At 68.3% G+C, this 55,663-nt stretch carries 59 protein-coding genes (2 of these 59 only partly in view); 43 read left to right on the plus strand and 16 right to left on the minus strand.

Going from position 1 to position 55,663, the window contains the following annotated elements:
• A protein-coding gene (locus ACLARN_RS05875; RefSeq protein WP_409490378.1) for a TetR/AcrR family transcriptional regulator crosses the window boundary here: on the minus strand, window positions 1–44 show its beginning. The gene continues 502 nt to the left of window position 1, outside the view; 44 of the gene's 546 nt are visible here — the first part of the coding sequence; it begins with the start codon at window positions 42–44; its stop codon lies beyond the left edge, outside the window.
• 146 nt (window positions 45–190) lie between these two features.
• Between ACLARN_RS05875 and ACLARN_RS05880 the strand changes: the two genes are divergently transcribed.
• Both ACLARN_RS05880 and ACLARN_RS05885 read left to right on the plus strand, forming a co-directional pair.
• A complete protein-coding gene (locus ACLARN_RS05880; protein WP_409490255.1) occupies window positions 191–1,189 on the plus strand; it encodes an SGNH/GDSL hydrolase family protein in 999 nt (332 codons plus the stop codon).
• 115 nt (window positions 1,190–1,304) lie between these two features.
• Window positions 1,305–2,825: an alpha/beta hydrolase gene (locus ACLARN_RS05885; protein WP_409490256.1), complete on the plus strand. Its 1,521-nt coding sequence runs from the start codon at window positions 1,305–1,307 to the stop codon at window positions 2,823–2,825.
• 137 nt (window positions 2,826–2,962) lie between these two features.
• Here the strand turns inward: ACLARN_RS05885 and pucL are convergent, their stop codons facing one another.
• From pucL to ACLARN_RS05905, 4 genes are read right to left on the minus strand one after another with little or no spacing between them, the layout of a single operon-like run.
• The gene (gene pucL, locus ACLARN_RS05890; RefSeq protein ID WP_409490257.1) at window positions 2,963–3,841 is read right to left on the minus strand and encodes a factor-independent urate hydroxylase; all 879 of its coding nucleotides are present in this window, start codon (window positions 3,839–3,841) and stop codon (window positions 2,963–2,965) included.
• Window positions 3,842–3,847: 6 nt separating this feature from the next.
• Window positions 3,848–4,165 (minus strand): hydroxyisourate hydrolase, encoded by a 318-nt coding sequence (gene uraH, locus ACLARN_RS05895; protein WP_409490258.1) that lies wholly within the window; start codon window positions 4,163–4,165, stop codon window positions 3,848–3,850.
• On the minus strand, window positions 4,162–4,653 hold the full coding sequence (gene uraD, locus ACLARN_RS05900) for a 2-oxo-4-hydroxy-4-carboxy-5-ureidoimidazoline decarboxylase (RefSeq protein WP_409490259.1): 492 nt from the start codon (window positions 4,651–4,653) through the stop codon (window positions 4,162–4,164). The genes uraH and uraD overlap by 4 nt, the downstream gene beginning before the upstream one ends.
• 58 nt (window positions 4,654–4,711) lie before the next feature.
• On the minus strand, window positions 4,712–5,188 hold the full coding sequence (locus tag ACLARN_RS05905) for a helix-turn-helix domain-containing protein (protein ID WP_409490260.1): 477 nt from the start codon (window positions 5,186–5,188) through the stop codon (window positions 4,712–4,714).
• 103 nt (window positions 5,189–5,291) lie between these two features.
• Here ACLARN_RS05905 and allB point away from each other — a divergent pair, with 103 nt between their 5' ends.
• Together allB and alc are read left to right on the plus strand one after the other, a co-directional pair.
• Window positions 5,292–6,638 (plus strand): allantoinase AllB, encoded by a 1,347-nt coding sequence (gene allB / locus ACLARN_RS05910; RefSeq protein ID WP_409490261.1) that lies wholly within the window; start codon window positions 5,292–5,294, stop codon window positions 6,636–6,638.
• A complete protein-coding gene (gene alc / locus ACLARN_RS05915) occupies window positions 6,623–7,639 on the plus strand; it encodes an allantoicase (protein WP_409490262.1) in 1,017 nt (338 codons plus the stop codon). The genes allB and alc overlap by 16 nt, the downstream gene beginning before the upstream one ends.
• Before the next feature lie 70 nt (window positions 7,640–7,709).
• On the opposite strand, the gene ACLARN_RS05920 is transcribed toward alc, so the two are convergent.
• Window positions 7,710–7,886, minus strand: a complete 177-nt coding sequence (locus ACLARN_RS05920) for a hypothetical protein (RefSeq protein ID WP_409490263.1) — start codon at window positions 7,884–7,886, stop codon at window positions 7,710–7,712.
• A 110-nt stretch (window positions 7,887–7,996) separates the two neighbouring features.
• On the opposite strand from ACLARN_RS05920, the gene ACLARN_RS05925 reads away from it, so the two are divergent.
• A complete protein-coding gene (locus tag ACLARN_RS05925) occupies window positions 7,997–10,117 on the plus strand; it encodes an RICIN domain-containing protein (RefSeq protein ID WP_409490264.1) in 2,121 nt (706 codons plus the stop codon).
• A gap of 712 nt (window positions 10,118–10,829) precedes the next feature.
• On the opposite strand, the gene ACLARN_RS05930 is transcribed toward ACLARN_RS05925, so the two are convergent.
• Both ACLARN_RS05930 and ACLARN_RS05935 read right to left on the minus strand, forming a co-directional pair.
• Window positions 10,830–11,444 carry a (2Fe-2S)-binding protein gene (locus ACLARN_RS05930; protein ID WP_409490265.1) on the minus strand — a complete coding sequence of 205 codons (615 nt, stop codon included), beginning with the start codon at window positions 11,442–11,444 and terminating at the stop codon, window positions 10,830–10,832.
• Complete coding sequence (locus ACLARN_RS05935) at window positions 11,444–12,304, minus strand: putative RNA methyltransferase (protein ID WP_409490266.1); 861 nt, start codon at window positions 12,302–12,304, stop codon at window positions 11,444–11,446. The genes ACLARN_RS05930 and ACLARN_RS05935 overlap by 1 nt, the downstream gene beginning before the upstream one ends.
• A gap of 175 nt (window positions 12,305–12,479) precedes the next feature.
• Between ACLARN_RS05935 and ACLARN_RS05940 the strand changes: the two genes are divergently transcribed.
• The 23 genes from ACLARN_RS05940 to ACLARN_RS06050 all read left to right on the plus strand — a co-directional run bounded on the left by ACLARN_RS05940 (window position 12,480) and on the right by ACLARN_RS06050 (window position 34,433).
• On the plus strand, window positions 12,480–13,874 hold the full coding sequence (locus tag ACLARN_RS05940) for an ammonium transporter (RefSeq protein WP_409490267.1): 1,395 nt from the start codon (window positions 12,480–12,482) through the stop codon (window positions 13,872–13,874).
• Entirely contained in the window at window positions 13,871–14,209 is a 339-nt protein-coding gene (locus ACLARN_RS05945) for a P-II family nitrogen regulator (RefSeq protein WP_020630602.1), read from the plus strand. Before ACLARN_RS05940 ends, ACLARN_RS05945 begins: the two co-directional genes overlap by 4 nt.
• Window positions 14,210–14,218: 9 nt before the next feature.
• Entirely contained in the window at window positions 14,219–16,528 is a 2,310-nt protein-coding gene (locus ACLARN_RS05950; protein ID WP_409490268.1) for a [protein-PII] uridylyltransferase, read from the plus strand.
• A 102-nt stretch (window positions 16,529–16,630) separates the two neighbouring features.
• The gene (locus tag ACLARN_RS05955) at window positions 16,631–17,023 is read left to right on the plus strand and encodes a hypothetical protein (RefSeq protein WP_409490269.1); all 393 of its coding nucleotides are present in this window, start codon (window positions 16,631–16,633) and stop codon (window positions 17,021–17,023) included.
• A gap of 50 nt (window positions 17,024–17,073) precedes the next feature.
• Window positions 17,074–17,946 carry a Ku protein gene (locus ACLARN_RS05960; RefSeq protein WP_409490270.1) on the plus strand — a complete coding sequence of 291 codons (873 nt, stop codon included), beginning with the start codon at window positions 17,074–17,076 and terminating at the stop codon, window positions 17,944–17,946.
• A gap of 259 nt (window positions 17,947–18,205) precedes the next feature.
• On the plus strand, window positions 18,206–19,795 hold the full coding sequence (locus tag ACLARN_RS05965; protein ID WP_409490271.1) for a pentapeptide repeat-containing protein: 1,590 nt from the start codon (window positions 18,206–18,208) through the stop codon (window positions 19,793–19,795).
• A gap of 78 nt (window positions 19,796–19,873) precedes the next feature.
• Complete coding sequence (ffh, locus tag ACLARN_RS05970; protein WP_409490272.1) at window positions 19,874–21,418, plus strand: signal recognition particle protein; 1,545 nt, start codon at window positions 19,874–19,876, stop codon at window positions 21,416–21,418.
• Between the two features lie 2 nt (window positions 21,419–21,420).
• Entirely contained in the window at window positions 21,421–22,494 is a 1,074-nt protein-coding gene (locus ACLARN_RS05975) for an amidohydrolase family protein (protein ID WP_409490273.1), read from the plus strand.
• Window positions 22,495–22,703: 209 nt separating this feature from the next.
• Window positions 22,704–23,474, plus strand: a complete 771-nt coding sequence (locus tag ACLARN_RS05980) for a CPBP family intramembrane glutamic endopeptidase (RefSeq protein ID WP_409490379.1) — start codon at window positions 22,704–22,706, stop codon at window positions 23,472–23,474.
• Between the two features lie 37 nt (window positions 23,475–23,511).
• Window positions 23,512–24,318: a CPBP family intramembrane glutamic endopeptidase gene (locus ACLARN_RS05985; RefSeq protein WP_409490274.1), complete on the plus strand. Its 807-nt coding sequence runs from the start codon at window positions 23,512–23,514 to the stop codon at window positions 24,316–24,318.
• Window positions 24,319–24,477: 159 nt separating this feature from the next.
• Entirely contained in the window at window positions 24,478–24,924 is a 447-nt protein-coding gene (gene rpsP, locus ACLARN_RS05990; protein WP_061984478.1) for a 30S ribosomal protein S16, read from the plus strand.
• Window positions 24,921–25,160 (plus strand): RNA-binding protein, encoded by a 240-nt coding sequence (locus ACLARN_RS05995; protein WP_003103110.1) that lies wholly within the window; start codon window positions 24,921–24,923, stop codon window positions 25,158–25,160. The genes rpsP and ACLARN_RS05995 overlap by 4 nt, the downstream gene beginning before the upstream one ends.
• A gap of 16 nt (window positions 25,161–25,176) precedes the next feature.
• The gene (gene rimM, locus ACLARN_RS06000) at window positions 25,177–25,689 is read left to right on the plus strand and encodes a ribosome maturation factor RimM (RefSeq protein ID WP_409490275.1); all 513 of its coding nucleotides are present in this window, start codon (window positions 25,177–25,179) and stop codon (window positions 25,687–25,689) included.
• A complete protein-coding gene (trmD, locus tag ACLARN_RS06005; protein WP_409490276.1) occupies window positions 25,689–26,453 on the plus strand; it encodes a tRNA (guanosine(37)-N1)-methyltransferase TrmD in 765 nt (254 codons plus the stop codon). The genes rimM and trmD overlap by 1 nt, the downstream gene beginning before the upstream one ends.
• Before the next feature lie 159 nt (window positions 26,454–26,612).
• Window positions 26,613–26,981: a 50S ribosomal protein L19 gene (rplS, locus tag ACLARN_RS06010; protein ID WP_409490277.1), complete on the plus strand. Its 369-nt coding sequence runs from the start codon at window positions 26,613–26,615 to the stop codon at window positions 26,979–26,981.
• Between the two features lie 31 nt (window positions 26,982–27,012).
• A complete protein-coding gene (lepB, locus tag ACLARN_RS06015) occupies window positions 27,013–27,942 on the plus strand; it encodes a signal peptidase I (protein WP_409490278.1) in 930 nt (309 codons plus the stop codon).
• Between the two features lie 58 nt (window positions 27,943–28,000).
• Window positions 28,001–28,780, plus strand: a complete 780-nt coding sequence (locus ACLARN_RS06020) for a ribonuclease HII (protein ID WP_409490380.1) — start codon at window positions 28,001–28,003, stop codon at window positions 28,778–28,780.
• Window positions 28,777–29,100 (plus strand): DUF2469 domain-containing protein, encoded by a 324-nt coding sequence (locus tag ACLARN_RS06025; protein WP_003096226.1) that lies wholly within the window; start codon window positions 28,777–28,779, stop codon window positions 29,098–29,100. Before ACLARN_RS06020 ends, ACLARN_RS06025 begins: the two co-directional genes overlap by 4 nt.
• 241 nt (window positions 29,101–29,341) lie before the next feature.
• Window positions 29,342–29,728: a YraN family protein gene (locus ACLARN_RS06030; protein ID WP_409490279.1), complete on the plus strand. Its 387-nt coding sequence runs from the start codon at window positions 29,342–29,344 to the stop codon at window positions 29,726–29,728.
• The gene (locus ACLARN_RS06035; protein WP_409490280.1) at window positions 29,729–31,240 is read left to right on the plus strand and encodes a YifB family Mg chelatase-like AAA ATPase; all 1,512 of its coding nucleotides are present in this window, start codon (window positions 29,729–29,731) and stop codon (window positions 31,238–31,240) included.
• Window positions 31,237–32,376 (plus strand): DNA-processing protein DprA, encoded by a 1,140-nt coding sequence (dprA, locus tag ACLARN_RS06040; protein WP_409490281.1) that lies wholly within the window; start codon window positions 31,237–31,239, stop codon window positions 32,374–32,376. Before ACLARN_RS06035 ends, dprA begins: the two co-directional genes overlap by 4 nt.
• A gap of 105 nt (window positions 32,377–32,481) precedes the next feature.
• The gene (locus ACLARN_RS06045; RefSeq protein ID WP_409490282.1) at window positions 32,482–33,477 is read left to right on the plus strand and encodes a tyrosine recombinase XerC; all 996 of its coding nucleotides are present in this window, start codon (window positions 32,482–32,484) and stop codon (window positions 33,475–33,477) included.
• A gap of 107 nt (window positions 33,478–33,584) precedes the next feature.
• A complete protein-coding gene (locus ACLARN_RS06050) occupies window positions 33,585–34,433 on the plus strand; it encodes a FliA/WhiG family RNA polymerase sigma factor (protein WP_409490283.1) in 849 nt (282 codons plus the stop codon).
• A 174-nt stretch (window positions 34,434–34,607) separates the two neighbouring features.
• Here the strand turns inward: ACLARN_RS06050 and ACLARN_RS06055 are convergent, their stop codons facing one another.
• The gene (locus tag ACLARN_RS06055) at window positions 34,608–35,219 is read right to left on the minus strand and encodes a murein hydrolase activator EnvC family protein (protein ID WP_409490284.1); all 612 of its coding nucleotides are present in this window, start codon (window positions 35,217–35,219) and stop codon (window positions 34,608–34,610) included.
• Between the two features lie 383 nt (window positions 35,220–35,602).
• Between ACLARN_RS06055 and rpsB the strand changes: the two genes are divergently transcribed.
• From rpsB to ACLARN_RS06085, 6 genes are all read left to right on the plus strand, one after another.
• Window positions 35,603–36,490 carry a 30S ribosomal protein S2 gene (rpsB, locus tag ACLARN_RS06060; RefSeq protein WP_409490285.1) on the plus strand — a complete coding sequence of 296 codons (888 nt, stop codon included), beginning with the start codon at window positions 35,603–35,605 and terminating at the stop codon, window positions 36,488–36,490.
• Window positions 36,491–36,580: 90 nt separating this feature from the next.
• Window positions 36,581–37,405 carry a translation elongation factor Ts gene (gene tsf, locus ACLARN_RS06065; RefSeq protein ID WP_409490286.1) on the plus strand — a complete coding sequence of 275 codons (825 nt, stop codon included), beginning with the start codon at window positions 36,581–36,583 and terminating at the stop codon, window positions 37,403–37,405.
• 92 nt (window positions 37,406–37,497) lie between these two features.
• On the plus strand, window positions 37,498–38,241 hold the full coding sequence (pyrH, locus tag ACLARN_RS06070) for a UMP kinase (RefSeq protein ID WP_409490287.1): 744 nt from the start codon (window positions 37,498–37,500) through the stop codon (window positions 38,239–38,241).
• Between the two features lie 51 nt (window positions 38,242–38,292).
• Window positions 38,293–38,850 carry a ribosome recycling factor gene (gene frr / locus ACLARN_RS06075; protein WP_076155300.1) on the plus strand — a complete coding sequence of 186 codons (558 nt, stop codon included), beginning with the start codon at window positions 38,293–38,295 and terminating at the stop codon, window positions 38,848–38,850.
• Window positions 38,850–39,764 (plus strand): phosphatidate cytidylyltransferase, encoded by a 915-nt coding sequence (locus tag ACLARN_RS06080; protein WP_409490288.1) that lies wholly within the window; start codon window positions 38,850–38,852, stop codon window positions 39,762–39,764. Before frr ends, ACLARN_RS06080 begins: the two co-directional genes overlap by 1 nt.
• Window positions 39,765–39,814: 50 nt before the next feature.
• Window positions 39,815–41,347 carry a carboxylesterase/lipase family protein gene (locus tag ACLARN_RS06085; RefSeq protein WP_409490289.1) on the plus strand — a complete coding sequence of 511 codons (1,533 nt, stop codon included), beginning with the start codon at window positions 39,815–39,817 and terminating at the stop codon, window positions 41,345–41,347.
• 40 nt (window positions 41,348–41,387) lie between these two features.
• Here the strand turns inward: ACLARN_RS06085 and ACLARN_RS06090 are convergent, their stop codons facing one another.
• The gene (locus ACLARN_RS06090; RefSeq protein WP_409490290.1) at window positions 41,388–42,233 is read right to left on the minus strand and encodes a VOC family protein; all 846 of its coding nucleotides are present in this window, start codon (window positions 42,231–42,233) and stop codon (window positions 41,388–41,390) included.
• Window positions 42,234–42,348: 115 nt separating this feature from the next.
• On the opposite strand from ACLARN_RS06090, the gene ACLARN_RS06095 reads away from it, so the two are divergent.
• Window positions 42,349–43,203, plus strand: coding sequence for a class I SAM-dependent methyltransferase (locus ACLARN_RS06095; protein WP_409490291.1), 855 nt, complete (start codon window positions 42,349–42,351; stop codon window positions 43,201–43,203).
• Here ACLARN_RS06095 and ACLARN_RS06100 read toward each other — a convergent pair.
• The gene (locus tag ACLARN_RS06100) at window positions 43,134–43,760 is read right to left on the minus strand and encodes a PadR family transcriptional regulator (RefSeq protein WP_409490292.1); all 627 of its coding nucleotides are present in this window, start codon (window positions 43,758–43,760) and stop codon (window positions 43,134–43,136) included. The two genes, ACLARN_RS06095 and ACLARN_RS06100, sit on opposite strands and share 70 nt — an antisense overlap.
• A gap of 98 nt (window positions 43,761–43,858) precedes the next feature.
• A complete protein-coding gene (locus tag ACLARN_RS06105) occupies window positions 43,859–45,712 on the minus strand; it encodes a YcaO-like family protein (RefSeq protein ID WP_409490293.1) in 1,854 nt (617 codons plus the stop codon).
• A 188-nt stretch (window positions 45,713–45,900) separates the two neighbouring features.
• Here ACLARN_RS06105 and rlmN point away from each other — a divergent pair, with 188 nt between their 5' ends.
• Complete coding sequence (gene rlmN, locus ACLARN_RS06110; RefSeq protein WP_409490294.1) at window positions 45,901–47,007, plus strand: 23S rRNA (adenine(2503)-C(2))-methyltransferase RlmN; 1,107 nt, start codon at window positions 45,901–45,903, stop codon at window positions 47,005–47,007.
• Window positions 47,008–47,039: 32 nt separating this feature from the next.
• Entirely contained in the window at window positions 47,040–47,312 is a 273-nt protein-coding gene (locus ACLARN_RS06115) for a hypothetical protein (RefSeq protein ID WP_409490295.1), read from the plus strand.
• An 11-nt stretch (window positions 47,313–47,323) separates the two neighbouring features.
• Here the strand turns inward: ACLARN_RS06115 and ACLARN_RS06120 are convergent, their stop codons facing one another.
• The gene (locus ACLARN_RS06120) at window positions 47,324–47,899 is read right to left on the minus strand and encodes a dihydrofolate reductase family protein (RefSeq protein WP_409490296.1); all 576 of its coding nucleotides are present in this window, start codon (window positions 47,897–47,899) and stop codon (window positions 47,324–47,326) included.
• Window positions 47,896–48,396: a polyketide cyclase gene (locus tag ACLARN_RS06125; RefSeq protein ID WP_409490297.1), complete on the minus strand. Its 501-nt coding sequence runs from the start codon at window positions 48,394–48,396 to the stop codon at window positions 47,896–47,898. The genes ACLARN_RS06120 and ACLARN_RS06125 overlap by 4 nt, the downstream gene beginning before the upstream one ends.
• Window positions 48,397–48,727: 331 nt before the next feature.
• On the opposite strand from ACLARN_RS06125, the gene ACLARN_RS06130 reads away from it, so the two are divergent.
• The gene (locus tag ACLARN_RS06130; protein ID WP_409490381.1) at window positions 48,728–49,543 is read left to right on the plus strand and encodes a DUF1206 domain-containing protein; all 816 of its coding nucleotides are present in this window, start codon (window positions 48,728–48,730) and stop codon (window positions 49,541–49,543) included.
• Window positions 49,544–49,551: 8 nt separating this feature from the next.
• Here the strand turns inward: ACLARN_RS06130 and ACLARN_RS06135 are convergent, their stop codons facing one another.
• Window positions 49,552–49,875 (minus strand): putative quinol monooxygenase, encoded by a 324-nt coding sequence (locus ACLARN_RS06135; RefSeq protein ID WP_409490298.1) that lies wholly within the window; start codon window positions 49,873–49,875, stop codon window positions 49,552–49,554.
• 53 nt (window positions 49,876–49,928) lie between these two features.
• Window positions 49,929–50,702, minus strand: a complete 774-nt coding sequence (locus tag ACLARN_RS06140; protein ID WP_409490299.1) for an AraC family transcriptional regulator — start codon at window positions 50,700–50,702, stop codon at window positions 49,929–49,931.
• Window positions 50,703–50,795: 93 nt separating this feature from the next.
• Between ACLARN_RS06140 and ACLARN_RS06145 the strand changes: the two genes are divergently transcribed.
• The 5 genes from ACLARN_RS06145 to ACLARN_RS06165 form a co-directional block, all read left to right on the plus strand.
• Window positions 50,796–51,599 (plus strand): sulfite exporter TauE/SafE family protein, encoded by an 804-nt coding sequence (locus ACLARN_RS06145; protein WP_409490382.1) that lies wholly within the window; start codon window positions 50,796–50,798, stop codon window positions 51,597–51,599.
• A 138-nt stretch (window positions 51,600–51,737) separates the two neighbouring features.
• Window positions 51,738–53,717 (plus strand): WD40/YVTN/BNR-like repeat-containing protein, encoded by a 1,980-nt coding sequence (locus tag ACLARN_RS06150; RefSeq protein ID WP_409490300.1) that lies wholly within the window; start codon window positions 51,738–51,740, stop codon window positions 53,715–53,717.
• 81 nt (window positions 53,718–53,798) lie between these two features.
• Complete coding sequence (locus tag ACLARN_RS06155) at window positions 53,799–54,980, plus strand: cysteine desulfurase-like protein (protein ID WP_409490301.1); 1,182 nt, start codon at window positions 53,799–53,801, stop codon at window positions 54,978–54,980.
• A gap of 55 nt (window positions 54,981–55,035) precedes the next feature.
• The gene (locus tag ACLARN_RS06160; RefSeq protein ID WP_409490302.1) at window positions 55,036–55,515 is read left to right on the plus strand and encodes a hypothetical protein; all 480 of its coding nucleotides are present in this window, start codon (window positions 55,036–55,038) and stop codon (window positions 55,513–55,515) included.
• Window positions 55,516–55,652: 137 nt separating this feature from the next.
• On the plus strand, window positions 55,653–55,663 hold the 5' portion of the coding sequence (locus tag ACLARN_RS06165) for a chlorophyllase/cutinase-like alpha/beta fold protein (protein ID WP_409490303.1). 814 nt of this gene lie beyond the right edge of the window; the window shows 11 of its 825 coding nt (coding positions 1–11); the start codon lies at window positions 55,653–55,655; the stop codon falls past the right edge of the window.

A 55,663-nucleotide genomic window follows, 5' to 3' on the forward strand; every position in this document is an offset into this window, starting at 1 on the left:
CCGGTGTACCCGTTCCGCCGGAGCAGTTCGGCGCCGGCGTTCACGATGCGTTCCCGCGTTCCAGTCACGTCTCCATGATAGAGCGTTCTATCTAACCCCTGAAACGTGAAAGATACTCACTTCTATTGTGGACGGAGGTGGGACTTTGTCAGGATCGGCCGGTAGTCCAACGACGGATCACGAGGTCGCCATGCGCCGTACCGCCCGACTTGTCCTTGCCACCCTGCTGGCAGTCGTCTCCCTAGCGAGTTTCGGGACGCCGGCGAGTGCCGCCGAACCGCCGTCTTTCCGCAAGTACGTCGCCCTCGGCGACTCGTACACCGCGGGTCCGTTGATCCCGTGGCAGCAGGCGAGCTGGTGCTTCCGGTCGAACAACAACTATCCGGCCTGGCTGGCCACCAAACTCGGGCTCTACTACAAGTCCGGCGCCTTCACCGACGTCAGTTGCTCATCGGCGGACACCACGAACATGACCAGCCCCCAGACCGTGCCCTCGCCGAGTCTGGCTTTGGGCGGTGTGCCGCCGCAGTTCGACGCCCTGACCCTGGACACCGACCTGGTGACGATCGGGATCGGCGGCAACGACTACGGCGTCTTCGGCAGCCTGATCGGCGCCTGCCCTGGGCTGCGTGACGAAGACCCGACCGGGTCACCGTGCAAGGACCACTTCACGATCAACGGCAAGGACACGCTGCTCGCCGCGCTCGCGAACACCCAGCGGAACCTCGAACGTGTGATCAAGGGTGTCCGGGAGCGTTCGCCCGCCGCCACCATCGTGCTGGTCGGGTATCCGAGGATCGTGCCGTCGAAGGGCTATTGCCCCAGCGTGCTCCCGTTCGCCGACGGTGACTACGCCTGGGCCGACCAGGTTGAGCGCGCGCTCAACAAGGCCGTGTCCACCGCCGCCCGCAAACAAGGCGCCCGCTACGTCGACACCTACGGACCCAGCAGCGGTCACGACGCCTGCTCCGGTGACGCGGCCTGGGTGAGCGGCAAGGACACCAACCTCTTCCGCGCGGTGGCCTATCACCCGTACGCGGCCGGGATGAAGGCCGAAGCCGACCTGATCTTCAAGGCGCTGGGCGGCACCACCGCGGCGACCACGAAGGCGCCGGACGCGCGGAACGCGACGACCCCGGACGAACTCCAGCGCAAGGCCGCCGTGGCAGGACTTGTGCCGCGGACCTAGCCGCCCCTTGAACCTTGGTCGACCCCCTGGCGCTACCTGCGGTCGATGTTCGCGCGGGGTGACCCGCCCTAGCGTCGGGAGCCGTTGGGAATCCAAGGAAAGAAGGGGGTATCGGATGAAGCGGCTACTGATCGCCGGGGTGATCCCGGTGGTCGTGGGCGGTCTGCTCGCCGGAGCCGTGCCGGCGACGGCGAGCAGCCCGGGCCACTACACCGAGCAGAAGCTGACCTGGCACGCCTGTGCCGAGGAGGAGCTGATCTCGTTGCCGCCGGGCGCCGACATCAGCGGCCTCGAATGCGCGACCTACCGCACGCCCCGGGACTGGGATCGTCCGTGGGAGCGGCAGGATCTGACGATCGCGGTGAGCAGGCTGAAGTCCACCGGCCCGTCGACGGCTTCACTGCTCACCAATCCGGGTGGGCCGGGCGGACCAGGTCGCTGGCAGCCGACGATGTTCCGCGGGCAGGACAAGCTGCGCGAACACCAGGACATCATCGGCATCGACGTCCGCGGGACCGGCAAGAGCACCAACGTCACCTGCCGGGGTGCCGTCGACGCCATCCGGCAGCTGGACCCGCGCGATCGCGACCCGCGCAACCTGGACCAGATCCTGGCCGGCGCCGAGCACGCCGCGAAGAGCTGCCAGAACGCCAATGGCGAACTCGGACCGCTGATCACCACTTACCAGACGATCAGGGACTTCGACCTGCTCCGCGCCCTGCTCGGCCGGGAGAAGATCAACTGGGTCGGCTACTCGGGCGGCACCTGGCTGGGCGCGCATTACGCGCAGCAGTTCCCCCAGCGGACAGGCAGGTTCGTGCTGGACTCTTCGACGGAGTTCACCACGGACTGGCAGAAGACGTTCGACAGCCAGCCGGTCGGGTTCGAACGGCGTTGGCGGCAGGACTTCCTGCCGTGGATGGCGCGCTACGACGCCAAGTACCAGTTCGGCACCAGCGGCGAGGAGGCGAGGCAGACCTACGAGCGGGTCCGGTATGCCCTGTCCCGCAACCCGATCGACGGAAAGGGGCCGATGCAGCTCGAGTTCGCGATGATCTACATGCTGTACAAGAAGGCCACCTTCCCGGCACTGGCCGATCTGCTGGTCAAGGTCCGGGCGGCGATGGAGGACGGGGCACCGGAGCAGGTCAAGGCCGACGCCCGGGCGGCCGTCAAGGACGCTGGTGACGCCCCCGACGCGGCGGACGGCACTTTCTGGAACACCGTCTGTGGTGAAGGGCGTTTCATCGGCACCCGCGAGTCTCGGATCCGCGAGTCACAGCGGAACCTCGACCGCGGTCTGCTCCTGGCCGGTGGCGGCGTGCTGAACGGCTCGGTCTGCATGTTCTGGGACAGGAAACCACGTCCGCTTCCGAAAATGGACGGCAAGGGCGTCCCGCCGGTGCTGATCGTCCACTCCGAACACGACCCGGCCACGACGATCGAAGGCGCGAGGCGGGCACACGCCGGTTTCGCGAACTCCCGGATGCTGACCGTGACCGGTGAGGGTGACCACGGCCTTTACGCCGACGGGAACCCCGCGGTGGACAAGATCGTGAACGCCTACCTGGTCGACGGCGTCGTCCCCGCCGACCAGAGCGTCCCCGGGATGCCGCTGCCGGTCCCCGCTCCGTGACGGGTGTCGTGAGTGGTAAGTCGTTCTAACGCGACTTGCCACTCACGCCCCGGCGTTGACCCAAGTGTCTCGAAAGCCACTTTCGGGACATCTGATGTCCCGAAAGTGGCTTTCGAGACATGCCCCAAGGTGCCGGTTCAGAAGGCGGCGAGGGTGTGCCAAGCCAGGCCGGGTTCCTCTGCGTCGTCGCGGAGGACCACACCCTCGATCAGGCCGTACGGACGATCGGCGGCGTAGAAGACCTCGTTGTCGTTCTTCAGTCCGAACGGCGACAGATCCACCAGGAAGTGGTGCTTGTTCGGCAGTGAGAGCCGGACTTCGGCGACCTCTTCGCGTTCCTCGAGCACAGCCTCTCCCATCGCGTACAGCGTTTGCTGAAGGGAGAGGCTGTGCTTGTCCGCGAAGGTCTCCAGCAGGATCCGCCGGACCTCGGCGTGGCTCGCGGCCCAGTCGATCCCGTCGCCCTGGTAGCGCCAGCGGGCGGTCACGGCGGTCGCGAGGATCCGGTCGTTCGTCTCGGCCAGCGTCGTGTACTCGTCGCGCGGGAAACCGTGGAACTCGGATCCGGTGGACTTGAGCACGACGAGATCGTCCAAACCGGACACAACCCAGGCCTGACCGTCCTGAATGGTCACCGCCGTCGTGCGCTTTTCGCTGCCCGCCTGGGAGAACGCGTGATCGTGGCCGGAGATGCGGTTCCAGCCGTGTTCGTCGATCAGGACCCGGGCGCCGGAGATGTGCTCGAACGACTCGACGAAATGCCGCCCGAGTCGCAGGGCGAAGTCTTCGATCTCGCCGACCGGGGCCTCCTTGGCGAAGGCGTACACGGTGTTCTTCTGGGTGTCGGTCGCGACGACGTCGGCGTTGTCGCCGGTGAGGTGCGTGGCCGCGAGGTCACCGCGCAGCGACGTCGAAACGGTGAGGTCCTTGAGGTGGTGGACGGCGCCTTCGCGCTGCACGGTGACGAGCCGGACTTCGGCCTTGCCGTACTGATTGGGGCCCAGGGTGATGGCCACGGGCGATCAGCTCCCTCGATAGGTGGAATACGCGAACGGGCTCAGCAGCAACGGCACATGGTGGTGCTCGGTCCCGTCGGCGATGCGGAAGGTCAGGGTGACTTCGGGGAAGAAGGAGTCCGGCCCGAGGTGGGCGCCGGTGTCGAAGACCAGCCGGTACACCCCGGGTTCCAGGGTTTCCGGGCCGAGGTCGCGGATCCGGCCGTCGGCGTCGGTCCGCCCTTCGGCGATGGGTGCGCCCGCACCGGTTTCGAGCCGGACCGCGACACCGGCGGCGGGGCGTCCCGCGGCGGTGTCGAGGATGTGCGTGGTCACGAGGCTCATGACGTCACCGCCTTCTCCAGCCGCAGCGCGGCGATCTTGGCCAGCTCTTGGCCGGCCACTTCGAGTTCCGTGCCGGGGTCGTTCGACAGCCGCGACCGGAGGTTCTCCAGCAGTTCGGCACCGCTCCGGCCGCTCGCGCACACCAGGAAGACGTGTCCGAACGTCGCTTCGTACTCGGCGTTGGCCGCCGCGAATTCGCGCGCCGCGTCACCGTCCACACCGGACTGTTCGGAGCGCGACCAGCCCGCCTCGGTGCTCTTGCCGCCCGCTTTCTCCCCGATCCGGGGATGGGCGGCCATCGCCTGCTCGACCTCGTCGGGGCGCAGTGGAGTCAGCGCCTCGGACGCGGCGAGCAGGGCGGCCAAATCGCCGAACGGGCGCCTGGCCAGCAGGGTTTCCACCCAGCGCGGGACGTCGAGACAGGCCGTCAGCACCGGCCGGACGTCCTGAGCGGGTGCCTGGTCGAACTCTCGAATGGTGAGCGGCACGGGATCTGACGGTACGGCGACGGTTCCGCCTCCGTCAACATTTTGTTGAAATCGCTCTTCACTCCTGGTCGCGGTTGAGGTAGTTGTAGACCGTGAACCTCGTGACCCCCAGCGCCTCGGCGACGGTCGACACCGATTTGCGGAGGCCGAACGCGCCGCGTTCCTTCAGTAGCCGCACCGCGCGCTGCTTGGCGGCGCGATCGAGGGTGTCGAGCTTGCCGCCGAGTTCGCGCTCGACGTCGCCGATGAGCCGGGCGAGCGCGCTGTGCAGTTCGACAGCGGGCTCGCCGGAGTCGTCGCCGACCTGCCGGAGCTGGAGGGTCACGCGGGTCGCGCCGCCGTCGAGCGCCGCCCTGGCGATGGCGGGGAGCGCGTCGAGCAGGGTGTCGGCGTCGCCGCGGACGAGGGTGCCGAGCGGGCCGAAGTCGGTCGACAGGCCCGCGTCTTCCGCCGTGTCGCGTGCTTTGACGGCATGCTCGGGCGGCGGGCCCTCGCCGTGGAACGGTTCGCTGGTGAACTCGGCTTCTAACTGCACCCAGCGAAGGTAGCGCCGCTGGGGTTCATTGACGAGCAGGGTGGCCGGAGTTAATGTCGGAGTGCGAAACCTCGATTCCACTCAGTGGAAATTGGGAGTATCTATGGACTTGGTGATCAAGGCCGCTCGAGCTGTCACGGCCGCCGGTGAGGTACCCGCGACGGTCGGCATCGAGGACGGTCGCATCGTCGCGGTGGAACCCGCCGGAGCCGCGCTGGACGGCGATCGGGTGCTCGAACTCGGCGCGGACGTCGTCCTGCTGCCGGGTCTCGTGGACACCCACGTGCACGTCAACGATCCAGGCCGCACCGAATGGGAGGGCTTCGCTTCGGCGACCCGCGCGGCCGCGGCGGGCGGGGTCACCACGATCGTGGACATGCCGCTGAACAGCCTGCCGCCGACGGTCGACGTCGCGGCGCTGGAGGTGAAGCGCAAGACCGCCGAGGGGCGCGTGCACGTCGACGTCGGGTTTTGGGGCGGGGCGATCCCGGGCAATCTGGCGGATCTGCGCGGGCTGCACGAGGCAGGGGTGTTCGGGTTCAAGTCGTTCCTGCTGCATTCCGGTGTCGACGAGTTCCCGCCGCTGGACGCGCGCGGGCTCGAAGAGGCGATGACCGAACTGCGGACCTTCGACGGCATGATCATCGTGCACGCGGAGGACTCCGAAGCAATTGATCACGCACCGGACCCGCACGGCGAGAAGTACGACGACTTCCTGCGTTCGCGCCCGCGTGGCGCGGAGAACGTGGCGATCGCCCAGGTCATCGAACTCGCCAGGAAGACCGGTGTCCGCGCGCACATCCTGCATCTGTCCTCTTCGGACGCACTGCCGATGGTCGAGAGCGCGCGGCGCGACGGCGTCCGGCTGACCGCCGAGACCTGCCCGCACTACCTGAGTTTCACCGCGGAGGAGATCGGCGACGGGGCCACGGAGTTCAAGTGCTGCCCGCCGATCCGCGAGGCAGGGAACCGGGAACTACTGTGGCAGGGTCTCGCGGACGGCGTTATCGACTGCGTCGTCACCGACCATTCGCCGTGCACTCCGGAGCTGAAACGCTTCGACAGTGGTGATTTCGGGCTCGCGTGGGGCGGGATCGCCGGACTGCAACTGGGCCTGCCCGCCGTCTGGACGCAGGCGCGGCAGCGCGGCTTCGGACTCACCGACGTCGTCCGCTGGATGGCCGAGCATCCGGCCGCGCAGGCGGGAATGCGCCGCAAAGGCCACCTCGCGCCGGGCTACGATGCCGACTTCAGTGTGTTCGCTCCCGATGAAGCTTTCGTCGTCGACGTCGCGAAGTTGAAGCACCGCAACCCGGTCAGCGCCTACCACGGGCGTCCGCTCGCCGGCGTCGTCCGGAGCACGTGGTTGCGGGGCAAGGAGATCACCGGTCACGACCCGGCAGGCGTCCTGCTGACCCGGGGTGAGGAGCTGAGATGGAGGAGACTGTGAACGACCGTCCTGAGTGGACAGCCCTGCCGGATCTGGCCTCGCGCAAGTTCGGCGGGACCGTGATGTGGGCGACGGACGAGTTGTTCGCCGAGAAGGAGAACCTGGTCAACCCGTGGGTGCCCGCGCACCGTGCGGAGACCTTCGGGCCCAAGGGGCAGGTCTACGACGGCTGGGAGACCCGGCGGCATCGTGAGCCCGGTGACGACCAGGCCATCGTCCGGCTCGGCCTGGCGGGCGCGATCACGGGCGTCATCGTGGACACCGCGTTCTTCAAGGGGAACTACCCGCCTTTCGTCTCGGTCGAGGCTTGCGCTGTCGACGGGTACCCCAGTGCGGCCGAACTATCCACAGTGGACTGGGACGTCCTGGTGAAGCGCGGCGCGGCGGCGGGACATACGGAGAACTTCTTCGAGATCGGCGGGAGCAAGCGCTACACGCACGTCCGGCTGACCATGCATCCCGACGGCGGTGTCGCGCGGCTGCGGGTGCACGGCGTGCCGATCCCGGATCCGGGCCTGCTGGACCTCGGCGCGCTCGACCTCGCGGCGCTGGAGAACGGCGCGGTGGTCACCGGATGCAGCGACATGTTCTATTCCTCGCCCAACAACCTGTTCTCACCAGGGCTCGCCGCGCATCAGGCCGAGGGCTGGGAGACGGCGCGGCGCCGGGACGAGGGGAACGACTGGGTGACCGTCCGGCTGGCAGGCGCGGGTGTCGTCCGGTTCGCCGAACTGGACAACAGCAACCTCAAAGGCAACGCGCCGGGCTGGGCCGCGCTGAGCGGCCGGGACGGCGACGGCGAGTGGGTCGAGTTGCTGCCGAAGACACGCCTGCAACCGGACACGCGGCACCGGTTCGCCCTTGCTTCGGGGCCCGAAGTGACCGAGGTGCGTCTCGACATCTACCCCGACGGCGGCATGGCACGCCTACGCCTCTTCGGCGCTCTGTCCGATCGAGGCCGCGCCGACGTCACTTCGCGCTTCAAGGCCGCCCGCCCCTGACGCAATTCGTCCTCTAGTTGCGGTCGTTCGTACGTCGTACTACCGCAACTAGAGGACGAATTGCGGGAGATCAGGGGCGAGCGCCGGGACGGTTCAGGTACGCGGAGAAGAGCGAGAGGACGATACCGACCGAGAAGATCGCGGTGAGCCACCAAGCGCCGCCGATGGACAGGTTCCACACCAGGGCACCCGCCATGAGCAGCGCCATGACGATGTTCCTGAACTGCAGCGGTGTCGGTTTGACCATGCCGCCACCTTCTCACGCGCCGAGAATTTCCCGGGCGGCGGGCAACCCCGTGGGTGTGACATGCGTGACCGATATGTCAACTCGTCACCCACGTTCAGGGGGAGATCGAAGTGCAAACCGAAACCCGAAGAATCCCGCGGCGGGGCCTCGTGCTTTTCGCCGCGTGCCTGGCCGGGAGTGCCGTCTTCACGGCAGCGCCCGCGCAAGCGACGTCGCCCGAAACCGTGGCGCGTGCGCAGAACAAACCGGTCGAGATGCGCTCGGAGCGCACCGAGAACTCGGTCACGTTCGCCAATCCCGACGGCTCCCGCACCACCCAGGTGCACGGTGGCCCGGTCCACGTCCGCCGAGGGGGTGACTGGGTACCGGTCGATCTGACCCTCGTGAAGAGCGCCGACGGTCTCGTCCGGTCGAAGGCGCATCCACGCGACCTCGTGCTGGCAGGCGCGACAGGCGGGAGCGGGGACCTCGCCACCGTGCAGAGCCCGGACGGGAAGGTGGCCCTTCAGTACCCGGGTGCGCTGCCCGAGCCCGTGCTGACCGGTGAGGTCGCCACCTATCCGGAGGTCCAGCCCGGCGTCGACCTCCAGGTCAAGGCCACGCGGACCGGGTTCGAGCAGTTCTTCGTCGTCAAACGGCGGCCCGATCGCGCGCTGACGTTCGAGCTTCCCCTGCGGGCCACCGGGCTCACGCCGCGCACCGACGCGGACGGGAACACGCAGCTCGTGACGGCGTCCGGCGCGGTGGTGGGCAGCGTGCCCGCCGCCGAGATGTGGGACTCGCGGATCGACCAGCGCAGCGGCGACCCCGCCGCCAAGGTGAAGGTCGGGAAGGTGGTGTCCGCCAAGGAACGCGGGACACTCGGCCTGAACGTGACGCCGGACGCGGGGTACTTCGCCGACCCGGCACGGGCCTACCCGGTCATCGTCGATCCCGGTGTCTCGGTGTGGACGAACTTCGACACCTTCACGCAGTCGAACATCGCGACCATCGATCAGTCGGGCGCCACCGAACTCCGCATCGGCACCTACGACGGCGGAGCCACGAAAGCCCGGTCGTATCTCCACTTCGACGTGTCGCGGTTCCGTGGCACGCAGATCGATTCGGCCACGCTGTCCTTGTGGGGTAACCATTCCTACTCGTGTTCGCCGCGCAACTGGGAGATCTGGGACACCGCGCTCGTCGGCACCGGCACCCGCTGGGCGAACCAGCCCGCGCCCCTCACCCGGTGGGCGACGACGGGCGCGACCCGCGGCTACAGCGCGGCCTGCCCGGCCGACTGGGTCCGGACCCCGATCGGGAACCTGATCGGCGCCTGGGCCGGCGCGGGCGTCACGACCGGTTCGATGCTGCTGAAGGCGGAGAACGAGGCGGATTCCTTCGGCTGGAAGAAGTTCTCGTCCAGTGAGGGCGGCAAGTCGCCGTACATCGAGGTCACCTACCGGAATCAGCGGCCGAATCCCGCCGCCGGGCACGACATCTCGGACCGCGTCGACGCGGGCGGTGTCATCCAGACGAAGTCCCTCACCCCGACGCTGCGCTTCACACCGACGGACCCCGACGGCGGCAACGTCACCGCGGTCTTCTACGTCTATGAAGGCGAAACGATGATCGGGGACTACTGGCGATGGGACGTCCCCTCCGGAACCACGGCGACCTGGACGGTGCCGCCGGGGTTGTTGCAGGACAACCACAGCTATCGGTTCCGGGCCACCACGTTCGACCCAGGCGGAGAGTTCGGCGACGACGCCTGGGTCTCGCTGCAAGCGGTGTCGAGCGGCCTCTACGCCGACGTCGCCGCGTGCGGCTGGAACAACGGCACCAAGGTCCAGCAGTGGCCGTCCAACGGCGCGGACTGCCAGAAGTTCTTCCCGTGGGGCACCGGCGACGGCTACTACCAGTTCCGCGCCAAGCATTCCGGGCAGGTGCTGGACAACACCGGCTGCAACACGGCGAGCGGGAATCCGGTGACCACCTACGACCGCGTCGCGGGCGCGTGCCAGAAGTGGACGATCGAACCACAGACCGTCGGGACGGGGGTGTACCGGTACGCCATCCAGAACGCGGGCAAGCTGCTGGACCAGGGTTGTACCGCGGGCCAGGGCGCGCCGCTGTTCATCTGGGACCGGATTCCCGGTCGCGGCTGCCAGAACTGGCGGATGCCGGTGTCGCCGTCGAACGGGGCCACCGTCCAGTGGCTGCCGTTCACGGTGAACACGGCGGCCGAGTAGCGCCTCAGGGGCGGACTGGCGTCGTGAGCCCTTCGCCGCGTTTAGTCCTCTAGTCGCGCTCCTTGCACGTGCAACTACCGCGATCAGAGGACTAAACGCGGAGTTCTAGTGTCGTGAGTTAGAAATTCGCGCCGTAGATTGTTGCTGGTATCCGGTCACCCATCGCTGAATGAACCCCACCTGCTCGTCGAAGGAATTGGGACACTCAACGATGCTGTTGGCGAATTCGTGGCCAGGCGAAAGGGTCCCCGGGGTCGTCGCGTGTTCTTAAGGAGGTCACGCGTGACCGCCACCCAGTCACGCGAGATCTCCGTCCAAACACACGTGATCGCCGTCCAGACACGCGTGTGGTCCCCAGCAACACGCCAGGAGAGCTTCGTGTGGCCACGAATTCACCAACAGCATCAGTCAACGTCCCCATTCCTTCATGGACGGCCGCTGAATCGTTGCTCCTGAGGTTGGTGGGATTATTTACCGCTCACGAACCACTTGCCCGAACGGCCGCCGCCGCTCGCGGTCCTGTCAGGACCCGGATTCGCCAACAATGCCGGACCTGGTGCGTCGCGAAAGCCACTTTCGGGACGTCAGATGTCCCGAAAGTGGCTTTCGCGACACGTGCTGGGGGTGGCTGGGGCGCACGGTACGCCGAACAGCGTGACACGACACCGGAACCTGAGCACGAACTCAAGTCGCGAACCAACGAATCGCCACACTAGCCGAGGGCGGCACGAAGCCGTCGGTCTCGCTCTTCCGGAGTCTGTCTCGGGCAACTGGTGCACTTCGGATTTCCCGCCTCGTAGATGAGGCAACAGGAAGCCCGCCGCACCACGGTGTTCCGCCCGACCCGCGAGAACCGCGGCTCCGGCATGCCGAGCCCGATCGCGGACACGAGCGGCGCGGCCAAGGCGGTCGCCCGGTCGATGTCGCCGGTCCACAGCAGCCGGTTGCCGATCGAATCCGTGGCGATGGCGCCGAGCGCACGCGGATTCGCGCCGGTGACCTGCGCGATCGTGCCGATCGCGGTGCCGAGCGTGCCGGCGAACGCCTCGCCGAGTTCGGGCAAGCCGCCGGGGAGGACCCGTGACGAACTGGCGCCCCTGAACCGGCCGTCCGGGACGAGGTCGATGGTGACGGCGTCGAGCGACGGATCCAACGGCTCACCCCGCACGAGCGACTCGACCGAAGGCGCGACGAGGACCGAGGACAGTGAGTACCACCAGATCGTGCCGAGCACCTCGGGCCGGGAGCAGCCGTAGAGCTTCGCGGCGCCGCCGATGCGGGCGCTGACCCAGGCGGCGTCGGCGAGCAGGGTCGCGGGCACCTCCATCAGGGCACCGGCCGGTACAGCGTGACGCTGAACGACGTCGTGACGTCCGCCGGTCCGGTGATCGCGTCGAGCCGTTCGCGGCGTCCGTCGCGGTGGAGGTGGTGCGCGCTCGGTCCCATCTCGACGACCTGGCGGATCTGGGCGGGCGACAATGTCACCCGTTCGGTGACCTCGCGCCGGTCCACCCGGCCGAAGCGCTCGCCGAGGGTTTCCTCCAGCCGCGCGTCCTTGCTGCCGTCGACGGAGATCACCAGGTCGCCCAGCTCGCGGAGGTGCCCAGGGTTCGGCGTCGCGACGACCAGCAGTCCGTCCGCGGTCAGGACGCGGTGGAACTGCGAGGCGTTCCGGGGCGCGAAGACGTTGAGGATCAGGGACGCGCTCGAGTCCGCCACCGGCCAGGGTTCCCACAGGTTCCACACGGCCGCGCCCGCGCGCGTGTGCGCGCGAGCGGCCCGGCGCAGGGCGACGGCGGAGACGTCGAGCGCCAGTCCGTACGCGCCGGGGACGGCGTCGAGCACGTGCGCGAGGTAGTACCCCGTGCCCGCGCCGGCGTCGACGATCAGCCCGTCCTGCACATGCTCCGAAGCCACCTTCGCAAGTTCTTCCGCGAGAGGGAGATAGGCGCCCGAAGAGAGGAGGTCGACGCGAGCCGCGACCATCGGCGCGGTGTCCGCCGTACCGGCCGGGATGCGTGCGTGCAGAAGGTTGACGTAACCCTGCTTGGCTACGTCGAACGAGTGACCCCGTCCACAACGCACCGTGCGATCGGCTGCCCCGACCGGGTCACCGCAGACAGAACACCGCAGCGACCGGACGATCTCCGGTGGCAGTGGGTCATTGCCGTGGACACGCGTGTTCATGGGGATATTCGACCACGACGTTTCGCAACCGGACAGAACGCACCAGGTCAGCGGAAACCTGGACGTAACAACGCCGCACCGACAGTTCACGCGGGTGAAACCTGAATCGCCGCCCGAGGAAACACCCCGGCCCAAAAATTCCTGCGCAGTACACCCCAGGCACGGGAGGAAGATTGTGCTGAACGCAGGAGATACGGCATGGGTACTGATCAGCGCCGCGCTGGTCATGCTCATGACACCGGGATTGGCGTTCTTCTACGGCGGCATGGTCCGCGCGAAGAGCGTTCTGAACATGTTGATGATGAACTTCATCGCGCTCGCCGTCGTCGGCGTCCTCTGGACGTTGTACGGCTTCACGATGGCTTTCGGCGACGACGTGGGCGGCGGGCTGCTCGGTAACTTCGATTTCGCCGGACTCTCGAACATCTCCGGCAAACTCGCCGGGTTCGCGACCGCCGCGACCGACACCGCGCCCGAGGTCGCCTGGCCCGGCGCGGACGCGCTGCCGCTGTTCGCCTTCGTGATGTTCCAGCTGATGTTCGCCATCATCACGCCCGCGCTGATCTCCGGTGCCATCGCCGACCGCGCCAAGTTCTGGGGCTGGACGCTGTTCGTCGCGGTGTGGGTGACCATCGTGTACTTCCCGGTGGCGCACTGGGTGTTCTCGTTCAACGGCTTCATCGGCGCCGACTCGGTCGGCGGCTGGATCGCCAACCAGCTCAAGGCGCTCGACTTCGCCGGCGGTACCGCGGTCCACATCAACGCCGGTGCGGCGGGCCTGGCGCTCGCGATCGTGCTCGGCAAGCGCAAGGGCTGGCCGAAGGGCACCGGACGCCCGCACAACGTGCCGTTCGTGCTCCTGGGTGCCGCGCTGCTGTGGTTCGGCTGGTACGGCTTCAACGCCGGTTCGTCGCTGGCCGCCAACGACCTCGCCGCGGTGGCCTTCACCAACACCACCGTCGCGACCGCGGCCGCGATCCTCGGCTGGCTGATCATCGAGCAGATCAAGATCGGCAAGCCGACCACGCTCGGCGCCGCTTCCGGCGCGGTCGCCGGTCTCGTCGCGATCACCCCGGCCGCGGGCTTCGTCAGCCCGCTGGGCGCCATCGCCATCGGTGTCATCGCCGGTGCCCTGTGCGCACTGGCGATCAGCCTCAAGTTCCGCTTCGGTTTCGACGACTCCCTCGACGTCGTCGGCGTCCACCTCGTCGGTGGTCTCGTCGGTACGCTGCTCATCGGCTTCTTCGGCACCACCAGCGTCAACTCGCTCGGCGTCGACGGCCTCTTCTACGGCGGTGGTCTCGGCCAGCTCGGCAAGCAGGCCGCGGCGGCGGGCGCCGTCCTCGTGTACTCGTTCGTGCTCACCTTCATCATCGGCTGGGTGATCAAGAAGCTCGGCGGATTCCGCGTCAGCGCGGAGGACGAGGTCAGTGGTATCGATGAGGCCCAGCACGCGGAGAGCGCCTACGACTTCAGCGGTTCGGGCGGCGGCCTCGGCCAGCCGACGAGCATCCCGGTCAAGGCGCCCACCGGCAACGCGGCCACGAAACTCGAGGAGAGCAAGGCATGAAGCTGATCACCGCGATCGTCAAGCCGTTCACGCTCGACGACGTCCGCTCCGCGCTGGAACAGCTGGGCGTGCTCGGCATGACGGTCAGCGAGGTGCAGGGCTACGGCAGGCAGAAGGGCCATACCGAGGTCTACCGGGGCGCGGAGTACTCCGTGGACTTCGTGGCGAAGCTGAGGGTGGAGGTCGTCACCGACGACTCCAACGTCGAGAAGGTCCTCGACGCGATCACCACGGCCGCCCACACCGGCAAGATCGGCGACGGCAAGATCTGGGTGACGCCGGTCGAGACGGTGATCCGGGTACGGACCGGCGAACGCGGCTCGGACGCGCTATAGGCGTCAGGGATGGCCGACGGGGGTGAGCTGGTCAAGGCCACCGAGCGATTGCTCGAGGGCAGGCACGGGAGGCTAGGGGCGGCCGCGTTGCGGGCGGCCCTGGTCGACCTCTACGAATTCTGGTTGGGCAAGGGCGCCGCGGCGGCCGGTGTCGACACCGCTGAACCCGGTGTCGCGCTGGCCGCCGTCGGCGGCCTCGGGCGCCGCGAACTGGTGCCCTTCTCCGACCTCGACCTGCTGTTGCTGCACAACGGCAACAAGGGTGTCGGCGAGATCGCCGACGCGATCTGGTACCCGTTGTGGGACGCCAAGATCGGCCTCGACCACTCGGTCCGCACACCGGGTGAGGCGCTGAAGGTGGCGTCCGAGGACCTGCGGACCGTGGTGGGGCTGCTCGACATCCGCCACATCGCCGGGGACGCCGAGATCACCGCCAGGCTGGCGGACGCGGCACGGGACCAGTGGCGGCGGACGGCCCGGAAGCGGGTCGGTGAACTGTCGGACGCCGTGCGGCAGCGCTGGGCTCGCAGCGGCGAGATCGCGCAGTCCGCCGAGCCCGATCTCAAGCATGGCCGAGGCGGGCTTCGCGACTTCGCCGTCTTGGAGGCGCTGGCGGCGGCGCAGCTGACCGCGAGGCCTGGCGAGGAACTGCTGGCGGCCAAGGCGTTGCTGCTCGACGTCCGGACGGAATTGCGCCGGGAACTGCGCCGGGAGCGCGACATCCTCAGCGCGCCGGAGGCCGAGACGGTCGCGGGCGAACTAGGGTTCGGCGACCGGTTCACCTTGGCGCGTAAGCTTTCCGGTGTCGGCCGGACGATCGCGTACGCGGTCGACGTGGCGCTTCGGTCCACTGTGGAACCACCCAAGGCGCGGTTCGGGCGACGGCCGGTGCGGACGCCGCTCGACGAAGGTGTCGTCCTGCACGGGAACGAGGTCGCGCTGGCGCGGGACGCGGTGCCAGCCAAGGATCCGGCGCTGCTGCTGCGGGTCGCCGCGGCGTCGGCCCGGATCCGGAAGCCCATTTCGCACGGGACGCTGCGGGCGCTCGCCGAGACGGCGCCGGAACTGCGCGCGCCGTGGCCTGCCGACGCCCTCAAAGCGCTGGTGGAGCTGCTCGGCGCGGGCGACGGCCTGGTCGACGCCGTCGAGGCGCTCGACAGGACGGGGCTGTGGGCGCGGCTGTTCCCCGAATGGGGTGCGGTGCGGGATCTCCCGCCGAGGTCGCCGGTGCATTCATGGACCGTCGACAGGCATCTCGTGCGCGCCGCTGTCGAGGCGTCGAAACTGACGACCACCGTTTCGCGGCCGGACCTGCTGCTGATCGGCGCGCTGCTGCACGACATCGGCAAGGGCCGCGACACGGACCATTCCGAACTCGGCGCGAAGATCAGCGCCCAGGTGGCGGCCAGGCTCGGGCTGCCGGAGGCCGACGTGGCACTGGTGGCGGCGATGGTGCGGCATCATCTGCTGCTGCCGCACACCGCGACGCGGCGGGACATCAGCGATCCGGCCACGATCCAGCGGGTGACGAAGACGCTCGACGACAATCTGGTCCTGCTGGAGTTACTGCACGCCCTGACGACGGCCGATTCGCTGGCCACCGGGCCGGGTGTGTGGACCGACTGGAAGGCCCGGCTGCTCGCCGAACTCGTGTCCGGTTGTGAAGAGGCGTTGCACGGCAAGGGTTTCGTGCCGCCGGAACCGATGGGCGCCGAACAACGGGAACTCGTCGCCGAGGCCGTCGCTTCCGGCCGCGGCGAGGTGCGGATCTCGGCCGTCGGCAAGGTCGTGACCGTGGTGCTCGCGGTCCCAGCCCGCGCCGAACTGCTGGCGCCCGCCGCGGGAGTGCTCGCGTTGAACTCACTGGAGGTCCACGCGGCGGTGCTGCGCGGGCACGACGGGGGACGAGCGGGCGTGTTCACGGCGTCGCCGAAGTTCGGCTCGCTGCCCGACGTCACGTTGCTGCGTGAGCAGTTCGCGCGGGCGGTGGCCGGGACGATGCCGCTCACGCAGCGTCTCGCGGCGAAGGAACGGGACTACGGCGAGACTCCCACCGCGAACGTGAAGGTGATCTGGTTCGACGACGAGACCAGCGGGCACGACACGGTCGTGGTCGAACTGCGGGCCGCGAACCGGATCGGGCTGCTGTACCGGGTCGCTGGCGCGTTGCGGCGATGTGAGGCCGAGGTGCGCTGGGCGAAGGTGGCCACCCTCGGTGGCGCGGTCGTCGACTCGTTCGCCGTCGCGCCGAGGACCGGAAGGGTCGACCAGGCGTGGCGGTCGAAGATCGAAGCCGCGCTGCTGACCGCGGCTTCTTGACGCGGGTGCACGTATGGATCGGGGTGTCGCGCGAGTGGCGGAGGGTAGTGGTGGCAGGATGTCCGCCGTCGAGACCCGAAGGATCCGGAGGGCGGTGAGCGCGTGCTGGGCCACGAGCAGAACCCGCCAGGACCGCAGCGGCTCACGTTGCCGCCGACCGTGGTCGCCTCCCACCTCCGCGCGTGCGCCGACGACCTCGCCGTCAGCCTGACCGCGTCCGGTACCGCCGCGACCGTGCCCGAACTGCTCAAGGTGGTCCGGCATCTCGTCGCGGGCCAGCAGGCGCTGGCCATCGCGCTCGAAGGCATGGCGGGCCGGGTCGAAGGGGGCGGCGAGGGCGCACTGGCCACCGCCAGGGGCATCGACGTCGAAGTCGTAGCGGAAGTACTCCGAGCGGCCGCCACCGCTGTCGACTGTTCGGCGGAGGCACTCGCCGAATCACGTCCGTCATTCGAATGTGTGAGCGAATCGGTCGCCCCTGACACCCGTTTGTAGCTGTCCCGCCGCTTGGGCGCGTGGATACGCTGACCAGGCGGAGGTGGGCCATGCGGACGGTGTGGAAAGGCACGATCGGATTCGGGACCTACGCCATCCCGGTGAAGGCGTACAGCGCGACCGAAGAGCACAACATCCCCCTCCATCAGGTGCACGAGCCGGACGGCGGCCGGGTGCGGGTGAAGTGGGTCTGCGAGGTCGACGGGGCCGAGGTACCCGCCCCCGAGATCGCCAAGGGATATCCCGTTCCCGGTGGTGACGTCGTCCTGCTGACCGGCGGGGACTTCGCGTCGCTGCTCGCGCCGACCACCCAGTCGATGGACGTCGTCGGCTTCACCCCGGCCGAGCAGGTCGACCCGACGTACTTCGCGCGCAGTTACTACCTCGAACCGGAGCCGGCGGGCACGAAGCCGTACGTGCTGTTGAGCGAGGCGCTCCAGCAGTCCGGGCGGATCGCGCTCGTGAAGGTGACGCTGCGGCAGCGGGAGACGCTGGGCGCGCTGCGCGTGCGGGACCAGGTGATCGTGCTCGAGACGATGCTGTGGCCCGACGAAGTCCGGCGGCCCGACTTCCCGTTCCTGCACGAGGACGTCGACCTGCGACGCGGGGAACTGCGGAACGCGGTCTCGCTGATCGAAGACCTCACGGAGGACTTCGATCCCGGTCGGTACACCGATCGCTACCGGGAAGCGCTCGAAGCGCTCATCCAGGCCAAACTGGACGGCGACGACGTCCTCCAACCGACCGCCGCGGAGCAGGCCGAGGGTGTGACGCGGCTGCTGGCGGCTTTGCAGCAGAGCGCCGTCGAGGCAGACCACGCTCCCGTCGAGAAGGCGAAGGCGGCCGCGAGCAAGGCGCGAGAGGCGCGTACACGGGCGAAGAAGGCTTCGTCGTCGGCCAAGTCGCGCGCCAAGACCAGTTGAGTAGTTCTACCCAGGGGTAGTTGGGGGTCTTCACGCTGCCGTGACCCCGCGGTGACCGGGCATTGTTATGCCATCGCGCGGAGAGAGCGCGGGCAGCGAATCGCCTGGTACTGGGGGTCCGGCGATACGAAGTCCCGCGAAGCTCGCCAAGTGTGCTTACGGTCGGCTCGCGGGGAGGCGAGCCTTCCGTAGGGGCTCCGGTACCGGTCTGCGAGGGGCGACCGGTCCCGGAGCCCTGTTTTGCGTTAGAACTGTGGACATGGACAAGCCGTGGCCTACGTGCGTCGTCAAGTCGTGTATCGGCATCCGGATCGGCGAACACGGTCGCTGCTTGACTCACAGTGAACCCGCGTCCCAAGATGAGTACTTCGCCGACGTCACGCCGGGCTCGAAAGTGGATCTCCGTGGGACGGAAATTTCCTCGCCGCTGATCGATCGGCTGCTGGCCGCCACACGAATCGAAGGTGGACGCGCGGCGTTCGGCGACGTAGACCTCACTGAAGCATCCTTGTCGGCTGCCATGTTCCGCCGGGTCGATTTCATCGGTCGTGCCACGTTCGATTCGGCAAATCTCGGTGAGGTCTACTTCATTGACGCGAGCTTCGCCGGTGAGGCGGGGTTCAGGCATGTGACTTTTGCTCAGGAATGCGTGTTCGATGCTGTCAAGTTCGGTGGTATGGCAAATTTTCAAGAGGCTTGTTTCAAGGATGGTGCGATCCTTGACGAGGATACTGCCTTTCTGGGGAGTGCTTGGTTCGAGAAAGCGATATTTCTCGGCCGCACGTATTTCGGGGGAGTCGGCTTCAACGGGTTCGCTCAGTTCGGTGGAGCAAGCTTTTCCTGCTCAGTTTCGTTTCGGGGAGCGGTTTTCGAGGAATCCGCCCAGTTTCAAGACGTTCATTTCGGCGGTGGCCTCGATTTCGCAGGCGTCGTGGTGGCCCAAGAGGCCGTCTTTCGAGGTGCAGAATTCGAAAAGGCGGATCTTCTCGGTCCGATGTTGGTCGAGAAGTTAACCTTGAAATCTGCTGTCTTCCGGAGGAATATTCGCATCGAAAGCGATGTGTTGGAGAGCGATACGCTGGAGATCGACTGCACGAGAGCGGTGTTCGAGGAGGGGGTTTCGCTGAGGCTTTCGCGCGCGGAAGTCAAGTTCGACCAGGTGATCCTGCGGAAACCGTCGACGATCGTCGCGGACACTGCCGTGGCCCTGCTCTCTTTGCGGGAAACCGACGTCGCGGACCTCATGCTCACCGATGTCTCTCTGTCAGAGTGTCGTTTCGCGGGCGCGCACCACCTGGACAAACTGCGACTGGAAGGCACCTGCACGTTCGGCTCGCTGCGAAAGCGCCAGGTGCTCGCTGAGGAACTAGCCTGGAGGGCCGACCGAAGCGCTCCGGTCGGCCCCCGCCGCATCGCCGATCTCTACCGCCAGCTCCGCAAGGCGCAAGAAGACAGCAAGAACGAACCCGGCGCCGCCGACTTCTACTACGGCGAGATGGAGATGCGCCGCCACAGCCCGGCCACCCCGTGGTCCGAGCGCTTCATCCTGTACCTCTACTGGCTCGTCTCCGGCTACGGCCTTCGCGCGCTAAGAGCCCTCGCGACCCTCGCCGTCCTCATCGCCCTGGTCACCGTCGCCTTCACTGCGGCGGGCTTCAAGACCACGCCCGCCTTCGGCGACACCCTCATCTACGTCGCCCAGAGCACCGTTTCGCTGGAAACGAAACTCACGTCGCTGCCGAAGGGCCTGACCCCGTTCGGCGAGGTCATGCGGCTGGTCATGCGCGTTCTCGGGCCGCTGCTGCTCGGCCTGACGCTGCTGGCCGTCCGCAACCGCGTCAAACGCTGACCCTGGACACCGACTACCCTGGGAAGCCGCCGGTCCGTACCGGCACGCCACAACGACCCAGCTGGAGCGTGCACACCCGTGTTCGACACCCTCTCCGATCGGCTCACGTCCGCCTTGCAGACCCTGTCTCGCAAGGGCAGGCTCTCCGACGCCGACATCGACGCCACCGCGCGCGAGATCCGTATCGCGCTGCTTGAGGCGGATGTCGCGCTGTCGGTGGTCAAGGACTTCATCGCCCGGATCAAGGAACGCGCCAAGGGCGCCGAGGTGCACGGCGCGCTGAACCCGGCGCAGCAGGTCATCAAGATCGTCAACGAGGAACTCGTCACCATCCTCGGCGGCGAGACCAGGCGGCTCACGTTCGCGAAGAACCCGCCGACGGTCATCATGCTCGCGGGTCTGCAGGGTGCCGGTAAGACCACCCTCGCCGGAAAGCTCGCGCTGTGGCTGAAGAAGCAGGGCCACGCGCCGCTGCTGGTCGCCTGTGACCTCCAGCGCCCCAACGCGGTCACGCAGCTGCAGGTCGTCGGCGAGCGGGCGGGTGTCACGACGTTCGCGCCCGAGCCCGGCAACGGTGTCGGCGACCCGATCGACGTCGCCCGCCGCGCCATCGACGAGGCCAAACGCGCCCAGCACGACATCGTCCTGGTCGACACCGCCGGTCGTCTCGGCGTCGACGAAGAGCTGATGAAGCAGGCCGCGGACATCCGCGACGCCGTTTCGCCGGACGAGACGCTGTTCGTCGTCGACGCGATGATCGGTCAGGACGCGGTCACCACGGCCGAGGCGTTCCGCGACGGCGTCGGCTTCACCGGCGTCGTGCTCACCAAGCTCGACGGTGACGCCCGCGGTGGTGCCGCGTTGTCGGTCCGCCAGGTCACCGGCCAGCCGATCCTGTTCGCGTCGAACGGCGAGAAGCTCGAGGACTTCGACCTCTTCCACCCGGACCGGATGGCCAGCCGGATCCTCGGCATGGGCGACATGCTCAGCCTCATCGAGCAGGCCGAGCAGCACTTCGACCAGGAGAAGGCCGAGCAGACCGCGGCCAAGCTCGGCAGCGGCCAGCTCACCCTGGAGGACTTCCTCGAGCAGATGCTCGCGGTCCGCAAGATGGGCCCGATCGGCAACCTGCTCGGCATGCTGCCCGGCGCCGGGCAGATGAAGGACCAGCTCGCGCAGGTCGACGACAAGCACCTCGACAAGTTGCAGGCGATCATCCGCGGCATGACCCCCGCCGAACGCGACGACCCGAAGATGATCAACGCTTCGCGCCGTCTGCGGATCGCGAAGGGCTCCGGTGTCGCCGTCCGCGACGTCAACGAACTGGTCAACCGGTTCTTCGAGGCGCGCAAGATGATGGCGCAGATGGCTGGCCGTTTCGGCTTCGGTGGCGGAGGCGGCGGGAGCAAGAACCGCAAGGGCAAGAAGGGGAAGAAGGGCAAGGGACGCGGCCCGACGCAGCCCAAGGTCCGCGGCGGCTTCCCCGGCGGCATGCCGATGCTGCCCCCGGGCGGCATGCCCGGCGGTCCTGGTGGTGGCATGCCGGACCTCTCCCAGCTCGGCGGCATGAACGACGTACCCGGGTTCGACCCGAAGAAGTTCAAGTTCCCGAAGGAAAAGTAGTCGTGGAGGCTCTGCACCTGGCGGGGGTCGTCCTGCCGGACGGCGAGCACCGCGAGCTGTGGATCACCGGCGGCCGGATCGCAGGCGAGCCGGTCGCCGGGGCGGAAACCGTTGTCCGGGAAGGCTTTCTCGTACCAGGCCTGGTCGACGCGCACTGCCACCCCGGGATCGGGGTCGGCGGCGTGACCACTCTCGAAGAGGCCACCGAGCAGGCGATCACCGACCGCGACGCCGGGACGCTGCTGATCCGCGACTGCGGGCTGCCGATCGACGTCCGGCCGTTGCAGGAACGCGCCGACCTGCCGCGGATCATCCGCGCGGGACGGCATCTCGCCTTGCGCAAGCGCTACATCCCCGGTCTCGGCATCGAACTCGAAGATCCTTCCGAGCTGCCGAAGGCGGTCGCCGAGCAGGCCCGTGACGGTGACGGTTGGGTCAAGCTCGTCGGCGACTGGATCGACCGTGGCGTCGGCGATCTCGCGCCGCTCTGGCCCGACGACGTCCTCGCCGAGGCCATCGCGGTCGCGCACGCCGAGGGCGCCAAGGTGACGGCGCACGTGTTCGGCCAGGCCGCGTTGCCCGGGCTGATCGACGCCGGGATCGACTGCCTCGAACACGGCACGGAACTCCTGCCGGATCAGCTGGACATCCTCGCCGAACGCGGGATCGCGCTCGTACCGACCCTGATCAACATCGAGAACTTCCCCGGCATCGCCGACAAGGCGGGCAAGTACCCGGCCTACGCGGACCACATGCGGGCGTTGCACGCCGGCGTCGGTCAGATGGTCTCGACGGCGATCGAGGCCGGCGTCGCGGTGTACGCGGGGAGCGACGCGGGCGGAATGGTCGAGCACGGCAGGCTCGTCGACGAGATCGAGGCGCTGCACAAGGCGGGCATGTCCGCCGAGCAGGCGCTGGCTTCGGCTTCGTGGGCGGCTCGCGAGTGGCTCGGCGTACCCGGAATCGTCGATGGCGCTTCCGCCGATCTGCTGGTCTACCCGTCCGATCCCCGCGAGGATCTCGCGGTGCTCCGCCATCCGAGCCACATCGTCCTGCGTGGCAAGATCTACGCCTGACCCGACTCCACCGGTGACCGGAGCGGCACTTAGCCGTGTCCTGTGAGTCTTGTTCGCGGTCTCCGCGCCCAGGCGGCCCCTGGCGGCACGGGCGATCCGACCGAGTACAACCCCGGTACGAGGCCGAATCGCCCGCACCGCCAGGAACCACCTGGATCACGGAGCCCATCGAACAAGACTCACAGGACACGGCTTAGCGTGGAGGCGTGGTGGACGACGGGCAGGCCCGCGAGCGTCTGGTGCTCGGAGCGCACTGGGGCTTCGTAGCGTTCTTCGCGGGTATCGCCGGGTATCACCTCGTCACGCTCGTCATGAGCTTCGTGATGTCGGGCCGCTTCGGCGGCTACGACCCGCTCGAACTCCGTGACGTCGGCCCGCTGCTGATCCTCGCGTTCCTGCCGACCCTCGTACTCGGCCTCAGCCCCACGATCGGCTCCCGCGTCTGGGGGCAGGGAATCCGTGCCGACTTCGGGCTGAAACCCACCTGGCGTGACGTCCGGATCGGGCTCGCCTGCGGAGCGGCCGCGCTCGCCGCCGGTTACCTCCTCAACCTGCTCCTGCTCGCCGTCTACGGGACCGACACTGCCGAGAGGTCCGTCGACGACTTCTCGCCCAGTCCGATCACCGAACTGTCGGGGACCGTCGAAGGCGACACGGTCTGGCTGGTGCTGGCCGCGGTCATCGTCGTCTTCGCCGTTCCGGTCACCGAAGAACTGCTCTTCCGTGGCACGCTCTGGAACGCGATGGGCTTCCATCGCCTGCCCTCATGGGTGATCCTGCTGGTCACGGCGCTGATGTTCGCCCAGTTGCACGGCGAGGCGGCGCGTACGATCGCGCTGTTCGGTCAGGGGATCGCCATCGGTTTGGCCCGCCATCTTTCCGGCCGGGTGAGCGCGGCCGTCATCGCGCACGCCGCCAACAACCTCCCACCGGCTGTATTGCTCTTCGCGGGCGAGGTGATCGCCGGTCCTGGCGGTTAGAGTCTTTGAGTAACCGAACGATCACCGGAGGATCGGCGTGACCGTATCTCAGCCAAGGGAGCCGATCCCCGAGGCCGCGCCGCCGGACGAACTCGCTGCCGGAGGTGAGGTGGCCGCGCCCGCTACGCCACCGCCGCATCGCTGGGGATTCGGGGCCTTCCTGCTGGTGGAGGCCGTCCTGCTGGCGTCGGCGGCGTTCATCAGCGTCCTGCTCGGCGACGTCCAGCCCGGTCAGCCCCTGCCGATGCGCATGGTGTTGCTGGGCACGATGGTGCCCACGATGATCGCCGCCGGGGTCGCGCTGCTGATCACGCGGCTCCGCGGCAACGGCCCCTTCGCCGACCTCCGGATCGGCTGGAGCTGGGCCGACGTCAAGATCGGGCTCAAACTCGGGGTGCTCGGCCTCGGGCTCACCTCGCTCGCCGCCTACGTCTGGACCCAGGTCGTCGGCGACGCGAACGCGACCTCGGCGATCAGCGCGCTCGTGGAGGACCGGCGGATGTCGGTGTCGGCGGCCGTCGTGATGTTCATCTACCTGTGGCTGGTCGGGCCGATCTGCGAGGAGATCATCTACCGCGGCCTCCTGTGGGGTGCCGTCGAGCGGCTCCAATGGCGCACCGAACGCTGGGGGAGGATCGCGGCGTTCCTGGTCTCCACGGCCATTTTCGCGGCGAGCCACCTCGAACCGCTCCGCACCACGTTGTTGCTGGTGATCGCGATCCCGATCGGGCTCGCCAGGGTGTTCACCGGACGGCTGCTCGGCAGCGTGGTCGCCCATCAGGTGAACAACTTCCTCCCGGCCGTGACGATCCTGCTCGCCTCACTCGGGATAGCCGCGTTCTGACACTCTGTCGGCGTCTGGCAGAATGTACGCTTGCCTGCTTTGGCCGGACCCTCTCACCGCGCCCGAGCTCCGGACCTTCGGGTGTGCGTAGCCGTGTCCCCACTCGGCTTTCGTACGCCTTCCACCTGCATCAGAGAGAACTGAGGAGTACCCACACCCGTGGCCGTCAAGATCAAGCTGCAGCGTCTCGGCAAGATCCGTGCGCCGTACTACCGCATCATCGTCGCCGACGCGCGTACCCGCCGTGATGGCAAGGCCATCGAGACGATCGGCAAGTACCACCCGAAGGAAGAGCCCAGCTTCATCGAGGTCGACACCGAGCGGGCCCAGCACTGGCTGTCCGTCGGTGCCCAGCCGACCGAGCCGGTCCAGCGCATCCTCGAGATCACCGGTGACTGGCAGAAGTTCAAGGGCCTGCCGGGCGCCGAGGGCACCCTGAAGGTCGCCGAGCCGAAGCCGTCGAAGCAGGACCTGTTCAACGCCGCGCTCGCCGCGGCCGGTGACGCCCCGTCGACCGAGGCCACCACGCCGAAGAAGAAGTCCGCCCCGAAGAAGGCCGAAGCCGACAAGGCCGAGGCCGCCGAGGGTGACAAGGCCGAGGCGTGAGCTTCCTAGCTGACTCCCTCGAGCACCTGGTGCGCGGGATCGTCGACAACCCGGACGAGGTCCGGGTCGAGCTGCTGACCACACGCCGTGGCCGCACGCTCGAGGTGCACGTGCACCCCGACGATCTCGGCAAGGTGATCGGCCGGGGCGGTCGCACGGCGACCGCCCTGCGCACCGTCATGGGCGGCATCGGTGGCCGCGGCGTCCGCGTGGACGTCGTCGACACCGATCGCTGACCAAGGACACAACGGGATGGATGTCGTAGTAGGCCGGATCGCCAAGGCGCACGGAATCCGCGGGGAACTCGCGGTGGACGTGCGCACGGACTCGCCGGAACAGCGGTTCGCGGTCGGTTCGGCCGTCACGACGAAGCTGCGTGACGGCAGCAGCAGAAACCTCACCATCGCAGCCGCCCGCGAACACAGCGGGCGGCTGCTGGTGCGTTTCGAAGAGGTGTTGACCAGGGACGTCGCGGAGACCCTTCGCGGCGCTTTGCTGATCGCGGACACCTCGACGCTGCCGCCGACCGAAGACCCCGACGAGTTCTACGACCACGAACTCGAAGGCCTGCGGGCCGAACTCGCCGACGGCACGGTCATCGGCAAGGTGCTCGAAATCGTGCATTCGGCGGCAGGGGAACTGCTGTCGATCGAGCACGACGGACGTGAGGTGCTCGTCCCGTTCGTGAAGGCGATCGTCCCGGCGGTCGACGTCGCGGGCGGCCGCGTGGTCCTCGACCCGCCGGAAGGCCTGCTGGACGCCTGATGCGCCTCGACGTCGTCACGATCTTCCCCGAATACCTCGACCCGCTCCGAGCCGCGCTGCTCGGGCGCGCGATCGACCGCGGCCTCATCGAGGTCGGCGTACACGACCTGCGGAACTGGACGCACGACGTCCACCGCGCGGTCGACGACGCCCCGTACGGCGGCGGGCCCGGCATGGTGATGAAACCGCAGATCTGGGGCCCCGCCCTGGACGAGATCTGCGGCGAGAACACCCGCCTCGTGGTCCCGACCCCCGCCGGACGGCCGTTCACCCAGGCCATGGCCCACCAGTACGCCGCCGAGGAGCACCTGGTGTTCGCGTGCGGCCGCTACGAGGGCATCGACCAGCGGGTGATCGACGACGCCGCGCGGCGGATGCCCGTCGACGAGGTTTCGATCGGCGACTACGTGCTGGTCGGCGGCGAGGCCGCGGTACTGGTGATGGTCGAGGCCGTCGTCCGGCTGCTGCCCGGCGTGCTCGGGAACTCGCGCTCCGCCGAGGAGGACTCGTTTTCCGACGGCCTCCTCGAAGGCCCCAGCTACACGCGGCCCGAGGTGTGGCGGGAGCTGCCCGTGCCGGACGTTCTGCGCTCAGGCAACCACGCGCTGATCGACCGCTGGCGCCGCGACCAGGCACTGGAACGCACCGTGCGGCGCAGGCCGGAACTCATCGGCCGGCTGCCGGAAGACAGCCTCGACAAGCACGATCTCAAGGTCCTCGAACGGTTGGACGAGGACGCCGACGAGGCCGGTTCGAACACCTGAGGCCCGGTCTGCAATACTTGACAGGTTGGCGTGAGTGGACGCGCGGCTTAACAGCCGGCGTCGTACACCGGAACGCCATCAGCCCCCGGGTAGGTCGCAGTTCCGACACTGCGCGCCCAAGCTGCACGTAAGCCATACGAAGACGAGGACGGACCACCGATGAACACCCTGGACGCGCTGGACGCGCAGTCACTGCGTTCCGACATCCCGGACTTCCGACCGGGCGACACGCTCAAGGTTCACGTCCGCGTCATCGAGGGCAACCGCGAGCGTAACCAGATCTTCCAGGGCGTCGTGCTGCGTCGCCAGGGCGGCGGCATCCGCGAGACCTTCACGGTCCGCAAGGTGTCGTTCGGCATCGGCGTGGAGCGCACCTTCCCGGTGCACTCGCCGAACATCGCCGAGGTCGAGGTCTACAAGCGCGGCGACGTCCGCCGGGCGAAGCTCTACTACCTCCGCGACCTGCGCGGCAAGGCCGCCAAGATCAAGGAACGCCGCGAAAACCGCGAGAAGACCTCCGCTTCCTGAGTAGCCTCACGGTTACAGGTAGCCTGGCGTCGTGGTCGAACCCGTGTCCCAGAACACGTCCGAAGATGAGCCCGATCGCCCCGAAGAGGAGCGCCCCACCAGGGCCTCCCGACGGGGCCGATCCGGCTCCAAGAAATTCGGCAAGGTCAACAAGAAGCGGTCGTTCTGGAAGGAACTGCCGATCCTGATCGTCGTGGCACTCGTGCTGACGATCTTGATCCAGCAGTTCCTCGCCAAGGTCTACATGATCCCCTCGGGATCGATGGAGACCACCTTGCACGGCTGTAGCGGGTGCACGGGCGACCGGATCCTGGTCGACCGGATCACTTACGACTTCACCGACCCCGGCCCGGGTGACGTGGTGGTCTTCAAGGGACCGCCCGCGTGGGCGGGCGAGATCGAGACGCCGGAGTCCAGCAACATCTTCGTCAGCGGCTTCCGTGCGCTGGGGTCGCTGATCGGGTTCGCGCCGCCGGACGAGCGTGACTTCGTCAAGCGGATCATCGCGGTCGGTGGCCAGACGGTGCAGTGCTGCGACGACAACCGCGTGGTCGTGGACGGCAAGGCACTCGACGAGCCGTACATCCATTGGGAAGAGGGCACTGGGGCCACCCAGAAGACCTTCGACCCGATCAAGGTGCCCGCCGGATACGTCTACGTCATGGGCGACAACCGCAACAACTCCAGCGACTCCCGGTTCCAGGGCGGCGGCGGAGTGAATGGCGCCGTCCCGGTCGACAACATCATCGGCAAGGCGCGGGTCATCGTGCTCCCGCCCGGCCGCTGGGGTGGCGTTTCGGACCACAACCCGCAGGCGAACGCGCAGCCACTGGCGCTCGGCGCGCCTGCCTGGCAGCAGGGGCTTCCCCTGGGCGTCGGCGTCGCCGCGGCGTGGCCGGTGGTCTTCCTCGGCAGGCGGATGTCGTCCGGAGTGCGCAAGGCGGTCGACCGGAGGCGGTAAGGCCTTGAGAGTTCCTGTACCGCTCACACCGGCCGAACCACTTCGGCCGCCGCGGGCAGTGGTGCGTGGTGACCTCTTCTGGGGGTTGCAGAGTGCGCTGGACCGGCGGGGCCTCGGGCCCGTCGCCGGAGTCGACGAGGCAGGGCGCGGCGCTTGCGCCGGCCCGCTCGTCGTGGCCGCGTGCGTCCTGCGTTCCGGTGACGCCGCCCGGTTGCCCGAGCTGACCGACTCCAAAGTGCTCACGGCCAAGGCTCGTGATCGTGTCTACGACCGGGTGGTCCAGCGTGCGCTGGACTACTCGGTCATCGTCATCCCGGCCGCCGAGGTCGATCTGTTCGGCATCCACGTCATGAACCTCGAAGGCATGCGGCGTGCCGTCTCGGCGCTGCGAAGCACACCGGGCTACGTCCTGACCGACGGATTCCGCGTCTCCGGGCTGCCCGCCCCGAGCGTGCCGGTGATCAAGGGCGACAAGGCCGTCGCATGCGTGGCGGCGGCATCGGTGCTGGCCAAGGTCACGCGGGACCGGATCATGGGCGACCTGCACGACGTCCACCCGCACTACGGCTTCGACGTGCACAAGGGCTACAGCACCACCGAGCACAGCGCGGCGCTGAAGGCGCACGGTCCGAGTCCGGTGCATCGCTGGTCGTACGCGAATGTGGCCACCGCGGCCGCAGCGCACCGGGCACGGCCGCCCCATCCGGTGGTGCTGACCGTCGCGGCGCTGGAAAACCCAAGCGTGCCGATACGTGCTCTCGGCCCGTACGTGGGTGACAATGAACGCTCCGCCGCTGGAGTATCAGCAGAATCGCGAGGAGGGGCGCGGATTTCATGAGCGCAGAGGATCTCGAGAAGTACGAGACCGAGATGGAGCTCTCGCTTTACCGCGAGTATCGCGACATAGTCGGCCAGTTCTCGTACGTGGTGGAGACCGAGCGGCGATTCTATCTGGCCAACGCCGTCGACGTGCAGGTGCGTGACGGTGGCGGTGAGGTGTACTTCGAGGTCCGCATGTCCGACGCGTGGGTCTGGGACATGTACCGGCCCGCCAGGTTCGTCAAGCACGTCAGGGTCATCACGTTCAAGGATGTCAACGTCGAGGAACTCGACAAACCGGATCTCCGGCTGCCCGAGGACGGTCCGTTCTCCGGCTGATCTTTCCCCAGTACAGGAAGGCCCCCTTCCTTGCGTTAGGCGCAAGGAAGGGGGCCTTCCTGTACTTCCGGGGCGCCTAGCACGGGGCGCCGACATTTTCCGGTCGGCGGGTCCGAACGCGCCTGAACCATCCACAACACCCCAGTTGTCCACAGGTGGGCGAAATGAGCCTGTTCGGCGCCCGATCGCCCTGGCAGCGTTGATCGCACACGCACTGTGACGATCGCTGAGGGGGATCGAGATGATGAGCACGGCCGAACAGCCGCCCGCCGGGGCGCCGCACATCGAGCTGGGACGATGGGGAGAAGAACTCGCGGTCCGGCAGCTGGAGAAGACGGGCTACGTCATCCTGAGCCGTAACTGGCGTTGCCGCGATGGCGAACTGGACCTTGTCGCGACCGACCGGAAACGCCTTGTCTTCTGTGAGGTGAAGACGAGGGCGGGGCTGGGCTTCGGCACTCCGGCCGAGGCGGTGACCCCGGACAAGGCGGACCGCATCCGCCGTCTCGCGCACCAGTGGCAGCGCGCGTTCATGCTCCGCTGGTGCCCGGTCCGCTACGACATCATCGCGATCCTCGCCCAGCCAGGAACCCCGCCGCAGGTGCGGCATATCAAGGCGGCGTTCTGAATGGCGCTGGCGAAGGCCTGGTCCGTCGCGTTGCTCGGTGTCGACGGCAGGATGATCGAGATAGAGGCCGACATCGGCGGCGGGGCGCCGAAGGTGACGATGGTCGGACTGCCCGACGCCGGGCTGAAGGAGGCCAAGGACAGGGTCCGCTCCGCCGTCCGCAATTCACGGCAGACGTGGCCGGACGAAAGGGTGATCCTCGGCCTGTCCCCGGCGAATTTGCCGAAGGTGGGGTCCGGTTACGACCTGGGCATCGCGGCGGCGGTCCTGGCCGCGACGGGGTCGGTTCCGGCCACGAAGCTGCTCCACACCGTGCTGCTCGGTGAACTCGCCCTCGACGGCAGGGTGCGGGCGGTGCGCGGGGTCCTGCCAGGACTGCTGGCGGCGCGCAACGCCGGGTACCGGCGGGCGGTCGTGCCCGCCGAGTCGTTGTTCGAAGCTGCTCTCGTGGACGGCCTCGAGGTCGGCGGCGTAGCCCGGCTGAGTGATTTCGTGGATTGGCTCAAAGGCGAGGGCGAACTCACCCTGCCGCGGCCCGCCGTCGTCCAGGATCCACCGCGGGTCCCCGATCTCGCCGATGTCGTGGGACAGCCGGAAGCGCGGTGGGCGCTGGAGGTGGCCGCCGCGGGTGGGCATCACCTGCTCATGACCGGTCCTCCCGGGGTGGGGAAGACGATGCTCGCGAAACGCCTTCCCGGACTCCTCCCGAGGCTGACGGCCGAAGAGTCGTTGCAGGTCACCGCGGTCCACTCGATCGACGGTTCGCTCTCCCCGGCCGCGCCGCTGGTCACCGTGCCGCCGTTCGTCGCGCCCCATCATTCGATCAGCGTGCCCGCCCTGATCGGCGGCGGCAGCGGCCTGGCCGTGCCCGGCGCCATCAGCAGGGCGCATCGGGGAATCCTGTTCCTCGACGAGGTCTGCGAGTTCGGCCCGGAGCGGCTGGAGTCGCTGCGGACGGTGCTCGAAGAGGGCGAGGTGCGGATCGCGAGGGTCAAGGGCGCCGTACGGTACCCGGCGCGCTTCCAGCTGATCCTGGCGACCAACCCTTGTCCTTGTGCCCCAACGAAAGACGCCGACTGCACGTGTTCGGCGGCCGCGCGGAGGCGGTACTTGGGCCGCTTGTCCGGCCCGTTACTCGATCGGGTGGATTTGCGGGTCCGGCTACGTCCGCTTTCCGCGCTCAGCGCGCACCTGGGCGAGCCGCCCGAAGCGTCGGCGACCGTCCGGGAACGTGTGCTGGAGGCTCGCGAACGGGCGGGGAAACGCTGGGCGGACCATGGCTGGCCGACGAACGCGGAGGTGCCCGGCCCGGCACTGCGCCGCGAGTTCGCGCTTCCAGCCCAGGTCACGGCCTTGCTGGACCGTGCGCTGGAGCGGGGTGCGATCACCGCGCGCGGCGCGGACCGATGCCTTCGCATCGCTTGGACGCTCTCCGATCTGAAGGGCGCCGAGAGGCCGGAAGCGGACGAGGTCGCGGCGGCACTGAACTTCCGGGAGAGGTCATCCGGATGAGTGAACTCGAGGCTGAACGGATCGCGCGGTCGTACTTGCTGCGCGTGGCCGAGCCACCGGCACCCGCCTTGGCCGTTTTCGTCGGCGAACACGGCCCGGTGATCGCCGCGGAACGAGTGTGGCGTGCCGACTGCCCGCCGAAGGTGCGCGACGAGACGGCCGCGCGACGGGCCCACGACTACGCCGAGCGGGATCTGGAACGGGCGGCCGCCGCCGAGACCAGGCTCGTCATCCCGGAAGACGGCGAATGGCCCGCTTGGCCCTTGCTTTCGCTGGCCATCGCCCAGGGCAGGGGTGTCTCCGGAATGGCACCTCCGCTGGCGCTGTGGGTACGCGGTCCCGCCAAGCTCGACGAGGCGGTGGATCAGGCGATCGCGATCGTCGGCGCCCGGGCGGCGACCGGGTACGGCGAGCACAACGCGGCCGAGCTGGGCTATCACCTGGCGAGCCGGGGGATCCCGGTGTTCTCTGGGGCGGCGTACGGCATCGACGGCGCGGCCCACCGGGGTGCGCTGAGCGCGGAGGGCACGACGGTCGCCCTGCTCGGCTGCGGGATCGACGCCGGTTACCCGGCGCAGCACACGACCTTGTTGCGCACCATCGCGAAAACCGGTGCGGTGATAAGCGAATATCCGCCGGGCACCTCGCCCGCGAGGCATCGCTTCCTCGTCCGGAACAGGCTCATCGCGGCGCTCACCGAAGGGACCGTCGTGGTCGAGGCGGGCAGGCGCAGCGGTGCGCGGAACACCGCGGGGACGGCCGGAGCGCTCGGCAAGGTCGTGATGGCGCTGCCGGGACCGGTGTCGTCGGGGATGTCCGCCGGCTGCCACGCGCTGATCCGCGAAGGCGAGGCCACGCTGGTGACCTCGGTCGACGAGATCCTCGAGACCGCCGGACGGCTCGGGCAGCAGGCCGCGGATCCGTCGAAACCGCGCCGTCGCACCGATCGGCTCGGCCCGGAGGCGCTGCGAGTGCACGACGCGCTTTCGGAACGGTCGGCGAAACCCGAGGAACGGATCGCGGCCGAGTCCGGCATCCCGGTCGAGCGGGTCCGCTCGCTCCTACCCGAACTGGAACTCGACGACTTCGCGGAAAGGAGTGACACAGGGTGGCGAAGACGGGCCGCCAAGACCTGACTGGCCTACACCTGAGACGCCAACCCGGCACGATCCGACCACGGACACCACAACAGGGTGCGGCGATACTTGACCATCAGCCGTACATCGCGCAGCGTGATCGGCATGCCGTCGACCGAAGGTCCCCACGGCACGGGGAAACGCGCCCGCAGACCCGATCTGCGCGCCGCCCGTGCCGCGCTGTTGGAGCCTGTCCGGAAGCTGATCGACGACTACGAGCGGCACCTTTCCCTGGAACGCGGGCTGTCCGCGCACACGGTGCGTGCCTATCTCGGCGATGTCGTCTCGCTGACCGGCTTCGTGGACGGGAACGGCGGCAGGCTCGAAGACCTCGACATCGGGACGCTGCGCGGCTGGCTCGCCCGTCAACGCGAGGAAGGGGCCAGCCGGACGACACTGGCCAGGCGAGCGGCCGCGGCCCGCACCTTCACCGCGTGGGCACACCGGGGCGGCACGCTCGCGTCCGATCCGGGCGGGCGGCTGGTGGCGCCACGCGCGCACCGCAAGCTCCCCGGGGTCCTCCGGGCGGAGCAGGCGAGCGAGGTCATGCGCTTCTCAGCCGCCGGTGCCGAACAGCGGGACCCGGTCGCTTTGCGGGACAGTGCCATCGTGGAACTGCTCTACGCGACCGGAGTGCGGGTCTCCGAACTGTGTGGGCTGGACGTGGGCGACGTCGACTTCTCCCGCCGGGTCGTGCTCGTGCTGGGCAAGGGCGGCAAGGAACGCGTCGTGCCGTTCGGCGTCCCCGCCGAAGCGGCTTTGCGGGTGTGGCTCGACGAGGGCAGGGGAAAGCTCGCCGTCGAATCGAAGGGACCGGCGGAAGCCGCGCTCTTCTTGGGGGCGCGAGGCGGCAGGCTCGATCCGCGGGCCGCCCGCCGGGTGGTCCATGACGCCGTCGGCTCGGTGCCGGGCGCGAACGACATGGGCCCGCACGGACTGAGGCATTCGGCGGCCACCCATCTGCTCGAAGGCGGTGCCGATCTTCGGAGCGTTCAGGAACTGCTTGGTCACGCTACGCTGGCTACGACGCAGCTCTACACTCATGTGACCGTCGATCGGCTGAAGGCGATCCACGACCGCGCGCACCCCCGGGCCCGATGATGCCGGGGAGAACTCGGCAGGTGACCCGGCAGCCCGAACCGGCGGCGCACGCGCATCCGCACGAGCACGGAGACCACCCTGAGTCGCATGCTGAGAACGGCGGTCCGATGACCGCCGACCCACATGTCACCGAAACCGCCGGGAAACACCGTCCCGGCGGTGCCGGTCCTGCCGTCGCGCCCGAAGCGCGGACGGGCTACGAGGTGGACGCCGGGATCCAGGCGTTGTGGCGGGAGTTCACCGAGTCGCCGGGCCAGATCGTGCGCGACCGGCTCGTGCTGCACTACGCCCCGCTCGTCAAATACGTCGCGGGCCGGGTCGGCACCGGTCTGCCGACCCATGTCGACGTGGGCGACCTGATCCAGTCCGGGATCTTCGGCCTGGTGGACGCGATCGAGAAGTTCGAACCCGCCAGGGGCCTGCGGTTCGAGACCTACGCCATGCAGCGCATCCGGGGCGCGATCCTCGACGATCTCCGCTCCCAGGACTGGGTGCCCCGTGCGGTGCGCAGCAAGGCCCGCGAGGCCGAACGCGCGCTGGAACGCCTCGGCGCCCGGCTGAACCGCACGCCGACCGACGCCGAACTGGCGGCTGAGCTCGAAATCAGCGTCGACGACCTGCGCGAGTTCTACGGCCAGCTCCAGCTGACCAGCGTCATCGCGCTGGAAGACCTGGTCGCCGCCGGCAAGGACAGCGGCTCGCTGGTCGACACCCTGCCCGACGACGGCGCCGTCGACCCGGTGGCCGTCCTGGTCGACCAGGACAACCGCCGCCAGCTGGCGGCGGCGATCGCGCAGCTCACCGAACGCGACCGGATCGTGGTCGGCCTCTACTACTTCGAGAGCCTGACGCTCGCCGAGATCGGCAAGGTCCTCGGCGTCACCGAGTCGCGAGTCAGCCAGCTGCACACCCGCGCGGTCATGCGGTTGCGCGCGAAACTGGTTGAGACGGCCTAGCCTCCTGCGTCACCGAGTGGCATCCCAGGCGTGATCAGGCACCGCACTCGCGAGTGCGCCATCCAGTCACGCGAGTTCGGTCTCCAAGCACGTGAGTGCGGTGCTTGATCGCACGAGTCACGCTCTCGGGCTGACTGCGAGTCCGGTGAACGGGCCGGTCACCGAAGTGGCCACTCACGCCTGGTCTCCTTCCCACGGTTTGAGGCGGATCTCGGACGGCTCGCCGATCAACGCGAGCGGATCGACGTACTCCTCTCCCCGCCGGACACCGAAATGCAGGCACGCCGTCTCCGGGCAGCCCGGGTGGCCGGCGGCGACCGTTCCGAGCACCTGGCCCCGGTAGACCTGATCACCCGCGGTGACGGTCGGGGCGAGAGGTTGGTAAGTGGTGCGCAAGCCTCCTTCGTGATCGATCGAAACCACGCCGTGGCCCGCCACCTGGCCGGCGAACATCACCACTCCTTCGGCGGCCGCGAGGACGTTCGCGCCCGGTGCGGCGGCGAGGTCGACCCCGCGGTGGCCGGGGCCGTACGGCGTCGACGGCGGCTCGAAGTACCTGGTGACGCTGGGTGCCGGTGAGAGCGGCCAGGAGAGCCTTCCTTGCGGTGAAGGCGCGCCTCTGGCCGTTCCCGGGGCGGCGGTGGAGGTCAGGATCGCGAGCACCACCGCGAGGATCGCGACGCGTGGCAGGCGCCTCGGCCGCCCGGGACGGCGGTGCCTGCCGCCGGTGCGGTCGATCGCGAAGGAATGCCTGGTGACAGGGCGGGAACAGGTTGTCATCGTCATGTGTTCCAGCCTGGGGGACCGGCGTGGCGAGCGGGACGCGCCGAGGGAATCTGTGGATAACCGAGGCGGTTGTGGACAACCGCTCTCATCAGGGGCTGCCGGTGCGGTAGACGGTGACGACAGGGAGTAGACTCTTTTGCGCGGTCCGCGGCAGCGGACTGACTTCGCGTGCACGTGCGCGCTCCCGATGGCCGATCTCCTCACGGAGGGTCAGGACAGCCGGGGGCAAACGGCCCGGCGGTCCCTGGAGTCACTTCACTCCCGGGTCCGGGCTCGAGCATCTGCACCAGGGCGATCGGCCACCCGGCCGAGAGCGACGAACCGAGCAAGCGCGGTCCCGGCGGAGCCGGGCGCGCACGACATAGAAGAGGTTGATTCCGGCAATGGCCGTCGTCACCATGAAGCAGCTGCTCGACAGCGGCGTGCACTTCGGGCACCAGACTCGTCGGTGGAACCCGAAGATGAAGCGCTACATCTTCACCGAGCGCAATGGCATCTACATCATCGACCTGCAGCAGACGCTGACCTACATCGACCGTGCGTTCGAGTTCATCAAGGAAACCGTCGCGCACGGCGGCACCATCATGTTCGTCGGCACCAAGAAGCAGGCGCAGGAAGCGATCGCCTCCGAGGCCGCGCGCGTGGGCATGCCCTACGTGAACCAGCGCTGGCTCGGCGGCATGCTGACCAACTTCCAGACGGTGCACAAGCGTCTTCTCCGCCTGAAGGAGCTCGAGTCGCAGGAGCAGACCGGCGGCTTCGCCGGCCTGACCAAGCGCGAAATCCTCACGCTCACCCGTGAGAAGGACAAGCTCGAGAAGACCCTCGGCGGTATCCGCGACATGGCCAAGGTGCCGAGCATCGTGTGGATCGTCGACACGAAGAAGGAGCACATCGCCGTCGGCGAGGCTCGCAAGCTGAACATCCCGGTCGTCGCGATCCTCGACACCAACTGCGACCCGGACGAGGTCGACTACCCGATTCCGGGTAACGACGACGCGATCCGTTCGGCCGCGCTGCTGACCAAGGTCGTGGCCGAGGCCGCTGCCGCCGGTCTGATGGCCCGCTCCAGCCGCAACGGTGCCTCCGCCGACACCAAGCCCGAGCCGGGTGTCGTCGCCACGGACGAGCCGCTGGCCGAGTGGGAGAAGGAGCTGCTCGCCGGCTCCGAGACCGCCGCCGCGGACGCCAAGGAAGCCGTCGCCGCGACCGAGGCCGCGACCGAGACCCCGGTCGAAGCCCCGGCAGAGCAGGCCACCGCCTCCTCCTGATCCACCTCACTCGTGGGGCCGCCTCCGGGCGGCCCCACGAGTACCTCTCCCAGAAGACTTCTCGTACCTGAAAAGGACGGACAACGCACGATGGCGAATTACACCGCCGCAGATGTGAAGCGCCTCCGCGAACTGACCGGCGCCGGCATGATGAACTGCAAGAAGGCGCTGGAGGAGACCGACGGCGACTTCGACAAGGCCGTCGAGTTCCTGCGCATCAAGGGCGCCAAGGACGTCGGCAAGCGCGCTGAGCGCGCCACCGCCGAGGGCCTCGTCGCCGGCCAGGACGGCGTGCTGATCGAGCTCGACTCCGAGACCGACTTCGTCGCGAAGAACGAGGACTTCCAGGCCCTCGCCGCGAAGATCGTCGAGGTCGCCAAGGCCGAGAAGACGAACGACGTCGAGAAGCTGAAGGCCGCCTCGCTCGACGGCAAGACCGTCGACGAGACCGTCCAGGAGATGGCCGCCCGCATCGGCGAGAAGCTCGAGCTTCGCCGCGTCGCCGCCTACGAGGGCACCACCGCCACCTACCTGCACCGTCGCGGTGCGGACCTTCCGCCCGCCGTCGGCGTGCTCATCGAGTACACCGGTGAGGGCGAAGCCGCCGCCGAGGCCGCTCGTGGCGCTGCCATGCAGGTCGCCGCGCTGAAGGCCAAGTTCCTCACGCGTGAAGAGGTCCCGGCCGACGTCGTCGATAACGAGCGCCGCGTCGCCGAGGCGACCGCTCGCGAAGAGGGCAAGCCGGAGCAGGCCATGCCCAAGATCATCGAGGGCAAGGTCAACGCCTACTACAAGGACAACGTCCTGCTCGAGCAGCCGTCGGTCAAGGACAACAAGAAGACCGTCAAGGCCCTGCTCGACGAGGCCGGCGTGACCGTGAGCCGGTTCGCCCGGTTCGAGGTCGGCCAGGCCTGATCCAGGCGCGGAACACAAGAGTCACCACTGTGCCCCGTCTCCGTCCATCGGGGACGGGGCACAGTCGGGTTCAGAGCATTAGGGAGGGCGACATGGGTGTCCGGGTCGAAGGCGGATACCGGCGGGTGCTGCTGAAGCTGGGCGGCGAGATGTTCGGCGGCGGTTCCATCGGGGTTGATCCGGATGTGGTGCACTCGGTCGCTCAGCAGATCGCCGACGTCGCGCGCACGGGCGTGCAGATCGCCGTCGTGATCGGCGGCGGCAACTACTTCCGCGGCGCGGAACTGTCGCAGCGCGGCATGGACCGGGACCGCGCGGACTACATGGCGATGCTCGGCACCGTCATGAACTGCCTGGCGTTGCAGGACTTCCTGGAGAAGGAGGGCCTGCCGACCCGCGTGCAGACCGCCATCACCATGGGGCAGGTCGCCGAGCCGTACATCCCGCGCCGCGCCGAGCGTCACCTGGAGAAGGGCCGCGTCGTCATCTTCGGTGCCGGGGTCGGCATGCCGTACTTCTCGACCGACACCGCCGCCGCGCAGCGCGCGCTCGAACTCGGCTGCGAAGCCGTCTTGATGGCGAAGGCCGTCGACGGCGTCTACACCGCGGACCCGAAAAGCGACCCGACCGCTGAGATGTTCCACGAGATCAGCCACCGCGAGGTGCTGGAACGGGACCTCAAGGTCGCCGACGCCACCGCGTTCAGCCTGTGCATGGACAACAACATGCCGATCATCGTGTTCAATCTCCTCACCGAGGGGAACATCGCTCGTGCGGTCAGTGGTGAGAGGATCGGCACCCTGGTCGACACCCCGGTCGACGGGGTGCCCGCGTAGTCCTGCTCTGCTCTTCGCAACCGGTACGAATACACAACAACGGGAGTTGCCGTGATCGACGAGACCCTCCTCGACGCCGAGGAGAAGATGGAAAAAGCGGTGTCCGTCGCCAAGGAGGACCTGTCGTCGGTGCGCACCGGCCGGGCCCACCCCGGGATGTTCTCGCGCGTTGTCGTCGACTACTACGGCGCGCCGACCCCGCTGAACCAGCTGGCGGGTGTCAACATCCCCGAGGCCCGGATGGCGTTGATCAAGCCTTACGACCAGACCTCGCTCAACGCCATCGAGAAGGCGATCCGCGAGTCGGACCTCGGCGTCAACCCGAGCAACGACGGCAACGTGATCCGCATCGTCATCCCGCAGCTCACCGAAGAGCGCCGCAAGGAGATGGTGAAGGTCGCCAAGGCCAAGGGTGAGGACGCCCGTGTCTCGATCCGCAGCGTCCGCCGCAAGGCCAAGGAAGAGCTGGACCGGATCAAGAAGGACGGCGAGGCGGGCGAGGACGAGGTCGTCCACGCCGAGAAGGAACTTCAGAACCTCACCGACTCCTACTCGCACAAGGTCGACGAGCTGGTGAAACACAAGGAAGCCGAGTTGCTCGAGGTCTGATGAGCCAGGTGAGCGAGGAACGCGAGGACCGGGTGGAAAACCCGGAACCGGTTCCGGCCACAGCGCCGGATTCCAAAACCGTGCCGGAACCGGTACAGAAGGTTTCCCGCGCCGGCCGTAACCTGCCCGCCGCGATCGGGGTCGGGTTGCTGCTGGGCGCGGCGATCGTCACGTCCCTGCTCACCGTGCGCTTTCTGTTCATCGGCATCATCGCGATCGCCATCGCGGTCGGCACGATCGAGCTGGCCGGGGCGCTGAAGCGGGCCGCGGGCATCCGGATCGCGCTGGTCCCGGTGCTCGTCGGCGGCCAGGCGATGATCTGGCTGGCGTGGCCGTTCGGCCGCGAAGGCGCGTTGACGGCGTTCGTGCTGACGGTGCTCGTCTGCCTGCTCTGGCGGTTGCCCGGCGGTGCGGACGGCTATCTGCGCGACATCAGCGCGTCCATTTTCGCCGCCGCGTACATCCCGCTTTTCGGTGCGTTCGCCGCGATGCTCGTCCCGCCCGGCGACGGCGTCGGCCGCGTGCTGGCGTTCATGATCGGCGTCGTCGCTTCGGACACCGGCGGTTACATCGCCGGTGTGCTCGGCGGCAAGCATCCGATGGCGCCCAGCATCAGCCCGAAGAAGACGTGGGAAGGCTTCGCCGGTTCGCTCGTGGCCGGTGTGGTCGCCGGAGCGCTGACGCTGAGCCTGTTGCTCGACGGCCACGCCTGGCAGGGTGTGCTGTTCGGCGCGGCGATCGTCTGCACCGCGACGCTCGGCGATCTGGTCGAGTCGCTGATCAAGCGGGATCTCGGGGTCAAGGACATGGGGAACATGCTGCCGGGGCACGGCGGGCTGATGGACCGCCTCGACTCGCTGCTCCCTTCGGCCGTCGTCTCCTGGCTGCTGCTCTCGGCGTTCGTGCCCGTCTAGGTGACAAGCCCGGTGCGCTGGGCCAAGGTCGGAGTATGCGAACTCAAAGGATGAGTAAGCGACTTCTGACCCTGGCACTGAGCGCGCTGACGCTCGGTGCCCTGACGACCTCCGTGGCGGAGGCGGGCGAAAGCCCGATCATCCGCACGGATTCCGGTCCCGTTCGCGGGGTGAGTACCAGCGAATACCGGAGTTTCCAAGGCATTCCGTTCGCCGCGCCACCGGTCGGCGACCTGCGCTGGGCGCCACCGAAGAGACCCGAACCGTGGACCGCCGTGCGGGACGCGAGCAAACCCGGGCCCCGGTGCGCGCAGGGGCCGGGGCTCGGATCGGCACCGAGTGACAACGAGGATTGCCTGTATCTCAACGTGATCAGCCCGGCCAAGCCGACGCACAAACCGCGTCCGGTGATGGTCTGGGTGCACGGCGGCGGCTTCACCTCCGGCGCCGGCAGCGACTACGACTTCCAGCGCATGGCACTCGGCGGAGACGTCGTCGTCGTGAGCGTGAACTACCGGCTTGGTGTGTTCGGCTTCTTCGGCCACCCGGAACTCGGACGCGACTCCGGCGTCTTCGGGCTCCAGGACCAGCAGGCCGCGCTTCGCTGGGTACAGCGCAACGCCCGCGCTTTCGGGGGAGATCCCCGGAACGTCACGCTGTTCGGTGAATCCGCCGGCGCGATGAGCACCTGCGCCCAGCTGGCTTCCCCGTCGGCCGCGGGACTGTTCCACCGCGCGATCATCCAGAGCGGTCCGTGCACCCTGACCTGGCCTGACGGCGGATTCTTCCCCGGCGTGCCCGCGGGATCGCCGTACCTTCCCCGCGCCGACGTCGAGGCCATGGGAGCCGACGCCGCGAAGAAGCTGGGCTGTGCCGACGTCGCTTGTCTCCGGCGGCTTCCGGTGAAGGACCTGGTGAATCAGCCGCTCGGGACGCCCGCGTTCGATACCGGCCTGCTGCCCGAGCATCCGGCCACCGCGCTGAAGAAGGGGCACTTCGCCCGCGTTCCGGTGCTGACCGGGGTCACCAGGGACGAGGCGAGGCTGTTCGTCGCCCTGTATCCCGGGCAGCCGTTCACCGAGGAGCACTACCAAGAACTGCTGCGCACCGCCTTCAAGGACAAGGCTCCGCTCGTCGCAGCCCAGTACCCGTCGGCGAAGCACGGCAGCCCGGCGATGGCGTACGCGGACGCCATGACCGACCGGATCTGGGGTTGCCCTCAGGTGGGGACCGAACGTTTGCTGAGCGATCGCACGCGGACGTTCGGTTACGAATTCGCCGATCGGAACGCCCCCGCACTCGTTCCGGCTCCGGAAGGAATGCGGCTTGGCGCTTCCCATGGGTCTGAATTAGCTTATTTGTCTGATTTAGCCGGTTTTCCGGCGGAATTGAAGCCCGAGCAGAAGAAACTCGGGGAGCAAATGATTCAGTACTGGACCCGGTTCGCGCGGACCGGGAATCCGAACGGTGAAGAACTGCCGAAGTGGCGTTCCACGCCGAAGACGCAGTCGCTCGCGCCGGGCGAGATCGGTCCGGTCGATCTCGCGGCCGTGCACAACTGCGGGTTCTGGGCCGGTCTCTGACGCTGGGAGCCGGGGTGACGCGTCACCCCGGCTCTTCGGCTCAGTCGTCGTAAGGATCGTCGACTTCGGCGCGGCCCCAGCCCTCGGTGGCCCGGGAGTGATCGATCACGGCGAACACCGAACCGTCCGGGTCGGCGAGGATCGCCATCCGGCCGTACGGGGTGTCGTAGGGCTGGACCACGACGGCGCCGCCGAGCATCAAGGCCTGTCCCGCCGCGGCGTCCGCGCCGCGGGCCGGGTCCAGTTCGAGGTAGACCATCCAGTGCGGGGGCGTGTCCGGCCGGTATTCCGTGCCCATCACATACCGGTACAGCACCGGTTCGTGCTCGATGAGCCATTCGGCGTAGTCGAGCGAGGTGCCGTCGCCGATTTGGTGGCTGGTGTAGTCGAAGAGGCGGCAGTAGAAGTGATCCGCCGCCGCGCCGTCGTGGGTGTTGAGATCCGCGCCGCTGAAGGTGTTGGGCACACCGGTCGCGAACTCCCAGGTTTCGGGCGGTTCCCAGAAGACGACGTGCGCGCCGCACGCGTCGACGGCGTGGATGATGTTGCCACGATGGGGAATCGCCATCGGCCCGAGGGTGACCCGGCCACCGAGACTGTCCACCCATTCGGCGGCCGTGGCCACCTGCGACACCGAGATGTGGACGCTCCAGCCGGACGGCCCGCCCGTGCCGGCGCGGTACAGACCACTGGTCGGGACGCCGTTCAGCGTCGCGATCGAGTATCGGCCGGTCGGCGTCGCCGGGTCACGCCGGACGGTGTACTCCCAGTCGAAAAGTCCGCTGTAGAAGGCTTGTGCGGCCGCTTCGTCTCTGCATGAGAGTTCGATCCAGCACGGGATTCCTGAAGGGATGACAGAAGTGTGGGCGGCCGAGCCAAGCGACATGCGGTTCTCCCTTACCGGTGGGAGTAAAGTCTAGTCGCTGTCCGCATTGTTTCCGTTAAAGATTTCGACCCGGATGACCTGGAACCCGGCTCGGCGTCCCATCGTTGGAGTTTCCGTGCGCTGGTTTCCCCGAGCTGTCTCCTCCTTCCGCCGCGGTGGCGAGGAAGTGCTGCCGAGTCCGAATATTTGGTACTACCAAAAGGCCTACGAGGTCGAAAACCGCGCGCAGGACGTCGATGGCGAGATCTGGCGGGTGCTCGCCGGGCAGCGGGACTGGTCCGGTGCGGACGTACTCGACCTCGGCTGTGGTGACGGGTTCCACTTGCCGCGGTTCGCCGCGACGGCGCGGTCGGTGCTCGGGATCGAACCCCATGAGCCCCTCGTCCGTGACGCGCGACGTCGCGTCGGGGAATTGCCGAACGTCGAAGTGCGACAGGGCCGTGCGCAGCGACTTCCCGTGCCGGACGCGGCTTTCGACGTCGTCCACGCGCGCACCGCGTACTTCTTCGGTCCCGGCTGTGAACCCGGCCTTCGCGAGGCGGAGCGGGTGCTGCGGCCCGGCGGGACGTTGATGATCGTCGATCTCGATGTGGCGAGTGAGCCCTACGGACGCTGGATGCGACTGGATCTGCCGCAGTACGATCCGCCCGGCGTCGAGAAGTTCTTCGCCCGTCAGGGATTCGACTGCCGCAAGGTGATGACGCGGTGGCTGTTCGAGGACGCCGCCGCGATGGAAGCGGTGCTGAAGATCGAGTTCAGCGCTCCGGTCGCGGCGAAGGCGATCGCGGAGGTCCGGCGCCTCAACGAGGTTTCGTCAGGCGCCGGGGAGAAACGGATGACGCTGCCGGTGGGCTATCGCGTGCATACGCGCACCAAGCCCACCGGCCTCGTCGTGCCAGGTCACTCCGCGTCCTCGGCGGATGCCTCGTCCGGAGCGGTGGCGTCGTCCGCCTCACCGAGGATGCCGTAGATCGTCCGGCGTGCCTCGTTGAGCACGTCGACGGCGCGGGACTGCTGTGTCTCGCTGCCGGCGTGCATGACCTGCATGACCGCGGCTGCCAGGGTTGCCCCCGCCTTGCGCAGGTTCACCTCGACCGGGTCGACGTCGTGGGCGATCTGCTCCCACGGCGGGACGGCGTCCTGCTGTTCGGCCGCGGCGCGGCCGGATTCGGTGAGTTCGAACAGCTTCTTGCCGCTCTCGTCCTTGCTGATCACCAGGCCTTCGTCGGCCAGCATCTGCAGCGTCGGGTAGACCGAGCCGGGGCTCGGCTTCCAGAAGCCGCCGCTGCGCTCGCCGATCTCGCGGATGATCTCGTAACCGTGCCTCGGCTGCTCGGAAAGCAGCGCGAGGATCGCGGCGCGGACGTCACCGCGCTTGCCGCGCCGTCCGCCGGGGCCACCGCGACGGCCGTGCCGATGACGGTGTCCGGGCCCGCCGGGGCCAGGGGGGAATTCGCCGAAGCCGCCGCGAGCCCAGGGCCCGAAGGCGGGTCGGCCGTGTTCTGGAGGGAAAGGTCGTCCTCGCATGATGTGAATCCTCTCTACGTAATGTTCCGACACGTTCACGATATATCGGAAACGGTCGTACGACAACCCGATTCGAGTGACGTGGGTCTCATGCGAGGTCAGACGCAGGGAAGAGGGATGACGTTGAGGTCCCGCTCGGCGAGCCGCCGGGCACGCCAGCCCAGCGTCACAGCGGCGTTGGCGATCCTCCCGTCGCCCCACGACGGGCATCCGGCGGGGAAGGGCGATACGAGACCTGGAACCAGCGTGTGGGCGACGTGGAATCCGGCGGCCGCGACGTCACAGGTCGTCAGGTCGACGCTGATCACCTCGAAACCGCGGGCTTCGACGCGGTCCCGATACGCCTTGAGCCGCCGTTCACCGAGCGACGGCAGGCCGTCCCAAGACCGGTCCGGCAGGTTGCGCACCCACGGGGTCACTCGCTTGCCCGCCCGAGGGTCGAGGTAGATCTGTTGCTGGCAAAGGAGATCGGTGACGTCGGCGAAGTCGTCGCGATAGGAGTCGAGGTAGCGCCGGTCCGGCCGGTACGGCTTGAGGTCGCCGCGCTCCTGCCGCAGGGCGGACAGTTCGCGTTCGTTGTCGAGGGCACGGCAGGTGTACTGCGACTCAAATCCCTCGGCGAGAGCCGCCTTCGCGGCGTCGAGGGTATCGGGCCGCGCGGCGAAACCGAGGGACAGCCAGCGTTTCACGCGATCGAACACCGCCGCGGCCACCACCGGGACGTCGAATTCGTTGTCGAGAGGGATGAGGGTGACCTCGTGGCCCTCCGCGGTGTCGGCGATGAGCGTCCGGATCTCCTCGGGGATCGGGAGCCGGGGCAGCCGTGGGGTGTTCGCCCACCAGAGCGCGGCGGTGTCCCGTTCGAGGACGTTTTCGAGGCCGGAGGTGACGGCGTGTTCCTCGGTGGTCCCGCTGGCCAGGCCCGAGTTCAGCGGGTCGGCGAAGCGAGCTTCTCCCATCTGGCGTTCGTTCGAGACCAGGAACGCCGGCACCCAGACGGATTCTTCGGTGCTGTGGGAAAAACCTTCCACCCAGGAGCATTCCGTGTCCGGGGTCAAGGGCGCGAACGGGAAGCCAGGGGATCGGTACTGCGCGGCCGAATAGAGATGGAGGCGGCGTGGGTCGAGTGCCGGAACGCCGTAGCGCGCGAGTTGGGCGTAGCTGCCGAAGCGCACTTCTCGCTCCGGGGCCAGCCAGCTTCCGCAGTACCGTTCGACGGCTTCGCCGAGGGCTGCCTGCCGGGCGAGGTCGTAGTCGTGCCACGCCGTTCCGAAGGCCCGGCGCTCGTTGGGCCAGTTCGTGACGCGGCGCATGTCCGCGATGTCCACGGCGCAAACGTGCAGACGGGCGGGCAGGCCAGGGGCGGTAGGAAGTTCGTGTACGCCGGTCACGATTCCCGTCCGGTCGTCCACCAGCAGGTCCGGATCGGTCACCGCGGGCACGGGCCGGACGCGATCGGGGACGGGAAGGATCGGGCGGCGGATCTCCGACAGGTCCGCCGGGTCCAGTTCGATTTCGCCTGCGGTGATGGCGGATCGCCCGCCGGAAAGCCAGCGTTCGAGGTGGACGGCGAGGTTCGCCAGTACCCAGCGGAGGTCGCCGGAGCGCGGTGGCGCGGGGTCGGCGAGCAACGGGCCTCGGGCTGCGGAACTACGGCGGGCGACGACGTCGGCGAAGTCGATTCCGCCGGGTGTGATCGCGGGCCCGGCGATCATCCGGTCGCCTTCCCGGCGCAGTGGTAACCAGCGTGCCCCGCTCCTGGCGCACCACGCGCCCAACTCGGTCAGTTCGGCGTGGGCGGCGTGGTCGAAGACCGCGACGACGACGGTGTCCTCGGGAACCGCTTCGGGCGGATTATGGAAGACGGCGACGCTCGCGTAGCCGCTGTCGGCGAGGATTCCCGTCAGCGGCTCGGTGAGCGCGGGCGAGCCGGTGAGGAGAACCGAGGTCATGGGCAACCCCATCGTTTACAGTCGAGGAGAACGGTTTCCCGCTCCAGTGTCGGCCGCGGTGTGAAGTTCGACGTCTCCTCGTATGCGATCCGCACGCCATCGCGGGAAGAACGCATACGTGACCTGGGGAACAACGATCCGGGGCGCCCCGGGCGCGGCGAGAGTGGACATGGGAGACTGGTTGAGCTATGACTGCCCTCCCTCTCGTCTTCGACGCGCCCAAGCGCGGCCTCCCGCCGCGCCACCTCGCCGACCTCACCGCCGCCGAGCGGGCCGAGGCCGTCACCGAGCTGGGTGAGAAGCCGTTCCGCGCGAAGCAGCTGTCGAACCACTACTTCTCGCGGCTCACGGTGAACCCGGAGGAGATGACCGACATCCCGGCGGCGTCGCGGGAGAAGCTCGTCGGCGATCTGATGCCGACGCTGCTCACCGAGATCAAGGCGCTCGCCTGCGACGACGGCACCACTCGCAAGACCCTGTGGCGCGCGCACGACGGGACGTTGCTGGAGAGCGTGCTGATGCGCTACCCGGACCGCGCGACCCTGTGCATCTCGAGCCAGGCGGGCTGCGGCATGGCGTGCCCGTTCTGCGCGACCGGCCAAGGCGGCCTCGACCGGAACCTTTCGACGGCGGAGATCGTCGACCAGGTCCGCTCGGCCGCCGCCGTGATGCGCGACGGCGAGATGACCGGCGGCCCCGGCCGTCTGTCGAACATCGTCTTCATGGGCATGGGCGAGCCGCTGGCGAACTACAAGCGTGTGGTCGCCGCCGTCCGGCGTATCACCGACCCTTCGCCGGAGGGCCTGGGTATCGGCCAGCGTTCGGTGACGGTGTCGACGGTGGGGCTCGCTCCGGCGATCCGGAAGCTGGCCGACGAGAAGATGCAGGTGCGCCTCGCCGTTTCACTGCACACGCCGGACGACGAGCTGCGGGACACCCTGGTGCCGGTGAACGAGCGCTGGTCGGTGGACGAGGTCCTGTCGGCCGCCCGGTACTACGCGGACACTTCCGGTCGTCGTGTGTCCATCGAGTACGCGTTGATCCGCGATATCAACGACCAGCCTTGGCGTGCGGAGCTGCTGGCGAAGCGCCTGCGCCAGCACCTGGGTCAGCTGGTGCACGTGAACGTGATCCCGTTGAACCCGACCCCGGGTTCGAAGTGGGACGCGTCGCCGAAGCCGGTGGAGCGTGAGTTCGTCCGGCTGGTGAACGCGGGCGGGGTCGCCTGCACGGTGCGGGACACGCGCGGCCAGGAGATCGCCGCGGCTTGCGGTCAGCTTGCCGCTGAGAACTGATTTTTCGTTTCGGTGATGGAGAATTTGTCGTGATGTATGCCCCCAGCCTGCTGGATCCGGCTGCGGACGAGCTGAGGCTCGCGGACGTGATCGGCCATGGCGCGACAGGTGTCGCGCGCGAGGCCCGAACGCTGCTCGGTGAGCGGTTCAGCTCGGTGACGTTCATGTACGTGCTGATGCGCGCGTTCGAGGTGGAGTACAACGCGGCACGCGACGCTTCGCGGTGGCACGAGTTCCACGGCGGGCCGTATGCGTTGTCGGACGCCGATCTCGAGGCGTTGCTGGCTCCTTGGCTCGACCGCTGATCTAGTCCTGCTCAGCCGTGCGGGACGGGCCGGTAGACGAGCTCCTGGGTGTGGCCGTCGAGCGTCCGGCTTTCGAGCAGTTCGAGGTCGAAATCGGCGGCGCCCTGGAAGATCGGATCCACTCCGGTCTGACCGGTGATCACCGGGAAGACCGTCACCTGGATACGGTCGACCAGACCGGCGGCCATCAGCGCCCGGTTCAACGCCAGACTTCCGTGCGAGCGCAACGGAACCTCGGACTCCTCTTTGAGCTTGGCGACGATTTCGACGGCGTCGCCACGCACGACGGTCGCGTCCAGCCAGTCGAGTGGTTCTCGCAGCGTGGACGACACCACCGTCGCCGGAAGGTTCTTCATCCGGGTGACCCAGGGATCAAGGCCCTCGGATTCCACGATGCCCGAGAGCATCTCCACGTTCGCCCGAAACGTGGTGGCGCCGAAGACCATTCGCTGCTCCGCGTCGTACAACGCGAGGCGGTGCTCGAGCAGTTCAGGGCCTTGCTTTCCCCAGTAGCCGCCCCAATCTCCGGTGTGGGAGCCGAAGCCGTCGAGGCTGGAAAAGACGTCGAAGGTGTAGGTCGCGGTCATGATGCTCCTTCAGCGAGTTCGGCCAGGTGGCGCAGCGAGTTGACGAGGTGTTCGGGACCGAACGGCGGGAACTGGATGTACTCCCGGACGGACGGCGGCACGGCAGACCAGTCGTAGGAGAGCGTGACCTCGGTTTCGGACGGGCCGAGCGGCGTCAGGTCGTAGCGCCAGATCCAGCCGCCGAACTCCAGCCGTCCGTCGGCCTTCTCCGTCCCCGTCAGCCAGCCGATGGCGCGCGGTGAGTCGAGCACCTCGACTTTGTTGGCCACCCGGTAATCACCGTCCGGGTGTTTGGGGTGATACATGTCCATCCGGAAGATTTGCCCGACCTCGGTCAGCGGCGCGGGGTCGGCGGGTTCCTGAACCCAGCCGGTGCCGTCGATCGCGGAATGCGTCGCCGGGTTCGCCAGGACCGTGAACACCCTGGTGGCGGACGCGGCGACGGTCAGGGTGGCGCTCTCGTTCTCCTCGGCCGTGATGTGCGTGCTCCGTGTCATTTCGGCCTCCTCTCACCATGCCTACGAACGGGATCGGCGCTATCCGACATCGCCGCGGAAAAAAGTCGGGAAAGTTCCGCTCGGCCGGGCCATGGCGGTGCGATCGTGATCGTGAGCGGTAGCCGAGAAGGTGGTCGACGGCGGCCGCGGCCAAGTTCTGCGAGTGAAGTCACGACACGTCCTTCCGGCCGGGATTCTCGGGTAGTGAGGCCGCCGTCATCTCGTCGAGCACGCCGTTCCCGCTTCGCGCTGGGCTGGATGGACCAGTCACACGGCGGCCCCGGTCTTCGGCCGCGAGACTCGGAAGATGCCGATGGAGGAAGTGAGCCGGATGTCCGGGAACAAGGCGAGACAGGTCCGCCACAGCACCGCCGTCCAGGTGCTCGGGCGGATCGGGATGGGGTGCTACGGGCTGGTGTACCTGCTCATCGGGTACCTGGCGGTGCGTATCGCCGTCGGCGGTGGCGGCCAGGAGGCCGACGGGCGTGGTGCGGTCGCCGAGGTCGGCTCGACCCCGTTGGGTGGCGTGCTGTTGTGGGTACTGGCGGCCGGACTGGTGGCATACGGCTTGTGGCAGGCGCTGCTGGCCGCGGTCGGGTACACCTGGATCGACAAGCAGCGGCAGCGCGTCGCCAAGCGGGTGAAGTCCGGAGCGCGCTGCCTGGTGGGGATCTCGCTGGGGGTGTACGCGGCCAGGCTCGCCGCGGGGGCGGGTGAACAGGGCAGTGGCGACCAGAAACAGCAGGAGCTCACCGCGCGACTGCTCGCGTTGCCAGCCGGTCCGTTCCTGGTGATCGTGGCGGCCGTCATCGTGCTCGGTGTCGCCGTGGCATCGGTGGTGAACGGGGTGCGCCGGAGCTTCGAGCGGGATCTCGACCTCTCGACGTTGCCGTCGGGGACCCGGCGGTGGGTCGAGCGGCTCGGGCGGATCGGTTATGTGGCACGGGGTGTCGTGTTCGGCATGGTCGCGGTGCTCCTCGGAATCGCGGCGCTGGCGCACGACCCGTCCCGCTCCGGCGGGCTCGACGCCGCCCTGCGCGCCCTGGCAGCTCAGCCCTTCGGCACGGTGCTGCTCATCGTGGTGGCCGCCGGAGTCGCCGCGTTCGGTGTGTACTGCTTCGGGGCGGCACGAGCACAGCGTGGCTGAGGTGGAACCTACTCGACGGCGAGTTCGCCCAGTTCCGACCAGCCGTCCTGATCGACCTTCGCGTTGATGATCCGCGGGGTCTCGGCCAGGTACTGGGGCAGATCGCGCCGAGCCGCGCGGAAATGCTCCGAACCGACGTGGGCCGCGCCCGCGTCGTCGTCACGGAAGGCTTCGACGAGAACGTATTCGTTCGGGTCGTCGAGGCTGCGGGACCAGTCGTACCAGAGGCAACCGGGTTCGGCGCGGGTCGCCTCGGTGAAGTCGCGCGCGATTTCCGGCCACAGGTCCGCGTGTTCGGGACGAACCCGGAACTTCGCCGTGATGAAGATCATGACCGTCCTGCTTTCTGTTCGAGAGTAGGGGATTCGCCCCGACGTTACCGCGCTCACAACGCGGACGCCGCGCGGTAGTCCCTCGGTGAGCTGCCGAGAAGCCGGGTGAACATGGTGGAGAACGCGGCAGGGCTCTCGTAGCCGAGCGAAGCGGCGATCCCGGCGATGGGTTGATCGTCCGACAGCAGCGAAAGCGAATGCAGGACACAGGCCCGTTGCCGCCAGCGCGCGAAACTCAGCCCGGTCTCGGCGGTGAAGATCCGGTTCAGCGTCCGCTCGCTCACGTGCAGCCGGGACGCCCAGGCGTTCACCGGATCGTGGATGTCCGGATTGTCCAAAAAGGACTCGCACAGGGTGCGCAGCCGTTCGTGTTTCGGCAGGGGGAGATCGAGCCGGACCGGGGCGGACCGGCGGATCTCGTGCAGGATCAGGCCGATGACCGCGGCGTCCCGTCCTCGCGGGGAGTACAGCTCCGGCACGCCGACGGCCTCGTTCAGCAGTTCCCGGAGCAGCGCGGAGACCTCGACGACCTGGCAGCGCCGGGGGAACCACGGCACCGCCTTCGGCTCGATGTAAAGGCTCCTGGTGCTCACGTTCGTCGTGAAGACCTGATGCCCGGTCTCCGGCGGGACGAGCACCGCGCGCCGGGTCGGGATGGTCCACGTGCCGTCCGCCGTTTCGACCCGCATCGACCCCGTCGCGCTGTAGAGGAACTGCGCCCGCCGGTGCCGGTGCGGGGGAATCCGGTGCCCCGGTGGGTAATCGGTGCGGATCGCCACCACCGCGCGGTCGAGGTGGTCGACCTCGTCGATGGGGATGTCACGCACGTCACCGAGGCTACGCCCGCCCTGTCCGATGCGCGAAAGAAAGTGGCGCCCTTTCGAATGCCCGCCGTGCCGGGACCGCCTACCGTCGAAGAAGTGCTGATCGAGATCTCGGTGCTCCTCGGGTTCGGTTGCCTGAGCGGCGTCACCACCGTCCTTTTCGGATTCGGCGGTGGATTCATCACCGTGCCCGTCGTCTATGCCTTCGCGCTCGCCGAGCCGGAGCACGCCCTTGGCGCGATGCATGTGGCGGTGGCCACCTCGACCGCGGTGATGGTGGTCAACGCCGGGAGCGCGACCCTCGCGCAACTGCGGACAGGGCGGCTTCGCCGCGACTATCTGTGGCCGCTCATCGCCTTCATCGGCCTGGGCGCCGTGCTCGGCTCCTTCGCCGCCACCGTCGCCGACGAGAGTGTCCTGCGCTGGCTTTTCGTCGCCTATCTCGCGCTCACCATCGCCGACAGCGTCGCCAGGAAAGGGTTCGTGAGCAGGCGGGACGACGGCGGTCCTCGTGCGCTCGGCGGGTTCATCACCACCGCGGGCGGGACCGGGATCGGTGCGGTGGCGAGCTTTCTCGGGGTGGGGGGCAGTGTGCTCACCGTCCCGCTCATGCGGCGCAAGGGTCTGCCGATGGCCGACGCGACCGCGCTGGCGAATCCGCTGAGCCTGCCGGTGGCGGTGATCGGCACCGCCGTCTACGCCTTCGCGGCGACGGGCACGGCTTCGAGTACCCCTCACCTCGGTTACATCGACCTGGTGGCCGCGGGCGCGCTGTTGTGCGGGTCGTTGCCGACCATCGCCGTGACGCGCCGGGTGGTCGGCCGGATCCCGGACCGCGCGCACGCGATCGCGTACCTCACCTTGCTCGCCGCCGCGCTGATCGCGATCGTCGTCCGCTAGGCACGAGATCGCTGACCGACAGTGATCCGATGAGTTGACCGTATGTGAGCGGCTGCAAGGGTAGTGGAGGAAGTGTTCCGAGGTAAAGATCCGATGAATCTCTATACCTTTGCCGGATCTTGCGCCAAGATCTTCCGCATGAAGCTGAGATCGATCACCAAACGCATGCTCGTTCTCGGGCTGCTGACGGTTCTCGGGACCACCGGGACGACGTCAGTGGCCACCGCCGAACCCCTGCCTTCGCCAACGGACGTCAACGCGACCGGGCTGCCGCGCGGTGGCTGGGACCCGGTCGGCCCGAACAGCATCGGCGGGCTGCTGGCCGTGTCGCCTGCAGGGCTCGCGATGATGCAGCCCGGTCCGCCCGCGTTGTGGCTCTCCGGCGACCGCGGCGGCTCGTGGACCGCGCGTCGGGGACTGCCGGTGGACACCGCCATCCAGGGATTCTTCGCCGATCCGGTGAATCCAGACCGGATGCTCGCGGTGGGCAACAAACCCGGCAATCAGGTCGGTGAGTGGCGCGGCCTGCTGCTGCGCACCACCGACCGCGGCGAGACCTGGGAGACCCTGCGCGAGTGGTATCCCGACGGCGCGTTCGGCATGGCGACGGACCCCACCGGCCGGGTCGTCGTGGTACAGAACCTCGATTCGCTGAGCGTCAGCACCGACGGCGGAGACCACTGGAACGACGTGCCGAGGACCTGGCCGCGTGAGGGGGTCGCCGCACCGGTCGGCGCGCTCAAACTCACCCTGGTCGGTGACGACGCCTACTTCACGACGGTCTACCCGGAGTACTCGCTGTGGGTGGTCCGCGGGGTCAGCGGCAAGGAACCGCGGGCCGAACTCGTCTACCGGACCAACGGCGAGATCTGGCAGGTCGCGTCGGACGGCAAGCGGTTCGTGGTCACGGTCGGCCCCGAACTACACGGCTCCACCGACGGCGGGAAGACCTGGACGGTGCTGCGCCGCGAACCCGGCGGACAGCCGCTGCGCGAACCGCGCTTCGTCGGCGGCCGCCTGTACATCGCGACGTATAACGACATAGACGTCAGCGCGGACTTCGGCCGCACCTGGACCCGGAAACCGGTGCCCGCGCCGGGCGAGGGCGTCAGCGACATGATCGAACTCCCCGCGGCGGCGGGCAAACCCGCCACCACGCTGATCTCCTCGGTGTACCGGGGGGTGTACGCCGACGGCGGCAAGCACGGCTACCAGCAGATCGGTGTACCCGGCGAATCCATTCGCGACCTCGTGACCACCGGGAACCTTCTGCGCGAAAACGTCGTCGCGGCCGGCGTGCAGGAGATCTACAGCACCCCGCTCCCGCGCGGCAAGGTCTCCCCGAAGGACAGGGCCTGGCACTCGCAGCCCACCGACAGGCTGCACGAGGACGCGCGCCTGTCCGTCTCGCCCGCCCGTCCGGACGTCGTCTGGCAGGTCACCCGGAACGGGTTCGCGCTCGACGTGCTCCGCAGTGGTGACGGCGGGCGCACCTGGCAGCTCGCGGGGAAGGGGAAGGCAGGTACCCCCAGGGCGATCTTCGCCCATCCGGCCGACCCGGACAGGCTCCTCGTCTCGGCCTACACCCTCAACGGCTACGTGCTCTACCGCAGTGACGATGCTGGGAAGACCTGGGAAAAGCTCCCCATCGACAACGGGTTCACCGCGTTCGCAGGTGACCCGTGGAACGCGAATCGGGTCTGGGGCGGGGATTCCCGCGGCCTGTCCCGGTCAGACGACGGCGGCAAGACCTGGACCCACGTCTCCGACGAGCCGGTCAGTTCGATCTCGGTGAGCCACTGGGGCCGCGTCCTGGTTGGCGGTGCCGGTCTGCTGCTCAGCGAGGACAACGGCCGGACGTTCCGGCGGGTCCGCGACGGCGAGGATTCCCGTGAGATCAGCCGGATCCTGCCGCATCCGTTCGACTTCAGGGTGTGGTTCGCGAGCAGCGTGACCGGGGGAGGCGTGCTGCGCAGCACGGACTTCGGCCGCACCTGGTCGCCGGTGCCCGGCGCGTTGCCCGACGCCAGGGTGCTCTCGATGGCGATCAGCGCGGACGGCCGATACCTGTTCGCGGGCACCGCGCAGTCCGGCGCGTACCGCCTGACGCTGTACTGAGTCCAAGGCGCTTCGTGGCCGGAGAAAGTTCCGGCCACGAAGCGTTTACTCGGTCCCTCGCCGGATGTCAGAGTCGAGGCCATGGCCATCGACGTCGCCGCCCTCCGGCGCCATTTCCCGTCCCTCTCCAGCGGAATCGCCTTCTTCGACGGGCCCGCGGGCACGCAGACACCCCGGCCCGTCGCCGACGCCATCGCCGACACACTGGCCGGTCCGCTGTCGAACCGGGGCACGGTCAGCCCGTCCGAACTCAACGCCGAGAACGCTGTCGCGGGCTTCCGCGCCGCCTACGCCGACTTCCTCGACGTGCCTGCCGAAGGCGTCGTCCACGGCCGGAGCGCCACCCAGCTGACGTACGACTTTTCCCGGCACCTGGCCAAAAACTGGCGCGAGGGCGATGAGATCGTCGTCAGCCGTCTCGATCACGACGCCAACGTCCGGCCCTGGGTCCAGGCCGCCGAACGCGCCGGGCTGACCGTCCGCTGGATCGACATCGACCCCGAAACCACCGAACTCGACCTCGATTCCCTCGTCCTCAGCGAGCGGACGAAGCTGGTCGCGGTCACGGCGGCCTCGAACGTCCTCGGCACCAAGCCGCCGATCCGGCGGATCGCCGATCTCGCCCATGACGCCGGGGCGCTGGTGTTCGTCGACGGTGTGCATTTCGCCGCCCATGATCTGGTGGACGTTCCCGCGCTGGGAGCGGATTTCTTCGTCTGCTCGCCGTACAAGTTCCTCGGCCCGCACTGCGGGGTGCTCGGCGCGTCGCCCGCCCTCCTCGAAACCGTCGAACCGGACAAGCTCATGCCGTCGTCCGACGCCGTGCCCGAACGCTTCGAATTCGGCACCCTGCCCTACGAGATCCTCGCGGGCGCGACGGCCGCGGTGAACTTCCTCGCCGCCCTCGACCCGGAAGCGGGCGGATCGCGGCGGGACCGGCTGACGAACTCGCTGAACTCCTTGCACGACCACGAAAGCGCGCTGCGCACCAGGCTGGAAGAAGGGCTGGGGGACGCTGTCACCGTCCACTGCAAGGCGGCAGACCGGACCCCGACCGTCCTGATGGGCCTCGGCGGACGTGAGCGCGAAGCCCAACGGCATCTCGCCGAACGGGGGATCGTCGCCCCGGCGGGGTCTTTCTACGCCTACGAAGTCTTCGCGGCCTTGAAGCTGGAGGACCCGGCGCTCCGGGTCGGGCTCGCGCCGTACACCAGCGCCGAGGACGTCGACAGGTTGCTCGACGGGCTGTCGACGTTCGTGTAACCCGAACAGGTTGGTTTTCCGAGCCGTCGCCCGTAGTCGTAATTACCGTTCGTTCATGATCGACTACGGGAGGTTCGCGATGCGTGCCCAGTCGCTCGCGATCCAGCCGTGCCCCGAGGTCAACGACCCGCCCGACTACACGATCTCGAACGGCGCCAAGGCCTGGATGAAGACGAACCTGCGCAGCGACTACCTGCGCGGACCAGGGACGATCACCTACAACAAGACCACGACCTCGACGGTCAACGCCTCGATCACCGGCACGACCAGTGCCGAGGCGGGAGTCATTTTCGCCAAGGCCAGTGTTTCGCTGGCGGTGAGCGTCGGCGCGAGTTACTCGAAGGCCGATTCGTGGTCGTATGCCGCGACAGTGCCCGCCGGAAAGACGATGCGGCTACAGCAGTACAAAGAAGGCCGCTCGTTCACCGTGCAGAAGTACCGGATCGTCCCGCCTTGCAAGGTGAAGTACCTCTGGAAGAAGAAGGCCGTCGCGCCGGTCAGCAGCCCGAGCTACCTGTGGCAGCTCATCAGCTGACCTGCTTTGGGCCCGGTCACAAGACTCGTTCGCCTGATCTTGTGATCGGCCCCATGGACCTACGGTGACCGGACCGACACCCTGGGAAGGGAACGTCGCGGGCAACGGGGCCCGGACGGACCAGGACGGTGACCACCATGGGGAGACT

The sequence above is a fragment of the Amycolatopsis sp. cmx-11-12 genome, assembly GCF_046269425.1.
Taxonomy (GTDB): domain Bacteria; phylum Actinomycetota; class Actinomycetes; order Mycobacteriales; family Pseudonocardiaceae; genus Amycolatopsis.

Bases quoted from the DNA above. Each gene is read 5' to 3' on its own strand.
- ACLARN_RS06155 (WP_409490301.1), top strand. From the start codon at position 53,799: ATGGCCATCGACGTCGCCGCCCTCCGGCGCCATTTCCCGTCCCTCTCC.
- alc (WP_409490262.1), top strand. From the start codon at position 6,623: ATGGAGGAGACTGTGAACGACCGTCCTGAGTGGACAGCCCTGCCGGAT.
- ACLARN_RS06115 (WP_409490295.1), top strand. From the start codon at position 47,040: ATGTATGCCCCCAGCCTGCTGGATCCGGCTGCGGACGAGCTGAGGCTC.
- trmD (WP_409490276.1), top strand. From the start codon at position 25,689: ATGCGCCTCGACGTCGTCACGATCTTCCCCGAATACCTCGACCCGCTC.
- ACLARN_RS05945 (WP_020630602.1), top strand. From the start codon at position 13,871: ATGAAGCTGATCACCGCGATCGTCAAGCCGTTCACGCTCGACGACGTC.
- allB (WP_409490261.1), top strand. From the start codon at position 5,292: ATGGACTTGGTGATCAAGGCCGCTCGAGCTGTCACGGCCGCCGGTGAG.
- ACLARN_RS05930 (WP_409490265.1), bottom strand. From the start codon at position 11,444: ATGGAGGTGCCCGCGACCCTGCTCGCCGACGCCGCCTGGGTCAGCGCC.
- ACLARN_RS06035 (WP_409490280.1), top strand. From the start codon at position 29,729: ATGGCGCTGGCGAAGGCCTGGTCCGTCGCGTTGCTCGGTGTCGACGGC.
- uraH (WP_409490258.1), bottom strand. From the start codon at position 4,165: ATGAGCCTCGTGACCACGCACATCCTCGACACCGCCGCGGGACGCCCC.
- ACLARN_RS05950 (WP_409490268.1), top strand. From the start codon at position 14,219: ATGGCCGACGGGGGTGAGCTGGTCAAGGCCACCGAGCGATTGCTCGAG.
- ACLARN_RS06055 (WP_409490284.1), bottom strand. From the start codon at position 35,219: ATGACGATGACAACCTGTTCCCGCCCTGTCACCAGGCATTCCTTCGCG.
- rplS (WP_409490277.1), top strand. From the start codon at position 26,613: ATGAACACCCTGGACGCGCTGGACGCGCAGTCACTGCGTTCCGACATC.
- ACLARN_RS06025 (WP_003096226.1), top strand. From the start codon at position 28,777: ATGAGCGCAGAGGATCTCGAGAAGTACGAGACCGAGATGGAGCTCTCG.
- ACLARN_RS06105 (WP_409490293.1), bottom strand. From the start codon at position 45,712: ATGACCTCGGTTCTCCTCACCGGCTCGCCCGCGCTCACCGAGCCGCTG.
- ACLARN_RS06090 (WP_409490290.1), bottom strand. From the start codon at position 42,233: ATGTCGCTTGGCTCGGCCGCCCACACTTCTGTCATCCCTTCAGGAATC.
- pyrH (WP_409490287.1), top strand. From the start codon at position 37,498: ATGGGTGTCCGGGTCGAAGGCGGATACCGGCGGGTGCTGCTGAAGCTG.
- ACLARN_RS05885 (WP_409490256.1), top strand. From the start codon at position 1,305: ATGAAGCGGCTACTGATCGCCGGGGTGATCCCGGTGGTCGTGGGCGGT.
- ACLARN_RS06100 (WP_409490292.1), bottom strand. From the start codon at position 43,760: ATGCGAGGACGACCTTTCCCTCCAGAACACGGCCGACCCGCCTTCGGG.
- ACLARN_RS06085 (WP_409490289.1), top strand. From the start codon at position 39,815: ATGAGTAAGCGACTTCTGACCCTGGCACTGAGCGCGCTGACGCTCGGT.
- ACLARN_RS06125 (WP_409490297.1), bottom strand. From the start codon at position 48,396: ATGACACGGAGCACGCACATCACGGCCGAGGAGAACGAGAGCGCCACC.
- rpsB (WP_409490285.1), top strand. From the start codon at position 35,603: ATGGCCGTCGTCACCATGAAGCAGCTGCTCGACAGCGGCGTGCACTTC.
- ACLARN_RS05880 (WP_409490255.1), top strand. From the start codon at position 191: ATGCGCCGTACCGCCCGACTTGTCCTTGCCACCCTGCTGGCAGTCGTC.
- ACLARN_RS05960 (WP_409490270.1), top strand. From the start codon at position 17,074: ATGCGGACGGTGTGGAAAGGCACGATCGGATTCGGGACCTACGCCATC.
- ACLARN_RS06050 (WP_409490283.1), top strand. From the start codon at position 33,585: ATGACCGCCGACCCACATGTCACCGAAACCGCCGGGAAACACCGTCCC.
- ACLARN_RS06030 (WP_409490279.1), top strand. From the start codon at position 29,342: ATGATGAGCACGGCCGAACAGCCGCCCGCCGGGGCGCCGCACATCGAG.
- ACLARN_RS06130 (WP_409490381.1), top strand. From the start codon at position 48,728: ATGTCCGGGAACAAGGCGAGACAGGTCCGCCACAGCACCGCCGTCCAG.
- ACLARN_RS05935 (WP_409490266.1), bottom strand. From the start codon at position 12,304: ATGAACACGCGTGTCCACGGCAATGACCCACTGCCACCGGAGATCGTC.
- ACLARN_RS06135 (WP_409490298.1), bottom strand. From the start codon at position 49,875: ATGATCTTCATCACGGCGAAGTTCCGGGTTCGTCCCGAACACGCGGAC.
- ACLARN_RS06120 (WP_409490296.1), bottom strand. From the start codon at position 47,899: ATGACCGCGACCTACACCTTCGACGTCTTTTCCAGCCTCGACGGCTTC.
- dprA (WP_409490281.1), top strand. From the start codon at position 31,237: ATGAGTGAACTCGAGGCTGAACGGATCGCGCGGTCGTACTTGCTGCGC.
- ACLARN_RS05965 (WP_409490271.1), top strand. From the start codon at position 18,206: ATGGACAAGCCGTGGCCTACGTGCGTCGTCAAGTCGTGTATCGGCATC.
- tsf (WP_409490286.1), top strand. From the start codon at position 36,581: ATGGCGAATTACACCGCCGCAGATGTGAAGCGCCTCCGCGAACTGACC.
- ACLARN_RS05920 (WP_409490263.1), bottom strand. From the start codon at position 7,886: ATGGTCAAACCGACACCGCTGCAGTTCAGGAACATCGTCATGGCGCTG.
- rlmN (WP_409490294.1), top strand. From the start codon at position 45,901: ATGACTGCCCTCCCTCTCGTCTTCGACGCGCCCAAGCGCGGCCTCCCG.
- ACLARN_RS06080 (WP_409490288.1), top strand. From the start codon at position 38,850: ATGAGCCAGGTGAGCGAGGAACGCGAGGACCGGGTGGAAAACCCGGAA.
- ACLARN_RS06150 (WP_409490300.1), top strand. From the start codon at position 51,738: ATGAAGCTGAGATCGATCACCAAACGCATGCTCGTTCTCGGGCTGCTG.
- ACLARN_RS06160 (WP_409490302.1), top strand. From the start codon at position 55,036: ATGATCGACTACGGGAGGTTCGCGATGCGTGCCCAGTCGCTCGCGATC.
- rimM (WP_409490275.1), top strand. From the start codon at position 25,177: ATGGATGTCGTAGTAGGCCGGATCGCCAAGGCGCACGGAATCCGCGGG.
- ACLARN_RS06045 (WP_409490282.1), top strand. From the start codon at position 32,482: ATGCCGTCGACCGAAGGTCCCCACGGCACGGGGAAACGCGCCCGCAGA.